We start from the raw sequence: 57100 nt of genomic DNA on the forward strand, positions 1-57100 counted from the left end.
AGCGACACGTCAGTAAGTGTCAGGCGGTTCATGATTTGTCTCCCAACACGAGGCGCTGGTTGGCGCGAAGCGGCCACGCTGCAAGCCACGCCACAAGCGCCGCGATGCCGACGGTGGTCAGGATGGTAAGCACGAGCACGACGGCCATGGCTGAACCGAGCGCCCAGTTCTGGGCGGTCTGGAACTGGTTAGCGACCATCTGGCCAGCCATGTTTCCCTTTGCTCCACCGAGAACGGTAGCGGTGATGTAGTCACCCATGAGCGGGATGTAGACGAGAAGAATGCCGACGACGATGCCGGGCTTCGCGAGGGGCAGTGTCACGTTCATGAACGTTGACCAGCGCCCGGCGCCGAGGTCTTTGCTCGCTTCACGCATCGGCAGCGATACGCGGTCGAACGCTACGAACATGGGCAGGATCATGAGCGGCAAGTAGTTGTAGACGACACCGATAAGCACGGCGGTGCGGGTGTAAAGGATTTCGAGGGGCTCGTTCAGCATGCCAATCGACTGGAGGGCTTCGGAGAGGATGCCGCTCGGCGCGAGGATGATCTGCCAACCGATGGTGCGAACCAAGAAGTTGGTCCAGAACGGAATCATGACCATCGCGAGCAGAATTCCGCGGCGAGCGATGGGGGCCTTGAACGCGAGCCAGTAAGCGAATGGGATGGAGATGGCCAGGCATATCAGGGTGCCGACCACCCCCACCCACAGTGTGTTTTGGAACGTTGTAAAGAACGTCGGAGATAACGCCTCGGCGTAGCGGTCAAACGACAGCACGTCATTGGCGTGGGTTCCGAAGATGCCCGGTTTGTATCCGAAACTAAACCAGACCACGAGCGCGACGGGCGCTACGAAGAAGGCGAACAGCCACGCCCACGCCGGGATGGCGAGGGCAAAGCTGGGCAGCTTCAACCAGCGAGGGCGCTTCGATGGCGCCTTTCGCGGTGGGGCCGTTCGGCCTTCAACGGTAGTGGTCATAGTAAATTCCGGATGGTCGCGGGTTAGGCGCCGGCCGACGCCTTCGTCTTGTCCCAAATTTCAACGATGCGCTGCTGCGCGTCGCCGATGGCTTGAGTGTGCATGGTGCTGATCTGTTCTTCATCGAAGAAGACGAGGTCGAGCATTTCGAGGCCCTCAGCACGTGCTGTGTCCTCGATGCCCGTTCCGCCGGTGTGGTACCCGATGTAGTCGAGTTCGCGCAGCGATGCCTCGGGGGTGAGTACGTAGTTAATGAAAGCGTGAGCCGCTTCAGGGTTGGGTGCGCCCTCGGCGATAGCCCAGTTGTCCATCCAGAGTTCGGTGTCGGGCGAACCGAGCACCCACTGCCAGCGGTCGGGGTCTTCGCTCTCCATGATGCCGATGCGAGCGTCACCGTTCCACGACTGCATGAGCATGTGCTGCGCCTGCGGAATAGCGGCTCCACCGGGGTAGGAGTCGAAAGCGGAGATGTGCGGCGCGAGCTGCGTGGTGAGGAACTCTTCCGCGGCGGCAAGGTCTGCCTCGTCGGTGGTGTTCCAGTCGATGCCGTTAGCCCAGTAGTAGATGCCGAGCAGGGGAGCGGGGTCGTCGAGCACCGAGGTCTTGCCGCTGGCCTCATTCTGGGCCGCGTCGATGAAGTCACTCCAATTGGTGAGCTCGCGGGTGATCTTGGTCTTGTCGTAGACGAAACCAGTCGTGCCCCACGCCTTGCAGATGGAGTACTCGTTGTTCGGGTCCCAGTCGCGACCGAGGAAGTCGGGATCCATGTCGGCGATATTCGGGATGAGGTCGAGGTTGAGCTTGCTGAGCAAACCGTTCTCGATCATCTGCGGGATGAACGGGCCGGTCGGAACAACGATGTCGTAGCCACTGGTGCCGCGCGCAGCAACAAGCTTCGAGATGAGTTCTTCGTTGGAGTTGAAGGCATCGAACGTGACCGTCGGGCCCAGCTCGTCAGTGAATTCACTGACCAGATCGGGGTCGTCATAGTCACCCCAGCTGTAGACCGAAAGTGAACTTTCAAGGTCGCCGCCGGTCGCCTGGGTCGCCGAGCCAGTGTCGGAATCTGTGCTGCACGCGGCTAGAGCGGCAGCGCTGGCTGCGGCACCCGACAGCGCGAGAAAGCGACGACGGTTCAGTTCGCTCTTCATGATCTTCGTTGCCGAGGTAGAGGCAAGAATGCGAATGGGCTGTTCGTGGGACATCGGGCTGCTCCTTCTAGAGAGAAATTGAACTGGTTGGTGGGGCTGGGTTGGAGACCGCGCGAGCAATATCGGCCTGAGCCTGACTCGCCTGATCGCTGGGGAAAAGATGAACGGATGCGGTGTCCCAGGTGCACAGCACTGAGTCGCCGACAGCCAGACGTGGCGCGTTCGGGCGCGGAACCCGAGAGAGCAGCGTCTGGTCGTTTCCGATCGACACCAAGAACTGAAGCGTCTCTCCTTGATGGGACACCCCAATAACCTCGCCGCGAATCTGGTTCGCAGCAGTGCTCGTTGAATCTCCGGTGGCGAGCGCAACAGCAACAGCTTCGGGACGCACGGCGGCCTGAGCATCCATGCCGGCCGCGAGATCTTCATGGGGACCCGAAGCGTTAATAATTCCGAACGGCGACTCCATGACAGACAGATCGTTTGTCATCGTGCCAGCGATAAAGTTCTGCTGGCCAATGAAGCCAGCAACATAGGCGCTCGCCGGCGAATCGTAGATCGAGTCGGCGTCATCCAGCTGCTCGATGCGTCCCTTGCGCATGATCGCGATGCGGTCACTCATCGAGAGTGCCTCACCCTGGTCGTGCGTGACAAAGATGAAGGTGATACCGAGGCGCGACTGCAGAAGCTTGAGCTCGATCTGCATTTCTTCGCGCAGCTGGCGGTCGAGAGCACCCAGCGGCTCATCGAGGAGGAGAACGGCAGGGCGGTTGATGAGGGCCCGCGCCAGCGCGATGCGCTGCTGCTGGCCGCCTGAAAGTTGAGTGGGCTTGCGGTCGGCGAATGAGCGCATCTGCACGAGATCGAGTGACTCAGTGACGCGCTCGCGAATCTCCGACTTGGGCGTGCCCTTTTGGCGAAGCCCGTAGGCCACGTTCTCGGCGACACTCATGTGCGGGAAGAGAGCGTAAGCCTGAAAAACTGTGTTGACGTTGCGCTTGTGGGGAGGAATGCCCACAACATCCTGACCAGAAATGCGGATGCTGCCCGAGGTTGGCTCTTCGAAGCCGGCGAGCATGCGCAACGTTGTTGTTTTGCCACAGCCCGAGGGGCCGAGGAGAGAGAGGAACTCGCCGGGGCGCACGTGCAGGCTGATGTTGTCGACAGCGATGGCGCCGCCGAACTTCTTAGTCACGCCCTCAAGGACAACAGAACCCTCTGGCTCGCTAGCGCTGGTCATTTCTGCACTGGACCTTCCCGCGGCTGAACCTGCGGGAGCTGTGTTCTGGGCTGACTCTGTCACGACGCTACGTACCTCCAAGATCGCGAAAAGTTATTCGCAACTGTTGGTGTAGTCAACCGGAAAAACCGGCGAGACGCAACGGTATACATGGTTAAGTTCGTGTTACAGAACGGATTTCGTTGTTATTGGGCGTTTTTTGTGCGTAAATCTATGAGATTCCCCCGAACCACGACAGGGCGCGTCGTTACTCGTAGCGTCGGTGAATCAACCGCGACAGAACGATGGAGCTGCGGGTGTTGTCGATGTTCGTGGCAGTGCGCAGTCTCTCGAGGGCGATCTCAAGCGAGTGGATGTCGCGCGAGCGCATATGGACGACTGCGTCGGCAGACCCACTGACTGTTCCGGCATCCACCACTTCGGGAATGGCACTGAGGATGCGTTTGAGTTCTTGCGGAGCCACGTTTCCGCGGCAAAAGAGCTCGACGTACGCTTCGGTTCCCAAGCCATCGACGGCGGGATCGACCTGCACGGTGAAGCCGCGGATGGTGCCGTTGGCAACCAAGCGGTCGACGCGCCGTTTAACTGCGGAGGCCGAAAGCCCCACGGCTTCTCCTATATCTCCATAGCCTGCGCGGGCGTTGAGGCGGAGCATGTCGATGATTCCTGCGTCCAGCTTGTCCATGCCCTCAGAGTACGGCGAATTATTGTGCCTTGGCTAGGGATTGCGCCGAATTAGTGCGCACATTACCGAGACATTGCGGATAGGTGCGTGAAACACTGGGGCTATGACGATCACTGACACCGAATCGACCACGCCTGCCCGCCAGGCCACCGCGAAGACTGTGCTGATGTGCCGTCCCGACTTCTTTACAGTCACGTACAGCATCAACCCGTGGATGAATCCCAACGATCCCACAGACACCAGCCTTGCTGTGAAGCAGTGGCAGACGCTCTACGACACCTACATTAACCTCGGCTTCACCGTCGAGCTCATTGACCCCATCGATGGCCTGCCCGACATGGTCTACGCCGCAAACGGCGGCTTCGTGATCGACGGCAAAGCCTACGGCGCCCTCTTCACCTACGACGAGCGCAAAGCAGAAGGCCCCGCCTACATGGACTGGTTCGGCGCTAACGGTTTTGACGTTGCTTCCCCCGAGAACGTTAATGAGGGTGAGGGCGACTTCCTCCTTGTCGGCGACAACATCCTTGCAGGCATGGGCTTCCGCACTTCGGTCGAAAGCCACCGAGAGCTTGCAGCGCTTTCGGGCCGCAACGTTGTCTCCCTCAACCTCATTAACCCCAGCTTTTACCACGTCGACACCGCCATCGCGAAGCTCGACGAAACCAACATCGCCTACCTCGAGAGCGCGTTTGACGAGCCCTCGCTTGAGAAACTCCGTGCGCTGTATCCCGACGCCATCCTCGCCACTGAAGAGGATGCGGCAGTGCTCGGACTCAACTCCTACAGCGACGGCTACAACGTCGTGATCGCCGCCCGCGCCAAAGACTTCGAGCGCCAGCTCAAGGAACGCGGCTACAACCCCATCGGCGTCGACCTCTCCGAGCTGCTGCTCGGTGGCGGCGGCGTAAAGTGCTGCACCCTCGAACTGCGCCGCTAGCGGCACGGTACCGATAACTTCGCCGCTAGCGGCGAGATGCGCCTGGCGCACTGAACAGAACGAATGGCCTGCGACTCGAGCGCGGGCCATTCGTGTTTTGCTGCCGTACTGCGCGGGCTAGCGCTCTTCGCAGATCACGACCGGGATGTCACGGGTCGTCTTGGTCTGGTACTCCGCGTAGCGCGAGTTGGCGGCCACAATCTGGGGCCACAGCTCGGCCTTCTCGGCGGCATCCGCAGTGTGGGTGTGCACGGGCACAGTGCGTCCGCGCACGGTGAGTTCGGCATCCGGATTCGCCTGCAGATTGCGGTACCAGAGTGGGTCGCGGTCGTCGCCGCCCTTCGACGCCACAATCACCCAGCGGCCCTTGCTATGCACGGGAGCAGTCAGCATCGTTGACCGGCGGATGCCCGACACCCGGCCCGTGGTGTGAAGCTCGAGTGAGGGCATGCCCCCGAGAGTCCAGCCCAGGCGCCCGCCCGAAACCGCAAGGATCGCGCGGTGCACGCCGTTCATGAGTTTCATGCCGAGGTCGCTGAGGCGGTTGCTAGTTCTCATGGGTCTATTGTCGCGCGTCTGGTGGGATGCGGCTGGATGGCGTCAGGCGTCTGCCTGAGTCGAGCGCGTTCAGACGGTCAGACAGCCGCGCGGCGCTGCGGCGGGCGCACGAAGAGTGCGAGCACGGCGACGGCAATCGGGAGGCTCGCAAACCACACGGCCGGCTCGGTGAAGTTGCCACTGACATCGACGGCAAGGGCGAGGGCGATGGGGCCGAGAGCGGTGGAGCCCAGAGCGATCGCGGTCGTGACGCCGCGAATGGAGCCGATGTGGGCGGTGCCGTAGTAGCGCACGTAGGCGGCGGCTTCCATCCCGCGCAGGCTTCCGCCGGCAGCACCGAGCACGAGTCCGTAGAGAATAGCCGTGCCGTCGGGGCCGACGACCGAGAGCAACAGCAACGAGCCGGCGAGAGTGAGCATCGAGAAGATCACGAAGAGCTTGGGGCTCACGCGGTCGACGAACGCTCCGACAATCAGGGTTGCCGCGATGCCGGTCACGGTTTGCGGGAGAAAGTTGGCGGCCGCTTCGAACGGGGTGAGGCCGCGCTCGCCGAGAATCGCGATCTGGTGGAAGGCGAGGCCAGTGCTCAGCATGCCCGAGACGGCGAGGGAGGACGCGATGACCCAGAACATGCCGGTGCGGGCTGCTTCGCCGAGCATCCACGACTCTTTCTGGATGACGATCTGCGCTGTCGACAGATCTTCGGTCTGGGCGGCAACCCGGCTGCGCCTCGGCAGGATGAACGCGAGCGGTACGACGACGGCGAGCACAATCGCGGCTTCCCAACGCCACGCGGCGTGAATCCCGACGGCCGAGATGAGTCGTTCGAGCCCAACGGGGGCGAGGGAGATTCCGGCGGATCCGATGGCGGCCGTGATGCCCAGCGCCAGACCGCGGCGGTGGGTGATGGCGCGGGCGACCGCCGTGGTGGCGGCGAGGCTGAGGGCGCCCTGGCCGAGCATCCGCACGCCGACGAAACCGGCAGTGAGTCCGGCGACGCCGTCGACGAAACTTAGGGCAAGCAGCACGCTCGCGAACAGGGCGCCGATGACGATGGTGACGTAGCGGGCGCCGAAGCGGTCGAGGGCGCGGCCGATGAAGGGTTGGGCGGCGGCACCAACGATCGTGCCGAAGAAGTAGCTGACCGAGATGCCCGTGCGGGAGACGTCGAGTTCAGCGATGAGCGGGTCGGTGAAGACGGAGATTCCGGCGGTCTGACCCGGAGCGGTCATCACCGAGATGATGCCCGCAGCGGCGACCAGGCTCACCCACGGCAACCACCGCGCGGGCGACCGCTGTGCCGGAGAACGTCGGCGCGACTGAGCCACGTTCACATCAGAGGAAACCACAACCACTCAACCCTTCGAACCCACCGTCGGGCCAGCGCTTGGCGCCGCGACTCCTGCCGCAACGCATAGCCAAAATCGTACTCGCCTCTGGCGTGACGGGATTCAGGCGCGTTGCGGAGCAGTTGCGTAAAGTTGCGACATGAACGCACTGCGCTCGCGGGTGGTGGCTCGGGACATCGACGAGCCGCACCGCAAAACGACTCCGCTCGAGCTGCTCTTTGACCTGACCTTCGTGGTCGCGGTCGCCTCGGTCGTGCGGCAGCTGACGCACGCCGTCGAGGTGGGGCATGCTTTCGAAGCCATCGCGCCGTTTCTTATGGTCTTCTTCTCCATCTGGTGGGCGTGGAACCAGTTCACCTGGCTGGCCTCGGCGTACGACACGGATGACGTTCCCTACCGTCTCTTCACCATGCTGCAGATGGGCGGCATCCTCGTTCTCGCCGCCGGCGTTCCTATGGCCTTCGACGACGGCAACTTTGCAGCCGTCACCGCGGGATACCTGATTTTGCGAATTGGGCTTATCGCGACCCTGCTGCGCGCCGTAAAAGATGACCCTGAAACGCGCGCCACCGCCGGACGTTATGCGCTCGGTATCGGGGTCGTGCAGGTCGGTTGGTTGTTGCGCCTGTTGCTTCCCGCCGAGCTGGCCATGGTGTCGTTCGGCATTCTGGTAATTGCGGAGCTGGCAGTGCCGCTCTGGGCCGATCGTGCACAGCGACTGTCCTGGCATCCGCACCACATCGCGGAGCGCTACGGAAAGTTCACGATCCTGGTGCTCGGCGAAAGCGTGCTCGCCTCGACGTTCGCGGTGCAGGAAGCGCTCGAAGAGGGGCTGACGCCGTCGCTCATTGTGGCGTCGGCTGCTGGCCTCGTGCTGCTGTTCGCGCTGTGGTGGCTGTACTTCTCTGAACCCGCCGCCGAGGGCCTAGAAAACAGGCGCGATCGCTACCTGTTCTGGAACTACGGCCACTACTTTTTGTTTGCGGCGCTCGCCGCCGTCGGAACCGGCATCGAAGTGTCGGTGCGATCCGTCACGACAGACCTCGAGTCGAGCGAGCTTGTGGTCGGCTTCTCTCTGGCGCTGCCCGTTGCGCTCTTCATTCTGCTGCTGTGGCTGTTACACGCGCCCATGGTGGAGCGGGTGTCGATTCCGCGATCGGCAACAATCGTTGCGGTGCTCGTGATGCTGGCGCTGCCGCTGGCGGCATCCGCCATCGGCACTATCGGCGTAGCCGTGGCTATTGCGGTGGTCTCGGTAATTCTGCTGGCGGTCGCACTATTGACGGGACGCATGCGCGCAGCAAAACTTGAGGCCAAGCAGGACTAGCAAAGAGAGGGCGGAACACGATGTTTGATCCGAAAGATGCATTCTCTGGATTCAGCGTCAACGATCTGGAAGCCGCTGCGGCCTTCTACCGTGACAGCCTCGGCCTCGCAGTCGCCGATGGCGGAATGGGCACGCTGCGCCTCACGCTCCCCGGCGGCGCCGAAGTGACCATCTACCCGAAAGAGAACCACGAACCGGCGAGCTTCACCATCCTGAACTTTGCGGTCGAGGATGTCGAAGCTGCCGTCGATGCGCTTAACGAGCGTGGCGTGGTGACCAAGATCTATAGCGACGGCGACCTCATGGGTGACCTCGGCACTGACGCGAAGGGCATCATGCGTGGGCACGGGCCCGAGATTGCGTGGTTCAAGGACCCCGCGGGAAATGTGCTGTCGGTCATTAAGGCGTAGTTGGGCTCAGCAGCATTAGGGTTTTGACTAGCCACCTCAAACTGAGGCTCCCTCGTGGCGAAATCTTTTGGAGAAAGAATGACCTCGAAGAAGCCAGTTTCTGCCGCGCCCAATAAAGAAGGGCTGCCCGCGGCGGTCGCGGCTCAAGCAACTAGCATCGCGAAGTCGGATGGTTTCCAAGCGAAGGTCTACGACGCCATCTCGGTCCAGCGGCCAGTTGTCCTCGAATACCTAAGATCGCTGCGCCGCGAGAAGCCGGATGCGAGTCCAGCTGAATTGTTGAAAGAGCTGGAAAAGCGGTACGTCGCGACGGTTACAGTCGCGAGTACCGGGGTAGGCGCCTCGGCGGCGATTCCTGCCGTCGGTATTCCGTTGGCTCTTGGGCTCGGCGTTGCCGACCTGCTGTTCTTCTACGAGACAAGCGCTCTGTATGTTCTCGCAGCGGCGGAACTTCATGACATCGAAGTCCATGATGTGGAGCGTGCTCGACCGCTCATTTTCGGAATTCTTCTTGGTCAAAAGTCGCAGAGCCAAGTCACGCAGCTCGTGATGCAAGCGTCAGGTGCAGGCGGAGTAAGCATGGCCCGTGGCGCAGCTACCAATGCCGTCGGCGCGACGCTCTCGAGCGGTTGGGGATCAGTTCTTACGCAGCAGCTTCCTGACTCCGCACTCGCGCCACTAGCGACTGTTCTTGCAAGGGAGGCGCTAAAAGCCAGCGCGAAGTTCGGAGTGGGAACTCTGGGCAAGGCAATTCCCTTCGGCTTGGGCGCCATTGTCGGAGGCGTCGGCAGTTATACCTTCGGCAGCGATGTAGTGAAAGCTGCCCACCTCGCGTTCCCGACGTCTCCAGAAAATTTCCCGGAGTCCCTTTCTACTTTCCGCAAGCCGAAGCCCGAAGTGACTGCCTCGTCTCGTGCCGCGCAAGCGCTTCAAGCTGCAGCTGGAGGTGTCGCCGGCTTTAGCGGCGCAGTCCGCGAAAAGACTACTGATGCAGCCGCCCTTTTCCGTTCCGTAGATCTCGACGGAGACGGCATCCCTGACGAGGCCCGAGCGGTGACTGCAGCTAAGCGGACGGGATCAGCGATCAAGGGCGCTGCAGTGGGCGGCGTCGGTGCAGTGGGTTCGCTCTTCAAGAAGAAGGGCCCGAGCGAATTCCTGTCAGGAAGCCTTACGGATAACGCCGAGGACGCGTAAATGTCGAAACAGTGGGGCGATACGCGAGAAGTCTCGCCTCACTGCCATAGTCTGCCGCGTCCACTTCTCAACATTGGCGAGCAGCCTTCCGGAGATCTCAGAGGCGCGCAATGTGCTGAAATGCGCAGCGCCTAGAGCCACAATGTGAGTCATGCATAAACGCCATGAAGTAACGGTTGAGCTGGGCTTCGCTGGCGAGCGAACACTTCAAGCATCCTGCGTATGCTCTTGCTATACGTATAGCATCACTGTACGGTTGAAGCTGTGATCAAGTCGTTTCGCCACAAAGGTCTCGAAACGTTCTTCGCGACAGGAAAGAAGTCGGGGATACGGCCAGATCACGCTAACAAACTCCAGAGACAGCTCGCAGTGCTCGACAATGCTCGGTCGGTCGACGACATCCCCGCGGCTTGGAAGCCACACTCGCTCAGCGGCTCAACAGCTGGGGGTCGCGATGTCGCCGGTCACTATGCAATCTGGGTGAGCGGTAACTGGAGGATGGTTTTCAGATTTGAGGGCACCGACGTTTATCTTCTGGACTACCTCGATTATCACTAGAACGGAGCAGCAACGATGAGCATGCACAACCCACCCCACCCTGGCATGTTGCTGGAGGACTATCTCGGCGACGTCAGCCTCGCTGAAGCTGCCCGCAGACTCGGCGTCACGCGGGCGACGCTGTCGCGCATCCGTAATGGGCACGCATCAGTTACCGCCGATATGGCGGTGCGTCTTGGAATCTTGCTTGGCACCAGTGCTGAACTGTGGCTCGGCATGCAGACCGCGTACGACCTGTGGGTCGAGCGCCAGAAGCCTCACCCCGAAATAGTGTCGCTAGCGAGCTAGACGTAGTTCCGAACGCGATCTGATAATCGATGGCCGTGGGGAATCGATAGGAGAAAATCCATGATGTCGACTAAACCGTCCCACGCAGCAACCGCTCGCGAGGACGGCGATTGGTGGCTCGTGGAAGTGCCCGAACTCGACACCGCCGGCCAAGCGCGGAGCGCCGGGGAGTGCGAGATGGTGGCCCGCGAAATTATCGGGCTTTGGCTTGACGTTGATCCGAAGGCGATCGATGTCACAGTCACAGTCGAAAAATAGGGGTGCCCGGCGAACTTGGGCAGCGTGCTTTGCGCGCGGCACAGTAGCGTTGACCCATGACGGTACTCACCCCAGCACTGCTTGATCGCATCCGGTCGCGGGCCGCGCGCTACGACCGCGAGAACATCTTTTTTACCGAAGACCTGCAAGAGCTGCGTGCCGTTGGGTATCTGAAGCCGCGCAGTTTGCGTGAGCTGTCGGATGACCAGCGCCTGCTTGCCGCGTACGCCCCGGCCACGGCGCTCGCCATCAACATGCACCTCGTGTGGATCGGCGTTGCGTGGGCTCTGCGCGAGCGCGGCGACTCGAGCCTCAACTGGTTGTTGGCGGATGCCGAAGCCGGCGAAATCTTTGCTTTCGGCTTGAGCGAACCCGGCAACGATCTCGTCATGTGGGACTCGCTCACCACCGCCGAAACCGTCGAGGGCGGTTACGCGTTCACGGGCACCAAGATCTTCACCTCGCTGTCTCCGGCGTGGACCCAGCTGGGTCTCTTCGGCAAGCACACCGCCGACGACGGCACTGAAACCCTCGTGCACGGTTTCATCTCTCGCGATGAGCCCGGCTGGCGGTCGCTCGGCGACTGGGACACCCTCGGCATGCGCGCCACCCAAAGTCACACCACGGTGCTGGATGGCGCTTTCGTTCCCGCAAACCGGGTCGCTCGCGTGCTGCCCGTCGGCCCCAACGCCGATCCATTCATCTTCGCGGTCTTCGCCAACTTCTTGCCGCTCATCGCCTCCGTCTATGCGGGCCTTGCCGACCGCGCCCTCGAACTCGGGGTCGAAGCACTGCAGCAGCGCAGCTCGGCCATCAGCGGTGAGGCGTACTCCGAGCATCCGAATCTGCGCTGGCGAATGGCGGATGCCGCCCTCGCGCTCGACGCGATCGAACCCCAGCTGCACAGCATCGTCGATGACGTTGATGGACGTGTGGATCACGGGGCTGGCTGGTTCCGCAAACTGACCGGTGTGAAGCACCGCAGCATCGAAACCGCACGTCACGTCGTCGACCAGGTGATGCGCTCAGCCGGGGGAGGAGCGTTCCGCAGCACAAGCGAACTCTCGCGCCTGCAACGCGATGTGCTCGCCGGCATCTACCACCCCTCGAACCCGGAATCGGTGTACAAGACAGTCGCGAGCGACCTGTTCGGGAGTTAGGCGCGCGAGCTCAGGGAATGTAGTTGTCGGGTGCGTAGGCCGCGGTGATGACGAGAAGCTGACCCTGAGTTTCGGCACTCAGCTCGGTGGTGAACGGGGTCCAGAATGAGCCGGCGATGTATTCTCGCGGCGTTGTGCCCAGCACGCTGGAGAGCTCGTCAGGCGTCATCCCATCCGGTGGACGCACCGAGACTAGAGACCAACATCCGCCCGAGGCGCACTTTTCGTCGACCGCAACGATCTCGCTTCCCTGAGGGAGGGCGATCGAGGAAGTCGGCGGAACTTCCCACTCCGAAACGGCGACGGTCAGATAGGTGAGACGCAGCAAATACACGATCACGAATGCGGTGACGACGACGCTTGCGCCGATCCACACCCATTGTTTACGAGTTATGCTCATAAGGCTCGACGGTACCATGACCGTCGGATGCATCGTCAGCGTCGAGCACGAGGCCGAAGATCCCCGAAGTAATGATGAGCCAGGCCGCGAGGATAATGATCGCCAGAACGGTCACGAGAACTGCGAGAGGTTGGGTGCTGCGTTTCATTCTGGCCCCGCTCTCGCGTTTGTCGTGATGGCTGCGACTCGTAGATGGAACCCACTGTGACACGTGCAAGCGACCGATTCGCCGAAGCGGATGGAGAGCATCCGCCCGTCGAGAGTGCTAGCCGCCGTTGATTGCGATGCTCACCCAGCCCAGCAGCGCAAGAACGACCAGGATGCCGCCGAGTGAGATTGCGATACGAGGTCGCTTGCCCAGAACTAGGTAGTACAGCGCGGTCGCGATAGGTGCGGTCCACGCTCCAGCCGCGATCATGAACATGCCCAGGAACACGGGAGTGTCCAGGTGGGTAATGAGCCCCGTAACTAAGACTGCGAGACCGGGCACGATCCCGAAGAGGGGGCTCAGCGCGATGAATAGTGCGAGGGGGAGAGCTCGAGCGGGAACCCGCGCGCTCAGCCACAACCATGTCGGCACACCGAACAACGCGGCTACCGGGAGTCCCACTGCAGTTGCGCGGGCGAAAGCGTGCAGCAGCTCTGAGCCAGTCGAGCCGTAATGGGGACTTCCCAGCACCACGAGCGCAGTGCCCAGAGCCAATGCCACTGCGACGCAGCCGAGAACGGCGGCGATGTCCGTGAAGTTTCGCTGCGGGTGCGCGCTCGCTGGGAGCGGAACACTATCGATGCGCTGTTCTGGTGCCGATGTCGTCACTGGTCCACACCCCCTCGAGCCACCCGAGCCACCCCGAAAGGTGACCCGTCCTCATTCGAGGTTACAACGAGGCGACATGCTCGCGCGCCCCGAGCCGCAAGCTCACGTCGTCGTCGCGACGCTCATCGTCGTGATGGCTCACGAGCACCACGATCTTGTCGGCGAGAGCCGTGCGCAGGTCGGTGATGAGTTGCTCAGCGCTCGCGGCATCCAAGTGGGCGGTCGGCTCATCGAGCAGCACGACATCCGCACGCGTGAGGAGAGTGCGGGCAACCGCGAGGCGCTGACGCTCACCGCCCGAGAGGCTTTCGCCCGCCGAACCCACGCGAGTGTCGAGGCCGCGGTCGAGCGAATCGAAGAGCGGGCCGAGACCCACCTGGCGCAGCACCGCAACAAGCTCCTGCTCGGTCGGCTGATCATCGTGCGCGCGGCCCAACAACAGGTTCGCGCGAATCGTCGAATCGAAGAGGTGCGACTCCTGCGGGCACCACGTGACCGCCGCGCGCAATTGCTCGGGCGACAGCTCGCGAGCATCCACCCCATTGAGACTCCACGAGCCAGCGGCTGCCGGAAGATACCCGAGCAGCGCCGCCAACAACGTCGACTTGCCGGCGCCCGAAGGACCTTCCACGACGAGCCACTCGCCACGCGCAACCCGAGCGGTCGCGCCCGAGAACGCCAGTGTCGGGCTCGAAGGCCAGCGGATGCCGAGCTCCTGCAATTCCAGAACGGTCACGTCACCGAGTGGCTGGTCTGCGCTCGCGGCTGCGGTGTCAGCGCGGTTGGCGTCATGGCGCGCGCCGCGGCGCCCAGCCGGTGAGCCACTGTTATCGCGCACGCTCGCAGCCGAACCGCCAGCATCCGTCCCAGCAGTAACCCCGCGCACCTTGGCAAGCGCAGCGCTCAGCGCGGGCCATTGCTGCACGGAGTCAACGAACGCTATCAACGAATCAACGAGACCGATGGGGATGAGCACGAGCACGGCGACGATTCCGATGGGAAGGGTGCCAGCGGTAACCGCGGGAGCGGCGACGGGCAGCATGGCGACGGCGGTCACCGAGCAGGCGAGTACGACGACGGCGTTACCGATTCCGAGGGCGCGAGCGCTGCGGCGGGAGAGCGCGCCTGCTTCGGCATCGATGTGATCGAGGCGGGCGAGCATCCGCTGGCCGACACCGTTGGCGCGCAGGTCGGTGGCAGCTCCGGTCATGGCGGCGAAGGCGCGCACGACACGCGATTGAACTTCAGCGATGCCGTTCGCTGCTGAACGGTCCACCCACACGGCCACGATCGGCGCGACGATAAGCCCCACCGCGAGCCCCCACAGCAGCACGGGAACAGCGGGCGCGTGCAGCAGGCCGACCGCGATGAGCGCGGCGAGCGACGTGCCGGCTGCAACGGCGGGAGGCAACACGACGCGGGGAACGAGATCGCGCACCCGGTCCGAGGCGGCAACGAGGTAGTCGAGAGCAACCCCGCCATTGGCGAGCGCGCGTGAACCGAGCGCCCGAGCGCCCAGACCATTCCACAGAGCAACCCGTAGCTCGATCACCGAACCGAGCACGGCGCGGTGGGTGGCGAGACGTTCGGCGTAGCGCAAGGCAGCCCGCCCGATGCCAAAGAACCGCACGCCGACGATCGCGACGAGCAAGAACATGAACGACGGATGTTCGCTCGCCCGCACAATCAGCCAGCCCGAGAGTGCCGTGAGGGACAGCGCGAAGAGGCTCGCGCCCACACCGAGAGCGATCGCTCCGACGAGAGTTCCGAGGGTGGGGCGCACAAACTCGAGCAGACTGGCGAGAGTCGCGCGGGTTGTGCTGGGCTCGGCGAGAGAGTCAACATCCACGTCCCCTGCAACCGTCAGCGGATCAACCCGAGACTCGACCGCACGAGTTCCGCCCGAGGCGCCAACAACGACTACCTGATCGGCCAGCGCCGCGATGCCCGCCTCGTGCGAGGCAACCAGCACGGTGACGGGGCGACCGCGCAGCTCAGCAATCGCGGCTTCAACGCGGGCAGCGGATGCCGGGTCGAGATGAGCGGTCGGCTCATCGAGCAGCAATAGGGTGGCTCCCGCTTCGACGCGCAGCAGTCCGCGCGCGACGGCAATGCGGCGCAGCTCGCCCGGGCTAACCTGGCGCGGATCGGCCTCGGCAAGCCCGGTGAGCCCGAGGTCGAGCAGCACAGACTTGATGGCTTTCTCGTCGTTGCTGTAGAGGCGAAGTTCGTCGAGCACGGTGTCAGCAACAGTGTGCGGATGCTGCGGAACCCAGGCCACCCGGGAAACGTCGATGCCCCACACGCTGCCGCCGCTGGGCTCGCGATTGCCCGCCAGCACCTCGAGAACACTGGATTTTCCGCTGCCGCTTGGCCCATCCAGAGCAGTAATGGTGCCGGGGGTTGCCCGGAAGTTCAGACCGTTGACCGCGGGCAAAGCGCGGCCGTCGTAGGCGATTGTGAGGTTCACGACGCGGAAAGCGCCAGCACTCTGGCGGTGTTCCCGTGCCCGCGGCGCATCGATGATCGCGCGAGCGCGGCGCAGAGCGGTGAGCCCATTCTCGGAGGAGTGGAACGCGGCGCCCAGCTCGCGGAAGGGTGCGAAACACTCCGGGGCGAGTACGAGCGCGATAAGGCCGACGGTGAGGGAGAGCTGATCATCCACCAGCCGTACGCCCACAAAGACAGCAACGACCGCGACCGAAATGGTGGCGATGAGTTCGAGCACGAGCGCCGAAAGAAACGCGGTGCGCAAGGTCTCCATCGTCTTCGTGCGGTTCTCGGCAGAAATCGCGCGCAACGCTTTCGACTGCTCGCCGACTCGGCCAAGCCCCACCAGCACGGGCAGGCCGCGGGCCAACTCGACCAAATGATCGGAGAGACGTTCGAGGCTCGCGCTTGCCGCATCGGCCCGCTCGCGAGTGTGGCCGCCGACCAGAATCATGAACACCGGAACAAGCGGGACCGTCAACACAACGATGAGCGCGCTCACCCAGTCGACTGAGAGGATGCGCAGGCCGACCAACAGGGGAACTGTCGCCGTCATCACGATCGTCGGCAACACCACGCGGAAGTAGTTGTCGAGCTCATCGAGCCCCACCGTTGCAATCGCGGTGCTTGCGCCCGGGCGAGCATCGGAACCGGTGAGCACTCGCTCCGCGAGTTCGTGGCGCAGAGACTCCTTGGCGCCCAACGCAGCGCGGGACGCGAAACTCTCCGTTGCCCAAGCGGTGGCCGCGCGGAGGAGGCCAGCCGCAATGCCAAGGCCGATCGCGAACTGCCACGCCGCGGCATCCCCGTCAATGACGCCAACGACACCGCGCGCGACCGCCTCGGCCATGAGCACGAGCGCCAATCCCTTGAGAGAAGCAAGCAGCCCCAACCCGAATAGTGTGTGCACACCACCCGGGCCGAAGCCTGCTGCGAGTCGTTCGTGGAGTTTGGCTCTCATGCCCTCCATCGTGCCCTAGCTAGCTGAAGAAGAGGGGGCAACCGCAGGCTTCACGATGTGCGCCTCTGGGAGGTGGTGATCGCTCAGACGGTTGCGGAAGACCCAGTAGGTCCAGCCCTGGTAGATGAACACGAGAGGCAGTCCGAACGCTGTAACAACGCTCATCACGCCCAAGGTATATTCACCGCTCGCGGCGTTAGAGATCGTCAAGTTGAACGCGGAGTCAATGGTCGAAGGAAGCACGACCGGGTATACGGCGGCGAAGATGGATGACGCACCCGCCACCAAGAATGCTGCCATCCCGATAAACGCCCAGCCTTCATTTCCGGCCTTCGCGCTGAGCCACGCGAAGACGACCGCGATCACAGCGAAGACAACGAGAACCCAAGTAATGACGGTGCCGTTCTGGAACTGGATGATCAGCACCCAGGCCACGATGGGAAGCAACGCTACGGGACTCCAGCGCACCACGAAGTTGCGGGCACGAACGCGCACATCGCCATCGGTTTTGAGGCCAAGGAAGACGGAGGCGTGAACGAGAGAGAAGCCGACGACCGCGAGGCCACCGAGCACGGCATACGGGGTGAACCACGCGAAGGCGCCGCCAACGCGGTCACCGTTAGCGTCGATGGGGAGGCCGGTCGTGGTGAGCGCGAGCGCTGCACCGATACCAAAGGCGGAACCCAGCGAGCCGAGGCCGAGAGCGCGGTCCCACCACATGCGCCACTTCTCAGTGGAGCCCTTGCCGCGGTACTCAATTGCGACGGCGCGGAAGATAAGGCTCACGAGCACGATCGTCAGCGGGATGTAGAGCGCCGAGAAGAGCGATGCATACCAATACGGGAATGCAGCAAAAGTGGCGGCTCCGGCCGTGATCAGCCAGACCTCGTTACCGTCCCAGACCGGGCCGATGGCATTGAGCATGAGACGTCGTTCGCGGTCTTTGCGGGTGCTGAACAGCAGCAGCATCCCGACGCCGAGGTCGAAGCCTTCGAGAAGGAGGTAGCCGATCCACAAAGCCGCGATCGCGATAAACCAGATTGTCGGAAGAAGTTCCATGAGTAGTAGCCCTTCTGCTTAGTAGGCGAACGCGAGAACGTCGTCGCGATTGTCTGGTTTGTTGGGATCGTCAGGGTCGTTGCCATCGCCATCCGAATGATCGAGCTCAGGCATTGCCGACGCAACCCCACCGCGCACGTACTTGACGAGCAATCTCACTTCGAAGACCATCAGGAAGGCGTAGACCAGAGCGAGGGAGACGAGCGAGAAGATGATCTCTTCGCCACTCACGCCGGGGGAGACGGCTGCCGCGGTGAACATGTAGACACCGTCGACGCCACCGGGCGTCGGGTTGGGCACGACCACGAAAGGTTGGCGGCCCATCTCGGTGAACACCCAGCCGGCGATGTTGGCGCCGAAGGGGGCTGCGATGCTGAGCAGCGCTGTTCCCATGAGGAACTTCGACCGCGGCACGGTGCCCTTGCGAACGATCCACAGTGTGAGGGCGGCAAACGCGGCTGCGAGCATTCCGAAGCCGATCATGAGGCGGAAGCCCCAGTAGGTGACCTCCATGAGAGGCAAGTAATCGATCTCTTGGCCGGCGCGCTCGCCATACAGCGGGTCGTCGGGAAGGTTGGTTCCGTACAGCTCTTGGTACTGCGGGATGAGGGTGTTCACACCCTGAATCTCGGTATCAAAGTCGCCGTGCGCGAGAAACGAGAGCAAGCCGGGAATTTCAATAATGCCCACGACATCTTCACAGTTTTGGCCTCCGAGGGGGCCAATCGACAGCACCGAGAAGCTCGTGCCGTCGTAGCACGCAGCCTCAGCGGCGGCCATCTTCAGCGGCTGCTGTTCAAACATGAGCTTGGCCTGAAGGTCACCCGTGATCGAGAGAGCGCCAAATCCGAGGATCGCGATAACGGCACCGATGCGGATGCTCTTGATCCAGACGGCGTGATCCTTGCGATCGCGGCCCGGGATGCTGAGGTTCTCGCCGACGACGACACGACCTGTGGCATCCACAGAGTCGATCCCATCGCGACGGCGCTGCCAGAGCTGGTACCAAGCAATGCCGACCACGAAGCCAGCACCGACGGCAATAGCACCGGTGACCGTGTGGGAGAAGGCGGAGAGGGCGGTGTTGTTGGTGAGCACGGCCCAGATGTCAGTCATGACGGGGCGACCATCGATGAGTTCAACACCGACCGGGTGCTGCATCCAGGAGTTAGCAACAATGATGAAGAAGGCGGAGACGATCGAGCCTGCGACAGCGATCCAGAGGGTGGCGAGGTGGATTTTCTTGGGGAGACGGCTCCAGCCGAAGATCCACAGGCCGAGGAAGACGGACTCGAAGAAGAAGGCCAGCAAGCCTTCCATGGCAAGCGGTGCGCCGAAGACGTCACCGACGTAGCGGGAGTATTCGCTCCACGCCATGCCGAACTGGAACTCTTGAACGAGACCGGTGGCCACACCCATGATGAAGTTGATGAGGTACAACTTGCCCCAGAACTTGGTCATGCGCAGCCACTTTTCGTCGCCGGTGCGCACCCACTGGGTTTGCATGAGCGCAACGATAGGGCCGAGACCTAACGTGAGCGGGACCATGATGAAGTGGTAAACGGTAGTGATTCCGAATTGCCATCTGGCGATCTCTAGGGGGTCCACTCCTGGCCTCTCTAATTGTGACGATTGCCCTCATAACAGCAGCCAATGTTTTAGCTGGGTAAGTGCTGTAAGACATTTCTACACCTTCGTAGAATTTATTTCTACTTAGGGTAGAATTGGCCCATGAATTCGCTGGGTGAACTCGAACGCAGTGTCATGGACCTGCTGTGGGCGAGCACTGAAAGCCTCTCGGCCTACGACCTGCAGGCTGCTCTGGCATCCCCTGCATCATCCGGGCGCGAGCTCGCCGCCACCACCATTCTCACCGTGCTCTCTCGACTTGAGAAGAAAAACTTTGTGGTGCGCGAACGTGACGTGCGCCCGCACCGTTACCGCGCCGCATCAGTGCGCGCCGAACACATGGCAGACCTCATGCACGAAGTGCTCGGTGGCGCCAGCGACCGCACCGCAGTGCTCGAACGCTTCGTCGGGCAGGTCACGAGCGAAGAAGCCGAGACCCTCCGCCGCATTCTCGCCGGACGATAACCGTGGTTGCCGCCGCGATCACACTCGGCTTCGTCGCAGTGCTGCTGGCGTGGCCACTGCCCGCACTGCTTACGGGTGCCACCTGGGCCTACCGTCGTCCAACTCTCGGGCTGCTCGTCTGGCAACTCGTCGCCCTCGTGGGCGGCTTCAGCATGATCGGCTCCCTCGTGCTGCTCGGGGCCGCAACCTTCGCCACCGATCTTCCGGATGCCGCAACCGGCATGTGGCGCTTCGTCACCCACAACGAACTCCCCGAAGGTTCCTCGGTGTGGTCGTTGCTCGCACTCTCGGGAGCTCTCTTCCTCACTGCGCACCTGCTGCTCAATCTCCTCGTCACCGTCGTCTACGCGGAGCGTGAGCGTGCGCGCCACTCCCAACTCATCACCCTGCTGAGCGAACCGATGACCGACCGCCCCGGCACGCGACTCATCAATACCCCAGCCCCCGTGGCCTACTGCCTCCCCGGTGCCCTCACCTCCATCACCGTGCTGAGCGCCGGACTGCTGCAATTGCTCGACGAAGAAGAACTCCAAGCGGTCATCGAACACGAACGTGCCCACGTGCGTCTGCGCCACGACATCGTGCTGATCTTCTTCACCGCCTGGAAAGTTTCCCTCCCGTGGCTACCCACCGCCCGCAACGCCTCCCGTGAAGTCGCCCTCCTGCTCGAAATGCACGCCGACGATAATGCCCTCGTACACGTCGGCCGAGGCAGCCTCGCCCGCGCCATCACCATCGTCTCCGAAGGTGGCGCGCTACCCCAGCGCAGCGAACTCTCCTCAGCAATGCCCGAATCGACGCCAAAGGAACTACGGGCTCGACTGCTTCGGCTCGCCTAAACCGCTGGGAACTAGTCCGCATTAATGACGACTAGTTTGGCCCCCAATAGGGGTCTAGCGTTCAAGTAGAGAGAAAGTCTCAGGCTTTCGCTCACGCTACACAGTCGCATTAACCAGGCAGAGCTGAAAGCAGGGGGCAGAAATGAACAAGAAAGTACTCGGTTGGGTCATCGTTCTTCTCGCGAGCCTTACCGCCGCAGCCGCAGCAGCCGTCTGGCTGCTTGTGGCTGGAGTCGGTCCTGAGCTCGTTATCGTCTCGGGCCTCCCGCCACTTCCCACACTCACTCTGGGCGTGTCAGCGCTCACGGCAGTGATCGCGAGCCTCGCACTGCTGCGTGCCGAGACGCCTCCTCGCCGTTCGCACACTCGCTCCACCTTTATCGCGCACCGGCCAGGCGCCGCCTAGATCCGAGCGGCGTTACTCAGCGACTTTCGGGCCGCGGAGAAACGCGAGGGGCAGGGTTAGCAGCGTGATTGCTGCGGCCACCAGAATGGCGGGCGAGAAAGCGAACGCCGTGGCGAGGGTTCCGATGAGCACGGAACCGAGAGCCGTTCCGAGATCGAAGCCGATATTCCAGACGGCACTGGCTGTGCCGTATTGCTTGCGCGGAACGGCAGCAAGCGAGATCAGGAGAGTCAGGTTTTGCAGGCCGCCGTAGGCAATGCCGACGAGGGTCATACCGACGAGGAACAACAGGATGCCGGTGGCGGCGGGATTCTGCACGGCTGCGGCAATCGCGAGCAGACCCGCGACCGCGATGATGACGAGGGGCCACAGGAAGCGGTTGGCGCCGAAACGGTCAGAGAGCCCACCAATGGCCCACCGGGTCACAGCGGCGCTCAGGGTAAGCAGAGCGAGAGAGCCTGCGGTTGCCGCTGCCGACGAGCTCATTTGCGGCGCAAAGGTGATCAAGGCGCCGCCGGCAAGGGTGACGCCGCTCAGCAGCATCATGGGGCGCAGGAGCGTGACGGCGAGCATCCATCTGGCAGATTTGCCGCCGGGTGGGGGAGCGATTGGCGTCGCACCGGTGGCTGGTAGGAGTTCGCGCTCGGCTGCTTGCTCGCGCAAAATACGGGCCAGCCGGGGTGCCGAGCTGATGCCGAGAAGGGGGAGCGCGCCGAGAGCGAAGACCGCCCAGAAGCCGACGGCGTCGGCAAGGAGTGTCGCGGCTGGCACGAGCAGAATTTGCGGAATCGCAATTGAGGCACCGTAGATGCCGACCGCGGCGCCATGCTGGGTGCGATCGACGAGGTTCGCCACCACGGTCGACCCGGTGACAGTGAGGATGCCGAAGCCGACCCCGCGCACTGCTGAAATCGCGAGAATCCACGCCAGCTGATCAGAGACAAGCAGCAGCAGTGGCGGAACCCCGAGCAGCGCGAGCCCCGCAGCCAGCACTCGCCCTGTGCCCAATCGCGCCAGAAGGCGAGGCACGAAGGGTTGCGTCATCACGGTAACGAGCAGAAGGATTCCGTTGACCCAGCCCGAGCCGGCTTCTGTCGCGCCGCCCTGAATCGCCCACAACGGAGCGACAGGAATGAGAACAACGAACCCACCGAATCCTGCCGCCGTCAACACCAGCAGCGCGGGCATCCCGGGTGCGCGCCACACAGGCGGCGGAGTTGCGAGAGAAGGTTGAGTCACGGTGTTCAACCCTATGCCCCGCCGGGTGCTAGCTGACGAACGTCAGAAGCCAGACCCGGCGGGGACAGAGAACTCGCGCGGCAACCCACCACAACCTGCGGCGCGAGTGGCCTAGTTATTTGGCAGCAGGCTTCTTGGCCGCGGGCTTCTTCGGTGCGGCGCGCTTGGCAGGAACCGCAGCGGCTGCACTGGGAGCTACGGCACGGGGAGCCAGGCGCTGCAGCTGGGTGACGTGCTTGGGCTCGAGCTCTTCGATGCTGGTGACTTCGAGCAGTTTCATAGTGCGCACGATTTGGCTGGAGAGAATCTCGATCGTGCGGTCGACGCCTTCGCGACCTCCGGCCATGAGGCCATAGAGGTAGGCGCGGCCGATGAGCGTGAACTTGGCTCCCAGCGCCATCGAGGCCACGACATCCGCACCGTTCATGATGCCGGTGTCCACCATCACCTCGACGTCGTTGCCGACCTCGCGGGCGACCTCCGGCAGGAGGTGGAACGGGATGGGCGCGCGGTCGAGCTGGCGGCCACCGTGGTTCGAGAGCAGGATGCCGTCAACACCGAGGTCGGCAAGGCGCTTCGAATCTTCAAGGTTTTGCACTCCCTTGATGACGATCTTGCCCGGCCACATGGCGCGGATGACCTTGAGGTCTTCGTAGTTGATCGACGGATCCATCGCCGAGTTGAGCAGTTCACCGACGGTGCGGCCGCCGGTGGACGAGAGCGAGGCAAACTCCAGCGGGGGAGTCGTGAGGAAGTCGAACCACCACCACGGGCGGGGGATCGCATTAGCGATCGTGCCGAGAGTCAGCTGCGGCGGGATTGAGAATCCGTTGCGGGTGTCCCGAAGACGGGCGCCGGCGATGGGGGTGTCGACGGTGAACATGAGGGTGTCGTAGCCGGCAGCTGCCGCACGTTCGACGAGTCCGTACGAGATTTCGCGCTCGCGCATGACGTACAGCTGGAACCAGTTGCGACCGTTTGGGTTCGCGGCCTTCACGTCTTCAATTGATGTCGTGCCGAGCGTCGAGAGGGTGAACGGAATGCCCGCTGCCGCTGCTGCGCCCGCGCCCGCAATCTCGCCTTCGGTTTGCATGAGGCGCGTGAATCCCGTTGGCGCAATACCGAAGGGCATCGCGGAGGTGCCGCCGAGAATCTGGGTCGTGGTCGAGACGTTCGAGGCGTCACGAAGGATCGACGGGTGAAACTCGATGTCTTCGAAAGCTTGGCGCGCACGGCTGAGCGAGATTTCGCCTTCGGCCGAGCCATCCGTGTAGTCGTAGGCGGCCTTGGGGGTGCGGCGCTTAGCGATGGCTTTGAGGTCATAAATCGTGAGGGCGCTATCGAGACGGCGCTTCTTGCCGTTGAGTTCTGGTGCCTTGAACTTCATGAGCTTGGCAAGCTCGATGGGGTTCGGGAACTGACGCTTAACCATGGGGTTCCTTTAGTTGGAGGTGTCGAGGTGGGTGAGGAGGCGATCGCGCGCCCCCAGAATGTGGTCGCGGGTGAGGCGCTCCGCTGAGGCGGCATCCCCGGCGGTGATCGCATCGAGGATGCCCTGGTGTTGCTCGGCTACCTCGTGAGCGGTGATGAGGTGGGCGGATTGAACTTGCCCAATGCACAACTCGACTTCGCCCATGAGCAGTTCGTGCAGGCGAGTGAGGCGCGTGCTGGGCTGACCGGCGACGAGCGCGCGGTGGAATTGGATGTCGTGGTGCGCGAAATCATCGGTGGCGGTAAGCGCCCGGTGGGCTGCCAGCGCTTCTGCCGGAATCGCGCCGGCTTCGGCGAGGGCGCCCATCGCGGCAGTTTCCACGATGGAGCGGGTGTCGAAGAGGTCGAGCACGTCGTCGTAGCTGAGCTCGGGCACGCGCGCGGCCCGGTGGGCTTCGCGACGCAGGATGCCGTCAGCGACCAGACGGTCGATGGCGATGCGTGCGGTGGGGCGGGCCACGCCGAACCGCAGGGCGACGGCCGACTCGGTGATGGCCGATCCGGGGGCATCGCGCTGGGCGATGATGTCGGCGCGAAGCTTCTGAGCAACGGTCTCGGGGAGCACTGCGGCGTTTTCAATCAAGGTGCGCTCCCTCTTCATTGACTCGGATTGTCAAACAATCTAACAGAATGTAAGACAAAGTGAAATAGGCCCCTGCTACATTGGCGACGTATGTTTTCGTGCGCAACAAAGGAGATGGCATGACGAAGCAAGTGGCATGGGGAATCTTGGGCACCGGGTGGATCGCAACGCTGCAAACGAGTGACCTGAACGAGCACGGCCACAAGGTCGTTGCAGTTGGATCACGCACTCAAGAATCGGCCGACAAGTTCGCTGCCGAGTACGGCATCCCGACCGCTCACGGCAGCTATGAAGACCTCGTTGCCGACCCCAACGTTGACGCCATCTACGTCGCTACTCCCCACCCGTTCCACGAAGAGCACGCGCTGCTGGCCCTCAACGCCGGCAAGCATGTGCTTGTCGAGAAGGCGTTCACGATGAACGCTGCCCAGGCGGAGAACGTCGTCTCCCGGGCATCCGAACTGAACCTTGTCGTGCTCGAAGCCATGTGGACGCGCTACCTGCCGCATATGGTGCGCATCCGCCAGCTCATCGCCGAGGGCGCGCTCGGAAAGATCCGCAGTGTGATAGCCGACCACAACCAGAACATCTCAATGGATCCGCTGCACCGCCTGAACAACCCGCTCTTGGGCGGTGGAGCGCTGCTCGACCTCGGTATCTACCCCGTGTCATTCACCTACGACATCCTCGGCGCCCCCACGAGCATCGTGGCCGTCGCCACCAAGACAGTGACGGATGTCGACCGCCAGACCTCGATGATCTTCAGCTACGGCGACGAAGCCCAAGCGGTTATCCAGACCACCCTCGATCTGCGAGGCCCCACGCGCGCCGTGATCGTCGGCAGCGAAGGCCGCATCGAAATCGCCGAGACTTGGTACGCGCCCACGACCTACACGCGCTTCGATGGAAAGGGCAACGTTGTCGAAGAATTCGATGGCACCGTCACCGGTCGCGGCATGCAATTTCAGGCCGCAGAACTTGAACGGCTCGTCACCGCAGGCGAGATCGCCAACGATATTCTGTCGCCGAGCGAGACCATCGAGATCATGCACACGCTCGACGAGATCCGCCGCCAGATCGGGCTTACCTACCCGATGCTCGACGAAAGCTAGCGCGCGCTAACGCGGTTTAACAACACAGCGCCTGCTGCCGAATCGAACGGTGGCAGGCGCTGTGCTGTTAAACGAAAGCGCGGACCCTAGCGCGAACGCGGAAGGTAGCGCTTGGGCGAGAACGCGGTGGTGACGAGCGAACGCAACGCCTCCAACGAGCCCTCGACGAAACCTTGAGCCCGCGCCTGAACGAGCACGTTGCCAATGGCCGTGGCTTCCACGGGGCCGGCGAGCACCGGCATTCCACTGCGGTCCGCGATCAGTTGGCAGAGCAACTCGTTCTGCGAGCCACCGCCGACGATATGGATGACCGACACCGACTTTCCGGAGAGGTCTGAGGCCGTGTGGACGGCATCCACGAAAGCAACGCTGAGGCTTTCGATGATGCTGCGCACAAACTCCACGCGCGATTGCGGCGCTGGCACATCGTGTTCGATGCACCAGGCGGCGATGCGCTCGGGCATGCCATCCGGGGCAAGAAAACTCGGGTCGTTAGCGTCAAAGATCGGCACCGTTGTCGTGAGAGCGGATGCCGCAGCCAACAGTTCGAGAAGGTCGACGCTGGCGTCATCCTTCTGCCATTCGCGCACACATTCGCTCAGCAGCCACAGGCCCATGACGTTGTGCAGGTAACGCACCCGCCCGTCGACGCCGCCCTCGTTGGTGAAATTGGCGGCGAGGCTTGCTTCGGTGAGCACGGGGGAGTTGAGTTCGACGCCCACCAAGCCCCACGTTCCGCACGAGATGTACGCGAAGTCGTCGTTCGTTGCCGGAACAGCCACTACAGCGGATGCCGTGTCATGCGATCCAACGGCGATCACGTCGGCACGGATGCCGAGCTCGTCGCGCACCGGCCCCAGTGTTGTGCCGGGAGTAACCAGCTCGGGGAAGAGGCTGCGGGAGTATCCGAGCTTCTCGATGAGCGCGTCATCCCATTGACCGGTCGCGATGTTCAGCAGACCCGTTGTTGATGCGTTTGTCTGTTCAGCAACCTGTCGCCCTGTCAGCCAGTAATTGATGAGGTCGGGCACCAGCAGGAAGCCGTCGGCGTCGGCGAGATTCTCTTCGGCGGCGAACTGATAGAGCGTATTGATGGCGAGAAATTGGAGCCCGTTCGAGGCATACAGCTCGGCGTGATCGGCAATCGCGTGCACGCGCTCAATGCCAACAGCGGTGCGTTCGTCGCGGTAGTGGAACGGGGGAGCAATCATGTGCCCGCCCGCCATCAGCGCGTAATCGACCGCCCACGAGTCAACGCCGATGCTCGATAGTTGTGGCTCATCACTAACAGCAGCAGCAAGCCCGGTAAGCACGCTCGAATAGAGCGCATCGATGTCCCAGTGCAGGCCGTCCGTGCGGCGCACAGGACCATTAGGAAAGCGCGCTACCGGGCGAACAGCGAGCTCGTTGTGACCCACCTGGCCGAGCATGACTCGGCCACTGGTCGCACCGAGATCAACCGCAGCTACTACCCCGGCGTTCATCGGAGGAAGGCTGCCGCAACACCAGCATCGACGGGAATGTGAAGACCGGTGGTGTGGCTGAGATCAGGCCCCGTGAGCACCGATACGGCATTGGCAACGTTCTCCGGCAGAACCTCACGCTTGAGGATCGTGCGCTGGGCGTAGAACTTGCCGAGGTCTTCTTCTTCAACGCCATAGGTCTTGGCGCGGTTGGCGCCCCAGCCGGACGAGAAGATTCCCGAACCACGCACAACGCCGTCGGGGTTGATGCCGTTGACCTTCACGCCGTGTTCGCCCAGTTCCACCGCCAGCAGTCGAACCTGATGAGCCTGGTCAGCTTTCGACGCCGAATACGCAATGTTGTTTGGTCCAGCAAAGACCGCGTTTTTTGACGAGATGTAGATCACGTCGCCGCCCATGGCCTGTTCAATGAGAACGGGTGCGGTGGCCTTCGAGACCAAGAACGAACCCTTGGCCATGATGTCGTGCTGGAAGTCCCAATCCTTTTCCGTGGTCTCGAGCAGCGACTTCGAGAGCGAAACACCTGCATTGTTCACGACGATGTCGATACCACCGAAGGCGAGGACGGCATCCTGCACCATGCGCTCGATTGCCTCAGCATCGGTCACGTTAACCTTGAGGCCGATCGCGACATCCGTGTTGCCAATCTCAGCGGCAGCGGCCTGAGCCTTCTCGAGGTCGAGGTCAGCGATGATCACGCAGGCGCCATCCGCAGCTAGGCGGGTAGCAATCGCCTTGCCGATGCCGGATGCTGCGCCCGTCACGAGAGCGACGCGCGTCGCGTGCGACTTGGGCTTCGGCATCCGCTGCAGCTTCGCTTCTTCGAGTGCCCAGTATTCGATGTTGAACTTCTCGGCATCGCTGATCGGAGCGTAAGTGGAGATTGCTTCGGCGCCGCGCATCACATTGATGGCGTTGACGTAGAACTCGCCTGCAACGCGGGCGGTCTGCTTGTTGGCTCCGTAGCTGAACATTCCGACACCGGGAATGAGAACGATGAGCGGGTCAGCGCCGCGAATCGCGGGGGAGTCGTCGGTCGCAAACTTGTCGTAGTACGCGGTGTAGTCCTTGCGGTACTCCGCGTGGAGTTCCTTCAGACGCTCGATGCTCTTCTCGATCGAGGCGTTGGCGGGCAGGTCGAGCAGCAGCGGCTTGACCTTGGTGCGCAAGAAGTGGTCGGGACAGCTTGTGCCGAGCGCCGCGAGTTTGGGGGCGTTGGTGCTGCTGAGAAACTCGAGCACGCGCGCGTCGTCAGTGAAGTGGCCGACCATCGGCTTGTCGTGTGAGGCGATGCCGCGGATAGTTGCGGCGAGTGCGGCAGCTTTCGTACGGCGTTCATCTTCGGCAAGCGGAGCGTTGGTGGCGACGGGAGCGCCGAACGGGGATTCTGAGCCTTCTGCATCGATGTAGGCCTGTGCCGTATCGATTATCCAGCGGCTGTTCTCTTCGCACTTGGCGGAGGTGTCTCCCCAAGCGGTAATACCGTGGCCGCCGAGGATGCAGCCGATAGCGTCGGGGCTCTTTTGTTTGATGGCCGCGATGTCGAGCCCAAGCTGGAACCCGGGGCGGCGCCAATCAACCCACACAACGGTGCCGCCGAAGATCGTCTCGGTCAGCTTCTCGCCGTCTTTGGCCGTGGCGATTGAAATTCCGGCATCGGGGTGGAGGTGGTCTACATGGGGCGCATCGACGAGCGAGTGCATGGCGGTGTCGATGGAGGGCGCTGCGCCTCCGGAGCCGTGGAGGCAGTACGCGAAGGCGTCAACCATCTCGTCCTCGCGGTCGAGGCCAGGGTAGATGTTTTCTAGGGCGCGGATGCGGTCGAGCCGCAGAACGGCGAGGCCCGACTCTGTCAATGTGCCGAGGTCGCCACCTGAGCCCTTGACCCACAGAAGTTCAACCGGTTCGCCCGTAACGGGGTCGATGTCGGTGCCCTTGGCAGAGGTATTGCCGCCAGCGTAGTTGGTGATCTTGGGGTCGCTGCCTAAAGCGTTGCTTCGAGCAACAAGTTCGGCCACGGTCGAGTTCTTCATCGAGCTCCTGACTCTGCGTCTGTGAAGGGGTCTGATCGACGATGATACGCCGCGTGTGAGCAATTGTGAAATATAACAAGAAATAACACAAGAAGTCACAAGGATGTCATGAGGGGCTACCGCAACTCAACATAGTTGCGAAATTCGTCGAGCCGGCTGTCGGTGGGAGCAAGTTCGGTGATGAGTACAGTGATCTGCGACAGCTCGAGGGCCGCTGCTGTGGCTTCCTGGTCGAGCTTGGATGAGTCGACACAGAGCACGATCTCTTTCGACACTTTGGCGAAGACTTGTTTCATCTGAGCCTCAGCGAGGGACACCTCCGTGGTGCCGGACTCGGCAACCACCGCGCTCGACGAGGCGAAGAATCGTGCGTACCGCAGTGATTGCGCGGTCTGCACGGCCAACGGGCCGACGAACGCGCCGGTTGATTCTTCGGTCTCGCCGCCAATGAGGATCGGAGTCACGCCAACCGTGCCGTTGATGGTCGTGTACGTCGGATAGGAGTTTGTGGCAACGATGAGGCCTGACCTCGGCCCCAACTTGCTCGCCATGATGCCAACTGTCGTTGAGGAGTCAAGAGCAATTGAACCGAATCGCGGCACGAAAGCGAGAGCCTTGTCGGCGATGATTTCCTTGGCACGGGAACGCACCGAACGTCGTTCTTCAAACGGGCGAGGGCGAAGTACTGAGATAGCACCGCCGCGAACCCGCCGCAGTAGCCCCTCGGACTCAAGGTCGGCGAGGTCTCGACGGATGGTCATGGCGGAGACCCCGAGCGAGTCGGCGGCGTCAGTGAGGCGGATAACGCTCTCTTGCTCGAGGGCATCGAGTAGTTGCTTGCGTCGATCCTCGGATTCAGCACTGCCCGTAGTAGCCATTTTCAACCGTTCGTTTGTGGTACCAATTCGACTAAAGATAACAATATCTTGTTCATGCCCTTTATTCGCCTGCTTTCTATTACGTGTTGATCTCCATCGTTGACACACAATTAGCGTGGTGCTACATTCCCTAAACGGGGTTCATTGAACCCACAATTATTGGCAGCGTTGCCACTCCGGTAACGCGCAAACTTCAAGGGAGAGCGTCGCTGATGACCGCTGAGGCCTACGACAACGTTGTAACATCGGCAACGGCATACGATCGCGTACTCGACGCCGGTAAGGGCATCGTCCGATTGGCGCCAGCGTGGGTTCCCCGGGCATTCTGCACACCAGGCAAGCGCATCCGCCTTCATCCTGACGACTACTTCCCGCTCGGTCACGGCCGTGGCGGTATCGATGAACGCTGGCTTTCGTCATCCATCCGTGCCGACAACGGTCCGCTCACGGGTGCTTACGAGGGGCTCAGCCTCGTCGTCGATCCCGACGGCGGACTCCTGCCGTTCGATGAGTTCATCGCTCACCACAAAGACGGCCTCATCGGTTCACGCCTCTGGGAACGTTTTGGTGCATGGACGATGTATTCCAAGTTCTACGACAACCTCATGCCGTTGCCATTTCACGTGCATCACTCGGATGAGAAGGCAGCGCTTGTCGACAAAGTCGGTAAGCCCGAGGCCTACTACTACTCGCCTCACATGAATGACAACCTCGGCATGCAGCCGATCTCGTTCTTCGGATTTCAGCCGGGAATTACTCGTGACCAGGTCAAGGAGCGCCTCATGCGCTTCGCCGACGGTGGAGATAACCGCATTACCGACCTCTCTCTCGGATACCGCACCCAGCTCGGCACCGGATGGGACATCCCCGCGGGAGTTCTGCACGCCCCCGCGAGTATCTGCACGTACGAACCGCAATCCGCCAGCGATGTGTTTGCAATGTGCGAGTCCTGGAGTAATAACAAGGAAGTCCCAGAAGAGCTGCTGTGGAAGGACGTGCCTGAAGCGCACCACGGTGATTATGACTTCCTGCTCGATCTCCTTGACTGGGAAAAGAATGTTGACGCGGACTTCGTTTCGAACCGTTTCATGAACCCGTACCCCACAACGGCATCCAACGCCGATGGCGGAAGTGCGTATGTCGAAAACTGGATCGTCTATCGCTCGGATTCGTTCAGCGCGAAAGAGCTCACCGTGCGTCCAGGTCAGACGGTGACCATCACGGACCAAGACGCCTACGGGGTCATTTTCGTTCAAGGCTCGGGCACTTTCGGTGCACATGAGGCGCAGGCAGCAACCGTTATTCGTTATGGACAACTCAGCCAAGACGAGTTCTTTGTTTCTGAGGCTGCAGCTCGTGCCGGAGTCACGATTACCAACCGCAGTTCGACTGACGACATCGTTATGCTCAAGCACTTTGGCCCTGGGAACCAGGAACTCGGTCATGTCGGCTGATGTTTATGGAAGCTCAGTTGATGAGGCCCTCCTTCGCGTAGGCACGATTGATCAATTCGCCCGCGTGGACCGTTTCGTCGAAGACGACGGTCCGGCGCGGGGCGCTCGCCGCTTTCGTGTTGTTAACGGGGGCGGACTCGAATTTGATGTTCACCCCGACCGTGCGCTCGACATCGGTGCGGCGACCGTAAACGGAATTCCACTCGCATGGTTGTCGTCAACCGGATTCACCCGGCCCGAGGCCCGCGAACCCGAGGGGCGCGGATGGCTGCGCAACTTTGCTGGTGGACTCGTTACGACGTGCGGCCTCGACAATTTCGGCCCACCGGCGGATGACGAGGATGGCGTCTCGGGAATGCACGGACGTATCGGCTCGATTTCGGCCCGCGTCTCCGAGGTCACCGTTACTCCCGAGCTGATCACGATTGCCGGTGAAGTGCGTCAGGCTGCTGTCTTCCACGAGAACCTTGTTCTTCGTCGCCGAATTACTTCGCGCGTCGGGTCGTCGTCGTTCAGGATCGAAGACACGGTGACGAACGAAGGCGAGAGCGAGAGCCCGCACATGGTTCTGTACCACGTGAATCTCGGATGGCCACTGCTCGACGCTGGTGCGGTCATCGAAATACCCTCTTCTTCTGTTGAACCGCGCGATGCAGACGCAGTCGCTGGTTTTGACCAGCACACCGAGATCGGCGAACCCGTCGCGGGTACACGCGAACAGGTGTACGTGCACACGCCAAACGCCGACCGTGTTGCCCGAGTCACTAACGCCGCTCGTGGACTCACCTTCACTCTTCGCCATTCAGAGACCCTTCCGGCGCTGTTCCAATGGAAGCTCACGGCGACGAAGCACTATGTTCTGGGTCTTGAACCCGCAAATACCGCTGAAATTCAGGGCCGTTCCGCTGCTCGAGACAACGGCAGGTTGCCGAGTCTTGCGCCGGGCGAAAGCCGTTCATACGCGATCGAGATTGAGGTGGATGCAGCATGACCCACACCCCGTTATTAGAGCTCAAAGGCGTCACCAAGTCGTTCGGTGCCGTCGCAGCTCTCGTCGATGCCGACCTCTCGCTCGATGCTGGATCGATTCACGCAGTCATTGGTGAAAATGGCGCAGGAAAGTCAACCCTGGTCAAGATCATTGGTGGGCTGTACCGCCGCGACAACGGCGAATTCTTGATGGAAGGTACGAGCGTCGATTTCCAGAACACCCATGAGGCTAAGGCCGCGGGAATTTCTGTGATTTACCAAGAGCCAACATTGTTTCCCGACCTGTCCGTCGCCGAGAACCTTTTTGTCGGCAGGCAGCCGTACACCCGGTTGGGGTTTCTTGACCGTGCCCGGATGCGTCGCGAAACACGCGAGCTGACTCTGCGCCTTGGTGTTCCGATCGACCCCGACCGCGAAGCGCGGGGATTGTCGATCGCCGACCAGCAAGTGGTTGAGATCGCTAAGTCAATCTCCGTCGGCGCCAAAGTGATCATTATGGATGAACCGACTGCGGCTCTTTCTGGCATCGAAGTCGAACGGTTGATGGGCATCGCTCGTCAATTGCGAGACGAGGGCAAGGGCATCATCTTTATCTCACACCGCTTCGACGAAGTATTCGCACTATGCGACGTGCTGACAGTGATGCGTGACGGAAGCTACGTCGCCACCAACCAGACCGCTGAAGTAACAGAAGACGAGATCATCCGACAGATGGTCGGTCGCAGCGTCGAGAATCTCTTCCCGAAAGAGGTCGCAGAGATCGGCGACGCCGTCCTTGAAGTCGAAAACCTCACCAGCGTTGGCGTGTTCGAAGATGTGAGTTTTACGGTTCGTGCGGGTGAAATTGTCTGTTTCGCCGGCCTCGTCGGTGCCGGTCGAAGTGAGATTGCGCGGGCAGTGTTTGGCGTTGACGGCTACGACTCCGGGGCTGTCCGTCTCGGCGGAGCCAAGGTGCCCCGCAAAAACCCCGCAGCCGCTATGCGTTTGGGCATGGGATTCGTTCCCGAAGACCGACGCAAACAGGGCTTAGCGATGACGGCCGGTGTGCAAACAAATATCACCATGGCGATCCGCAATCGACTTGCGCGCTTCGGAATCATCACGTCGACCCTTGAAGAGCCGAGCGCGCGAAACTGGGCAGCCCGTCTACACGTAAAAACCAACGCTCTCGATACCGAGGCGCAGATGCTGTCCGGAGGCAACCAGCAGAAGGTCGTCCTCGGCAAGTGGTTGGCTACCGAGCCCAGTTTTCTAATTGTTGATGAGCCGACGCGAGGAATCGACGTCGGCACCAAAGCAGAGGTCCATCGTCTGCTCTCCGAACTTGCCGGCAACGGCGTAGCCCTGCTGATGATCTCATCTGAACTGCCCGAAGTTTTGGGAATGGCCGACCGAGTGCTTGTTGTTCGTGAGGGCCGGATTACGGCTGAGTTCTCGCGCGAAGCAGCCACCCCCGAGAACGTAATGTACGCCGCAACCCACGCACCGGAGGTGGCAGCATGACCACGACCCTGAAACTCCCGCCAACCGAGACGGGCCGATCTATGTTCGGCAAAATTATCCGCGCTCGCGAAGTCAGCCTCATCGTGCTCATCATCGCGCTCGTCGCGGTTACGACAGCGATCCAGCCATCGTTCCTTTTCAGCGATGGGGGATTCCGTGAACTTCTTCGCCAGCCCACCATCCTGATTCTGATCGCGCTCGGCCAAGCGATTGTCATCATCACCCGAAATATCGATCTCTCGGTCGGCTCGATTTTGTGCCTGTGTACCTATCTTTCCGGCTGGCTCTTCGCGAACGTTCCCGGCATCCCGATCCCGGTCGTCGTCGTGATCGGTATCCTGCTCGGTGCCTTCCTCGGATTGATCAACGGCTTGCTCGTTGCGTTCCTCAAGGTGCCCTCGCTGGTGATTACTCTTGGCACGCTCTACGCGTACCGCGGTATCGCCATCCTGTGGATCGGCCCTCACTTCATCCGGTCAAGCTGGTTGCCTCCCGAGTACCGCGAGATCGGCACCATGCAGTTCTTTGGCATCCCAGTGCTGTTGATGATTGTCGCTATCGTGGTGCTCTTGGTCGCCTGGTTCATGACGAGCCGGCGAGCGGGTCGCAACCTATATGCACTGGGTTCAAACCCAGAGGCGGCGACCCTCTTCGGTCTGAGTGAACGTCGGCTCACGCTCAACGCCTTTGTCACGAGTGGGGCGCTCGCGGGCCTCGGCGGGCTCGTCTATCTTTCGATCTACGCCACGGGTGACGCCAAGGTGGGCACCGGCTACGAACTCGAATCGGTCGCCGCAGCGGTGGTCGGCGGTGTCGCCATCATCGGCGGATCGGGCACGATCTGGGGTGTGGCGCTTGGAGCGTTCTTCCTCGCCACCATTAGTAGCGCGCTACCGGTTCTTGGTGTTCCGAGCCTCTGGCAGCAGTCGATCGTCGGTATCTTCATCGTCGGCGCGATTGTGCTCGACCGGCTTATGTTCCTCAACCGAACACGTCAGGCTAAGAGAAAGGGACAGTCACTATGAGCGCTGTCATGACTGACCCCGCCGCGGCAGCAAAGTACCAGCGCTACGGCCGCCCGCTCTGGCGTCGACTGCTGTTGCGCACCGAAACCGCCATCATCGCGGCGATCGTGCTCCTGATTATTATTGCGACGGCAACCGTGCCCTACTTTGCCCAGCCGTATACGTATTCCACGATGATCCTGAATTCCGCGCCGATCCTGCTGATGCTGATCCCGGTCACGTTGATCATCATCACGGGCGAAATCGACCTGTCGGTCGGCAGCGTGCTCGGCTTCTCGAGCGCCATCTTCGGGTTGTCTTACGCGGCCGGTGTTCCTCTCTCGCTGGCTGCCGTGCTGGCGATCGTGGGCGGGGGCCTGATCGGGCTGTTCAACGGTGTGCTCGTTACCGTCGTCGGATTACCTAGCCTCGCGGTGACCATTGGCACGTTGGCGCTCTTCCGGGGAATCGCTGTTGGGCTGCTCGGCACTCGAGCCGTCACTGACTTTCCTCAAGAAGTGCTCAGCTTCGCAATCTCGCCGGTCTTTGGCTCGCCGCTTCCCATCGTCACGGTTGCGATCCTGGTGCTTGTCGTCGCATTCGCGGTCCTCCTGCACTTCACTCCCTTCGGCCGCGGTGTGTTTGCGATCGGACTAAGCCCGGAAGCGGCAGCGTTCTCCGGCGTGCGGGTCAATCGCACCAAGCTCATCCTCTTCGTGCTGAGTGGACTCGTTGCATCAGCGACCGGTGTCTACTACACGCTGCAGTACAGCAACGCGATCGGTACCAACGGATTCGGATTCGAACTTCAAGTCGTCACGGCAATCGTGCTTGGCGGTGTCTCAATTTGGGGCGGCCGCGGAACGTTGCTTGGAGCGCTGGCTGGTGGAGTGCTTATCGCAGCGCTCAACAAGACGCTGCAGCTCGCCGGAATCGGGTCCGACACCATCAGCATCGTCACCGGTGCTGCCCTCATCTTCTCCGTCGTCGTCGCAAGTGTCTCTGGCTCAATTTCGCGCCGACGCCGAGGGAAGGCTTCCGCGGCCTCCGCGGGAGCTTAGCGCCAACCAGCTTCACCATCCCAACCACAATGCACCACAATCCACACAGGAAGGCAGAACAATGAAGTTCACATTCAGTAAAACTTCGCGCAAGCGCGGGGTAGCCGCTGTAGTAACCGTCGCGGCCTCCGCGATGCTGCTCACCGGCTGCGTTGCCCCCACGGGCGATGACAGCGGAGACGGTGACGCGAGCGCAAGCGGAAGCATCACCGTCATCCCTAAGAGCCTTGGCAACAAGTACTTTGAGGCGTCGGACAAGGGTGCTGCTGCTGCAGCTGCGGAACTCGGTCTTACCTTTACCGAGGCAGGCCCGACCGCAACCGGTTCGGCTGACCAGGTTCCATTCATCCAGACTGCAATCCAGACAGGCCAGGGAGCAATCGTCATCGCGGCGAACGACCCCGCAGCTGTATGCAACGACTTGACTGCTGCGCAGAGCGCGGGCGTCAAAGTTGTTGCCTACGACACCGACACTGATTGCCGCGACGTCTTCATCAACCAAGCAACGGTCGATGGAATCGCACAGGGTCTTGTTGACCTCACCGCTGCTCATCTCGGCGCTGAAGGTGGAACCATCGCGATTCTGTCTGGTGGAGCAAACGCCGCCAACCTGAACGCCTGGGTTGACGCTATGACCGCAATTATCGAAGAAGACCACCCCGAGATCACGATCGCTAAGGTCGCTTACGGTGACGACATCGATGAGAAGGCATACCAGGAGGCTCAGGGACTCATCCAGAGCATCCCGGACCTCGACGCGATCATCGCCCCCGACACCGTTTCGGTGAAGGAAGCCGCTCACTACCTCGCAGACACCCCTGAGTACCAGGGCGAGGTCTGGGTTACCGGTCTTGGTCTTCCGAGCGAAATGGTTGAGTACATCGACAGCGGTGTAATCGAGCAGTTCGGTCTTTGGAACCCAGAAGACCTTGGTTACCTTGCTTCATACGCAGCTCAAGCACTCATCAACGGTGACATCACTGGCGCTGAAGGAGACACTTTCGAAGCAGGCACGCTCGGTGAATACACCGTCGGCGCCGGCGGAGAGGTCGTCCTCGGCCCGATGTTCGTCTTCGATGCGAGCAACGTAGGCGACTTCTCCTTCTAGGGACGAGTTAGCTCCTAAGATTCGTCGAGAGGCGAACGGAATATCACGGTAGAGCCCGCGGCAGCACTTGTTGCGGGCTCTACCTATCCAGCGCGAAGGAGGCCGATGATGGCGACCATTCATGACGTCGCACGCCACGCGGGTGTGTCTGCGGGAACGGTGAGCAACGTGCTCAACCGGCCGGCCTATGTTGCCTCCTCCACGCGCGAACGGGTTCAGGCCTCAATCTCTGAGCTGGGGTACGTTCCGACCCCCAACGCCCGACGTTTTCCTGCCGGCCGCCAGCGCACGCTGGGGCTCGCCTTGGCTGATCTATCCAACCCATTCTTTGTGGATATCGCACTCGGGGCAGAAGCGGAGGCCAAGTCCCTTGGCGTAGGCGTGGTCATTACCCACAACGGCAACGATGTGGGTCGTGAGCACGACAACCTCAACCTCTTGGTTCAGCAACGTGTGCACGGCATCATGATTGCGCCCGTGCAGGCTGACGACGTAGCACTCGACCGTTTCGATTCCCGCAACGTTCCATTGGTGTACGTCGACAGGGTCGCGGAACAGTCCAGCCGTTGCTGGGTTAAAACCGACGACTTTGCCGGCGGACGACTTGCTGGAGCACACCTAGTTTCTCTCGGACACCGCGATATCGCTTTCGTTGGGGACCTCGGCACTAACCCCCAGGTAGATCGGCGTTTCGCCGGTTTTATGGAAGCACTGTCACCGGTCGGAATCGATCCTCGCCGCATCGTCGCGGACTCCTGGCAAATTCAGGATGGGCGGCAGGCGGCCGCGAACCTTGCGATGCTTCCTGCCCGCTCACGTCCCACCGCGATCATGTGCGGCAACGACCTCCTTGCTCTTGGCGTGCTCGTAGAGTTCGCCCATCGCGGCATCCGGGTTCCGCAGGAGATCAGCATTATCGGATTCGATGACTTGGTGTGGGCCCAGGCAGCGACAGTCCCGCTCACTACGGTGCGCCAGCCGCGAGAAGAGCTGGGGCGGCGTGCCGTTCGGATGCTTCTTGACGAAATTGACCGCGGCGAATCCCATACTCACCACCATGACTTGCTTGTCCCCGAATTGGTGGTGCGCGATTCAAGCGCGGCACCGCCATCGTCCCGTCTTTCGGCGTGACGAACACACCATCAGACTCCGAGAAGGAATGAATTATGGCTACCAACTGGCAACCCAGCCTCGTTACTGAGGACCTCGTCGCGCTCACTCGTACGCTCGGGGAGCCCGCCAAGGACCTCGTGATCCTCGCGGAGGGAAACACTTCGCAGTTGCTTGCAGATGGGCGTCTCGTTGTGAAGGCATCCGGCGTATATATGGCTCGCGCCGACGCAAATGATTTCGTGGTGACGGATGTGCAACCGCTCATCGACCTCATGGATGATCCTGAGTCGACGCAGGAAGATCTGACAGTGCTGCTCGATGCCGGTGAGCACGATGGCGTTCGACGCCGCGGGTCCATTGAGACCCTCGTGCATGCTGCGGTGCAGTCGGTGCTCCCGGCAGCGTATGTCGCGCACACTCACCCCACTGCTGTGCTTGGTCTGCTCTCAAGCATTCATGCGGATACTGCTTTTGCGGAGTGGGTTTACACCGATGAAGCAGTCGTGATCGGCATTCCGCTCTTCGTTCCGTACGCTGCGCCGGGAATCGCTCTGGGGCGACTGTTCCTAGAACGTTTGCGAGACTACTTCGCTGAGCATGGCGCGCTACCGTCGGTCGTGCTGTTGGGCAACCACGGCATTGTCGCCATCGGAGGATCTGCGGATGCTGTTGAGGCAATCACCCTCATGACTGTTAAAGGCGCGCGAACCCGCGTGCAGGCGCTATCGGTTGGGGGAGTTTCCGGCCTCGGTAGCGAAGCTGTGGCGCACTACTTTGAGCGCACGGACATGATTGAACGTCGCAAGAACCTCGCAGGCACCGTCTAATGTCACCGCTGAACGGGTGCTGACGGTGGCGGCGCTGTGGGTTGGTATTGACCTAGGAACCCAGAGTACAAAGGTGTCCATCGTTGATGATGACGGCGCTGTTGCGGCCTCGGCATCGTTACCTTTGGTCAGCCATCGCGACGGCGAACGTCACGAACAAGATCCCGGAACGTGGGTCGCCCAAGCGGGTGCGGCACTTTCGGTAGCGATCGACTCGCTCGCCGCGAACTCAGTGCATCGTATTGCCGGGGTGTCTATTTGCGCGACTTCCGGTACCGTCACCACGGTGGATTCCGCGGGGCGTCCCCAATCGCCGGGCATTATGTATGACGATGCTCGGGCAGGTTCGCTCGGGCAGGAAGCGAACGAGGCTGATCCTCAGCGGTGGGCTCGACTCGGCTATCGCATCCAACCCACGTGGGCACTCCCGAAGATTGCGTGGCTTGCGCGCAACGGCATGCTTCCTGAGGGTCGATGGGTTGCCCATCAGGCCGATGTGCTCGCAGCGGCTATGGTCGGAACACGGGTGTCTTCTGACTGGAGCCACTCGCTGAAATCGGGCTACGACCTAGGTGAGTTGGAATGGCCCGTTGGCGCTCTCACCACCTTGGGAGTCGCTCCGGCGAAGTTGCCAGAGGTCGTCGCCCCTGGCACCGAACTTGGACAGTCGAGTGAGCGCTGGGCAGAACTCACCGGGCTTCCGGCTGGCACCCCGATCTTTGCCGGTATGACAGATGGGTGTGCCGCCCAGCTCGGCGCCGCCACTCTCGGCCTTGGTGACTGGCACACAGTGATCGGTACAACGATGGTGCTCAAGGGAGTAACGGATCGCATCATCATTGACGACGCCGGCGCGGTCTACTCCCATCGCGCCCCTCATGACGGGCTGTGGTTTCCGGGCGGTGCTTCCAGCGTCGGCGCTGGGGCGATCACGGAGGCGCTTCCGTCGATTGATCTCGCTGGAGTGTCTCAGCGCCTTAGCGCTTTAGGTGATCAACTTCCCACGATACCCACGAGTTATCCTCTTGCCGGGGTCGGTGAGCGGTTTCCGCTGATTCGCCCGGACGCTCGTGGTTTTGTGACGATCTCAGGAGTCGATTACAGCCTCAAAGAAGCCGCAACGCGCGAGGATCCCGACCTGCTAGCTGCAGCGATCATGCTCGGTGTCGCGTGCGTTGAGCGGCTCAGTTTCGCGACGATGGCCCACGCGGGCGCTGCCGTTGATGGAACGTTGAGTTCATCAGGTGGCGGCACGAAGAACAGATGGTGGACGCAGTTGCGCGCCGACTTGCTCGGCCGCAGCATCACCATCCCGCGGTCATCGGAGGGTTCGATCGGAATGGCAATTCTTGCGGCATGGGCCGGAACGGCGAACGCCGTATTGCCCGAAACCGCGTCGCGTATGTCCATTGTGGGCAGCGTTGTCGAACCGCGGTCCGAACATGGGACGCAATGGAACGATCGCTATGACGAGTTCGTTGCTGAACTTGTCTCGAAAGAGTGGATAACCGTATGACCACCCTCTTGCTCGCGCGCCACGGCGAAACAGCTTGGCATGCCGAAAACCGCTACGCCGGGAGCACGGATGTTGCGCTCACCGAGCTCGGCCTCTCTCAAGGTGAGCAACTGGGGCGCTGGGCAAGAACGCAGTCCATCGATGCCGTCTACGCCTCTGATCTTTCTCGTGCGGTAATCACGGCGACGCCGGCAGCCACCGCGCTCGGATTGCCTCTCAGGATTGAACCTGCGCTGCGCGAAGTACATTTCGGTCGCGGAGAGGGCCTCACTTCCGCTGAAATGCGTGTCACATTTCCGGATGAGGCAGCACTCTTCGTTGCCCACCCTGGCACCGCCCCGCTGCCCGAGGGGGAGTCGGGGAAGGACGCCGTTGCTCGTGCGTGGGGTGCGCTTGAGAGCATCACCGCGCGGCATCCTGACGGCACCCTGCTTGTCGTCATGCACTCCACACTGATGAGGCTCATCCTGTGTCGCTCGCTCGGGATTCCGCTCGACAGGTACCGCACGACATTCCCGTCGGTAGCGAACGTAGCGATCACCACGGTCGCATGGAACGCCGACGCCGATGACAGCGCCGACTTCAACGGGCCAGCACTTCTTGGATACAACGTTCCTACCGCTCCAACATCTCCTCCAGAAACTAACTGAACTCACAACTCAACCCACGAATTCACCAGCGTTAACGAAGACAGGAAGACATCATGACCGGTTTCGCTCAGATCGAATCATTGCTCGCCCAGCAGGCTATTGAACTGCCATCGTGGGCTTTCGGCAACTCAGGAACGCGTTTCAAAGTGTTCGGTACGCCCGGAACTCCGCGCACCCCAGAAGAGAAGATTGCGGATGCAGCGCAAGTCAATAAGTTCACGGCGCTGTCCCCGTCTGTTGCTCTGCACATCCCGTGGGACAGGGTTGATGACTATGAGGCGCTCGGTGCCTTTGCGAACGAGCACGGTGTTGCTCTCGGCACGGTGAACAGCAATACTTTTCAGGATGACGACTACAAGTTCGGGTCGCTCACGCATGTCGATCCGACGATTCGCCAGAAGGCGATCGACCATCACTTCGAGTGCATCGACATCATGGGTCACACTGGTTCTCGCGACCTGAAGATTTGGCTTGCGGATGGCTCGAACTATCCCGGCCAGGTCGACCTCCGTGGCCGTCAAGATCGCCTTGCCGACTCGTTGCGGCAGATCTATGACCGCTTGAGCGGTGAGCAGCGGATGGTGCTTGAGTACAAGTTCTTCGAGCCCGCTTTTTATCACACTGATGTTCCCGACTGGGGTACCTCATACGCTCAAGTATCTGCGCTCGGAGAGCGTGCGCTGGTCTGCCTCGATACGGGTCACCATGCTCCGGGCACCAATATCGAGTTCATCGTGATGCAGCTGCTGCGCCTCGGCAAGCTGGGGTCTTTCGATTTCAATTCGCGTTTTTATGCCGATGACGACCTCATCGTCGGCGCTGCTGATCCCTTTCAGCTGTTCCGCATCATGTTCGAAGTGGTGCGCGGCGGTGGCTACGGCGCCGACAGCGACGTCGCTTTCATGCTCGACCAGTGCCACAACGTTGAAGACAAGATTCCGGGCCAGATCCGCTCGGTGCTCAACGTTCAAGAAATGACGGCAAGGGCGCTTCTTATCGACAGGGATGCTCTCGCTGCAGCCGAGATCGCTGGCGATGTGCTCGGGGCCAACGCTGTCATGATGGATGCTTTTTACACTGACGTGCGCGGCGACCTCGCTGCGTGGCGAGAGTCGCGCGGGCTTGCGGCCGATCCTATGCAGGCGTACGCGGCATCCGGGTATCAGCAGAAGATTGCGACAGAGCGGGTGGGCGGCGTCCAAGCAGGGTGGGGCGCCTAAGCAACGGCTGCATTCCCGACACCGCTAGCGCCCCTCAATCACCACATGAGCGAGCGGCTCACCAGCGACGAGCCGACGCGCTTGCTCGCGCATGACGGCATCCACTCGGGCGTGCATGGCTGAGGTTGCGCCGCCGATGTGCGGGGTGATCGTCACGCCGGGGATCGTCCAGAGCGGGTGGTCGCTCGGCAGCGGTTCCGGCTCGGTGACGTCGAGTGCTGCTCGAACGTGACCGGCGGATGCCGCAGCCACGAGAGCATCGGTGTCGACGATCTTTCCGCGAGACACGTTCACGAGCAGCGCACCGAGTTTCATCGCCTCGAGGAAGGCGGCGTCCACGAGCCCCGTGGTGTCGTCGCTGAGGGGCACGGCGATTGCCACGATGTCGGCTTTGGCGAGCAGCGCAGGCAGGGCATCCATTGATTGCACGGCGCCGCGGGCATCGCTGCGGTTGGTGCGGGCGACGCGCACAACGTTGGCGTCGAAGGGGGCAAGCTTGTCGGCGATCTGGTTGCCGACGCCACCGGCGCCCACGATGACGACGGTCTTGCCGGCGACACCGGGCTGCTCGTGCTGGTCCCAGGTGCCGGTCTGTTGGTGAGCGAAGTGCTGAGGAAAGCCGCGCTGCTCGGAGATGATCATGCCGACCGCGAGCTCGGCGGTGGAGGCTTCGTGCACGCCAATGGCGTTGCAGTAGGTGATGCCCGCGGGCAGACGGCTTTCGACGCCGTCATAACCGAGAGATTGCGACTGGAGGGCTGCGACATCCATTCCGGCAAATGATGCGAGACCGCCACTCGCGCCGAGGTAGCCGAGGAGCGCGAGGTCGACGTGCACCGGGGGAGCGCCGTCGGCTGGACCCCAGAGGATGACGTTAACGTCGGGCAATTGCGGCGCCAACCTGTCGTGAATCTGCTGGTCGGGAAGGGCGATTGTGATCATGGCGCAGGTCTCCTGAGTGTGGCGTCGGGCGGCGATCATTCCAGCATGCCTTATGGAAGGTTATTCAAGTCGTAACGCCCTGCCACTATGCTGGCGGCCACATCATTGGTCGAGGCGGGGAGGCAGGTCATGGCACGGTGGCCGGTTCTGCCCCGTGAAAGTGAGCGGGATGCTGTGCTTGCGGCCCTTCGCGGCCCTCGACCGCGTTCGGTGATGTTGCGCGGCCCGAGTGGCGTTGGCAAGACCACATTGGGCGCCCACATCTCTCACGCTCTGCGCGCCGATGGACGCACTGTGGTGCCCGTGATCGGTCTCGCTGAGCTCGTGGATGTTCCCCTCGGCGCCCTCGCCCCGGTGCTCGCCAGCTCGGGCAGGCACGATCTCGAGAGCGTGAGCGACCGCGTTCAAGCTCTCGTCGGTGTGGTTGGCGAGAACCCGCAGAAGTTTGTGCTCGTCATCGATGATGCTCCACTCCTCGATGCCGTTTCGGCGAGCGTGCTCTATCAACTGGTACGTGTCTTCGGCGTCACGACGCTGCTGACCGCCCGGGATTCGCACGAGCTCGATGGCCCCATCGCGCGACTGCTGCACGAAAACCTCATCGACATCGTTGAGCTCGAAGGGTTGAGCCTCGAACACAGCCAGTCGATCCTCCAGCAGTATTTGGGCGGAACACTGCGCCCCGAGAGCCTGCGCGGTCTCTTCGAGGCGAGCCGCGGCAACCCGCTGATGCTGCGCGAACTCATTTTTGCCGCGGCGCGAGCGGGTGGCATCCACAGCGGTGATTTTGGGGTTGAAGTGTCGATCGCGACGCTGCCGAAGCATGTGCGCGCAACGATTGCCGATCGCGTTCAGCAGCTCACAACCGCGCAGCGTCGTCTGGCTCAGCTCATTGCGATCGCGCAGCCGATTCCCCGCGCGGCCATGAGGGCCGAGGAGGCGGATGCGCTTGCCTTCCTCACGAGCGAGGGCATTGTCGAAGACGCTGGTGACGAAACGACACCTCTTCTGCGGCTTGCGCATCCTCTCTTTGCCGAGGCGCTCACGATCGAGCTGACGCAGGACGCACGCGCAGAGTTGGTCAAGGAGATCGCGGGTCGACTGATTCCGATGGGCGATCAGCAACTGCGATTCACGGCAACGGTGTTGCTCATCTCGACGGATGCCGTGATCAGCAACGACGATTTGGATTGGGCGGCGAGCTACGCCCATGCCGCCGGCGACCATGCTGTTGCAGCATCGCTCGCAGAACGCGCCCAACTCAGTGAGCGACGGTTCGCGCCCGAGCTGGTGCTCGCGAGTGCGCTCTCGGCTCTGGCCCAGTCCGACCGGGCGTCCGCAGTGTTCGAGTCGGCGATTGGTCTCTCCGGCGATGACGAACAGCGGGCTATTGCCCTCGCCCGCTGGGGTCAGCACATGGTTTATCGCCTCTCTCGACCCTCGGATGCTGTCGACCGGGTGACGTGCGAATTGTCGCGAATGGATGCTCGCGCTCAGCCGGTGCTGCGTCCGGAACTGGCCAAGTGGCAACTCATGACGGGAGACGCTCAAGCTCTCGCCGAGGTCGCCGACCCGGTCTCTCCCGAGGGCGGGCTCGGCGCCGTGAACGCGGGACTCACCGCGGCAATGATCGCGACGATGGCGGGCAATCCCGCCGATGCGTTTGCCGCCATTCTGCAGACCCGGCCTCTCGCCAACGCTTTCCGCTTTGAAGCGCCGTTCGCGAGCTCGCTTCTCGATCTCTCCGAGTTCTTGGCGCTCGTTGCCTCAGCCGAGATCGGCCGCGCCCGCGATTTCGCAACCCAGCGCCGCCTCGACCGGTTCGCAGATTCTGCCGGGGTATGGTCGTACGCGCTGGCCATTGTGCGCCTTCACGAGGGGCGGTTGAGTGACGCCCAATCGCTCGCCACTCTGGCAGTTGAACAGTTGAAGTGGCGCGACTTCACCGGGTTGCTGGGCACCGCGATTGCCTTGCACGCCACCGTCGACGCCCAGTTGGGTGAGCCAGAAACAGCCCGAGAACTGCTCTCCGAAATCACCCCAGAGCATGCTGGCGACGCCAAAGTCATTCTGCAGCGCGCCGAGTGCGAGGCCTGGTTGTTGGCGGCCGAGGGGCGCACCGACGAAGCGGCCGGCGTGATCGTCGCGGCTGCCGCCGAGGGCATCATCCTCGGTCACTTCTTGCTGAGTGCCCTCACTCTTACTGTGGCGATTCGGGTGGGGCATCCCGCTGTCGCGCGCGAGCAGCTGGAACTGCTGACGCACCTCTCGCCTTCGCCGCTGGTGGCCAGCATCCGCGACTGGGCAGAGGTGGCAGCCGAAGCGGATGTCGCCCGCCTCTGTGTGCTCGCTCCCGCTCTTGCCTCCGCGGGATTAGCTGCGCTCGCGGTCGATGGCCTTCTCGCGGGTGCGCGCACCGCGGCGAAGGCCGACCGGCGCGAGTTGGAGCGCAAAGCAACGTTGCTCGCCCGCCGCCTCGCGGCCGACATGGATCAGGTGCCGGGGGAGTCTCACGCCGCCGAGCTCACTGAGCGAGAATGGACAATTGCCCGGGCTGCTGCTGGCCGCAAACGCAGTCGCGAAATAGGCCAGCAGCTCGGGTTGTCTGTCAGAACCGTTGATAACCATTTGGCTCGCATTTATCGCAAGCTGGGCGTCAAGGGTCGGGTTGAGCTGGAAGAGGTTCTTGCCGAGCTGTAGCTGTAGCTGCGGCGAGAACGCGGCGGGTCGTTACCCCTCGTTTGCAGACACGATCATGTTCACGATCGTGCCGTCTTCTTCGGTGGTTCCCCAGGAATATTGAATGATCCAGTTGTCGTTTTGCAGACCGTAGAGGAATCCCTCGTCGCCGAGAGAGATTTCGGACACCATTTCAAAGCCGCTGGAAATGAGCTCGTCGTAGCCGGCTTGCGCGCCCGCTTCATCTCCCACGTTGATGGTGGCGCTGTAGCCATCGTCGATGCCGAGCGAGAAGAGAATGTCGCCGTCCGGTGCGGGTACTTCTGCAGGCCACGACTTCGGCAGCGAGCCTCCCGTGCCGTCGCCATCGACATCCACGTCGACACCGGTTGCGCCCTCAATCGCGTTTTCAACGGTGTTCTCGATGAGGTTGTCAGTGAAGTCCTCAAGCGGGTTGCCGAAGCAGCCGGAGAGGGAGACGGAGAGCCCTGCCGCAAGGGAGATGGCGATGGCGCTTTTCAGCGCGCGCTGTGAAGTGATCATGCGCCAAGTAAACTCCTCGGCCGTGCTCGGGCGCGTGAGTAGAAACTACCTATCTCTGAGTAACAGGCTCAGGCTCGGCGGGTAACGTGGAGCCATGCCGCTTACAGGAGAGTACGAACCCAGCACGTCAGAGTGGGCCCGCAACCAGGCCGACGTATTTGAGAACAGCAACGGCCACGAGGGCAACCTCATGCGCGGGATGCCGATCATTGTGCTGACCACGGTGGGTGCCAAATCCGGCAAGCTGCGCAAGACCGCGCTCATGCGAGTGGAACACGATGGCAACTATGCCGTTGTTGCCTCGCTCGGTGGCGCGCCGAAGCATCCGGTCTGGTACTACAACATCGTCGCTCAGCCGCACGTTGAGCTGCACGATGTGGGGGTCAAGGGCGACTTTATGGCCCGCGAGGTGACCGGTGACGAGAAGGCTCTCTGGTGGGAGCGTTCGGTTGCTGCCTACCCCGATTATGCGGACTACCAGGCCAAGACCGAGCGCGAGATTCCGGTCTTCGTGTTGGAGCCGATCAGCGCCTAAGCGCGCCGTCGGGACTCAGCGGACGGCGGGGTCAGAGCGCCCGGCCGATCATGAGTCCGAGCGCTGCCACCAGCACGGCGACAGCAAGCATGCCGAAGGAGTTCGCGATGGCGAGCCACACCCGGTTTTCTTGCAAGAGCCGCACAGTCTGAAAGCTTGTCGTGCTGAAGGCCGTAAAGCCGCCGACCATCCCGACTCCGGCATAAAGTCCGAGTTCTATGGGCACAAAGTGACCGGCGGTCATCCCGGTGATCAGGCCGAAGAGGAACGATCCGCTGATGTTGATAATCGACATCGCCACTGGATAGTTGGTGCGGATGCGGCGGTGCACGAACGCATTCACCGCCAGTCGAAGAGCGGCGCCCAGTCCGCCCGCGACGGTGATGAAGAGCGCCCCGATGATCATCGGACCAACCGTTCGTGTTGGCGCACTATGCGGAACCAGCTCTTCGATGTGAAGACGCCAAGCCAGACCGCTCCGGCTCCCGCGATAAGGGTTGCGCTGCCATAGGCAACAGCGAGCAGCACGTGGTGGCGCTCCGAGACGATCACGATGTCGACAGCGAGCTGCGCGTAGCTCGTGAGGGCGCCCAAGAACCCGACGGCAGTGAGGAGCCGGATCACGCGCATCCGCCTAGATTCTTGACGTTCGGCCAGACTCTGCAGCAGCAGCCCGAGCAGAAAGGGCCCAACGACATTGACGATCACGGTGCCGAGAGACAGCGTCTCCCAGATCGGAGTAGTCTGCGCGATGATAAATCGCACCGCAGCACCAAGCCCACCACCAAGGGCGGCGAGTGCAAGATGACGAGGTCGGATGCGGATCATCTCCGGCATCCCCACGACGGTGCGAGTGATCTCGATGTCGCTGTTCATCGGCAGCCGGGCTCGCAGGCGCCGTCGCCAGCGCGGGAAATGCCACGGGCGGCGCAGCGGCGCGTGGAGTTCGTCGGCGTCGGCGGGCAGCCGGTGAGCCTGCGGCCGGTCGTCCGGGGCGTTGGGCACGGCGAGCCTCCGGTCGTTGCTGTGGTTGCTGTTAACAGTAGCGAATGAAAAGTCGTGACGATTGGCCCCAAACAGGCGTACTGTATGCCGGTGCACAACATCCTTCGCGGGACGGGTAACAAGCGAAAACTGGTACACCCAGCGCAGCTCACCCTTCTCGGGTTTTTGATCGGTATCGCAGCGGGCACCGCCCTGCTGGCGCTACCTATTTCGCGTACCGGTCCCGGTGGCGCCACTCTCGTTGAGGCGTTCTTCACCGCCGTGTCAGCGATGTGTGTGACCGGCCATGTGATCGTCGATACGTCTACCTATTGGACGGGCTTTGGCCAGGTCGTCATCATGGTGCTCATTCAGGTCGGCGGCTTTGGGGTTATGACCTTCGCCTCCATCATCGGCATCGCGGTGGTTCGCCGCCTCTCGCTGCGCTCTCGCATTACGGCCGCGGCCGAAACCAAGAATGTTGGTTTCGGTGACGTGCGGTCGCTGGTTCTCGGTGTGCTCAAGATTTCCCTCATCATCGAGGGCGCCGGTGCGGTCATCCTCTTCTTCTGGTTCCTGCTTCGCTACGGCTACAGCGTGGGGGAGGCGGCGTGGCTTGCGGTCTTCCACGCAGTCTCATCGTTCAACAACGCCGGCTTCGCGCTCTTCAGCGACAACATGATGTCGTTCGTTGACGACCCGGTGGTCTCGCTCACACTCTGTGCCGAGATCATCCTCGGTGGTCTCGGCTTCCCGGTGATCATTCAACTACTGCGCTTCGGCGGAAACCGTCTCAAGTGGAGCATGAACACGCGCATCGTGATTGCCGCGACTCCACTACTTCTCGTCGCGGGCGCCGTCTACATCACGCTCATCGAGTGGAACAACCCCGCGACCCTCGGCCCGCTCGACTGGCACACCAAGATTCTCGCCGGGTTCTTCCAATCAGTGCAGACCCGCACCGCTGGCTTCAACAGCATCGATATCGGCGCCATGAGCGAAGCGACCCAGTTCGGGATGACTGCCCTCATGTTCATCGGAGGCGGCCCCGCCGGCACTGCCGGTGGCATCAAGGTCACGACTTTTGCGGTGCTGTTCTTCATCCTCCTCGCGGAGGTGCGCGGAGACGGCGTCGTGAATGTTTTCGGCAAGCGACTGTCGCGCGCGGTGCACCGCCAAGCGATCGCGGTGGTCTTGCTGTCGGGGGGAGTCGTGGCGACATCCACGGTCACGATCATGTTGTTGTCGGGGCTGCCGCTAAGCCCAGTGCTTTTCGAAACCGTCTCGGCCTTCGGCACGGTCGGGCTCTCAGAGGGCATCACCCCTGAACTCCCGGTCGCGGCGCAACTGATCCTCGCTGTTCTCATGTTTGTGGGCCGCCTTGGTCCGATTGGTTTTGCTACCGCGCTCGCTCTGCGTGAGCGCGCTGTCCTGTATGAACTTCCCAAAGAAAGGCCGATCATTGGCTAAATTGCGCATGTTCTCTGGCTCGGATGCTTCAAGTGTGGCTGCCGCAGATTCGGTGGCGGTGATCGGGCTCGGCCGTTTCGGTCGCGCCCTCGCGCTGGAGCTCATGGCCAATGGCACTGAAGTGCTCGGTATCGATCTGGATGAGTCGATCGTGCAGGAACTCAACGGCCAGCTCACCCATGTTGTTGCGGCTGACTCGACTCGCGAAGAGGTGCTGCAGCAATTGGCGGTGCCGGAGTTTGACCGGGTCGTTGTCGCGATCGGCAGTGACATTCAGGCGAGCATCCTCACGACGTCGCTGCTGTTGAGGTTCAACGTGGCGCACGTGTGGGCGAAGGCGGTGAGCGACGCGCATGGCACGATTCTGGAGCAGCTCGGCGTGGGCCACGTGATCTACCCCGAAAAGGAGATGGGGCGCCGGGTCGCTCATCTCGTGCGCGGTTCCATGCAGGACTACCTCGAGATCGGCGACGATTTTTCGCTCGTCAAGATGGCGCCGCCCGTCGCGATCATCGGCAAGACGCTCGGGGAATCGCGGGTTCGTTCAACGGCGGGCGTCACGGTCACTGCGGTGCGTCCGCACGGCGGAGCGTGGACCTACACTGACGAGAAAACGGTCATTGCTGCCGACGACACCATTCTGGTTTCCGGTCCCACGAGCAAGGCAGAAGCCTTCAGCTTGCGTCGTTAGCGGAATGAATAGGCAGTCGGTGCGCGCGAGCGGCTGTTAGCGCAGCGAGCTCAACCAGATCTCGCAGAGCGCCTGCCACGCTTCGGCTGGCGTGCCTTCTGCAAGGCCCAAGCCGTGCTTGCCGTCCGCGAAGACGTGCAGTTCGTGGCGTACTCCGGCTGCTGCCAATGCCGCCGCGAGCGGGTAGGAGTGTTCACCGACCGGAACGGGTTCGTCGGCGGCGGTGTGCCAGATAAACATCGGGGGAGTCGCGGGCGTCACCAACAACTCAAGGGAGGTGTCTTCCCGAAGATAGTCATTGGCATCCAGCCCAATGAGCTCTTCGCGTGACCCGGCGTGGGTGGGCGTGACCATGCTGACGACGGGGTAGCTGAGCACCGCAAAATCGGGGCGCTCTTCTGGCTTAGCGACGGGCGCGACGGCGGCGTGACCAGCCAAATGGCCGCCGGCGGAGAACCCCAAAACACCCACGAGAGGGGCCCCTAGCGCACGTTCTTTCGCAATTTCAGACTGAATTGCCAGCAAAGGGGCCGGATGCTTCGTGCTTACGGGGTACTCGACGACGCGAGCATTCCAGCCAATCGATCGCAACCAGGCAGCAACGGGCTCGCCTTCGTGGGGTGCAAGTCGCGAGTACCCTCCGCCGGGGAGAACAAGAATTGTGGGGAGGGGCATATCCATTACTTCAGCGTAAATTGTTCGAGTCAATCTGGCTGAATCAACGCACTGACGAGCAAAACTTTCACAATCGGCCTAATGTCTGTACATGGCAGATTTGTTTGACGGATACACATCAAGCGCCTCCAAACGCACCGGACCAGCCGCGTGGGATGAGATGTTCTCTGCCGATAGCGAGATACGTCGCCCCTACCGCGAGATTCATGACGCGCTGGCGCAAATGACGCAAGAAGAGTTGCGCGGACGTACTGAAGCACTCGCCGACAGTTACCTCGCCCAGGGCGTTACCTTCGACTTCGCTGGCGAAGAGAGACCCTTTCCACTGGATGCAGTTCCCAGAGTTATTGACCTCTCCGAGTGGAAACAGGTCGAGTCGGGAGTCAAACAGCGCGTTCGTGCGCTCGAAGCATTCTTGGCCGACATCTACGGGCCGCAGAATGCCATCAAAGATGGTGTGATTCCTGCTCGCATGATCACCTCATCCAGCCACTTCCATCGGCAGGCGGCCGGTATTGAACCGGCAAATGGCGTGCGGATTCAGGTCAGCGGTATCGACCTCATCCGTGACGAAGTTGGTGCGTGGCGCGTTCTCGAAGACAACGTGCGCGTGCCCAGCGGCGTGAGCTACGTGATCTCGAACCGTCGAGTGATGGCGCAGACGCTGCCCGAACTGTTCGTCTCGATGCGGGTTCGCCCCGTCGGCGACTACCCGCACAAGCTGCTGCAGGCACTGCGCGCTAGTGCACCCGGCGGCGTGGATGAACCCAACGTCGTTGTGCTCACTCCGGGTGTCTACAACTCTGCGTACTTCGAGCACACGCTGCTCGCCCGCCTCATGGGCGTCGAGCTCGTGGAGGGCCGTGACCTGTTCTGCTCCGGTGGCCGGGTCTGGATGCGCACTACCGCCGGTCCCACCCGCGTCGACGTGATCTATCGCCGGGTTGACGACGAGTTCCTCGACCCGCTGCAGTTCCGTGCCGACTCGATGTTGGGCAGCCCGGGCATGATGCTCGCTGCTCGCCTCGGAAACGTCACGATCGCCAACGCGGTCGGAAACGGTGTTGCCGACGACAAGCTCGTCTACACCTACCTGCCCGATCTCACCGAGTACTACCTCGGCGAGAAGTCGATCATCCCGAACGTTGATACGTGGCGGCTCGAAGATCCGGGAGCGCTCGAAGAAGTGCTCGACCGTCTTGATGAGCTCGTGATCAAGCCCGTGGATGGCTCCGGTGGTAAGGGCCTCGTAATTGGCCCAGCCGCATCCAAAGCTGAATTGGAGACGCTCAAGAAGCAGCTCCTCAAGGATCCCCGGGGCTGGATTGCGCAGCCGGTTGTGCAGCTGTCGACGATTCCGACGGTCGTGGATGACGGCATGCGACCGCGTCACGCCGACCTCCGCCCCTTCGCGGTCAACGACGGCAATGATGTGTGGGTGTTGCCAGGTGGCCTCACTCGCGTCGCGTTGCCCGAGGGACAGCTGGTGGTCAACAGCTCGCAGGGTGGTGGCTCGAAAGACACGTGGGTTGTCGGTCGCGAGAAGGTCGAAGCGTCCGAGAGCACGCTCCAGGGTCTGGTCGAACGACAGGCCGATACCGAAGCCATCACGGTCATCACTCCCGAAATGCTTCTCGAAGCCTCCGGGCATGCTGACCATGTTGAAGATCAGGACAGCACGCGAACGCTCACTCAGCGTCAACGTCAAGAAGAGCAGCAACAGCAGAGTGTCGACACCGAGGGAGGTCAATCATGCTGAGCCGCATTGCAGAATCACTGTTCTGGATCGGGCGCTACATTGAGCGTGCTGACGGAACCGCCCGCATCCTCGACGTTCACCTTCAGCTGTTGCTCGAAGACCCGTGGATCGAAGAAGACGACGCCTGCCGCGCGCTCTTGAGCGTGATGGGCAGCGAGGCTCCGGCCGATGCGGTTCTCACTCGCGGCGATGTGCTGTCGATCCTTGCGGTCGACCGTACCGAACCAGCATCGATCGCCTATTCGCTCGGTGCTGCTCGTGAAAACGCGCGTCGTGCTCGCGAAATCGTGTCGACCGAACTATGGGAGTGCCTCAACACGACCCAGGCTCGGATGCCGCGCCGCATTTCCGGAGACAAAGTCAGCGATTTCTTCGCCTGGGTTCGCGAGCGCTCCGCTCTTGCCGTGGGAATCATCGAGTCCGCAACGAGTCGGGACGAAGCGTGGCAGTTCTTCACGCTCGGTCGCAGCCTCGAACGCGCAGACATGACGGCGCGACTGCTGGCAACCCGCAGCCTCACGGAGGCCAGCGGTCCATCGTGGACGACCATCCTTCGTTCTTGCGGTGCCTACGAGCCTTACCTGCGCACCTACCGTGGTGTGCCGAGCGCGAGCAACGCGGCCGAGTTCTTGTTGCTCGACCGGTTGTTCCCGCGCAGCATCCTGTTCTCGGTGTCGCGGGCAGAGGATTGCATGCGCGAGCTTGAGCCGCGCCGCATGAACCGGGTGGGGGTCGGCGACGACGCTCAGCGACTGTTGGGCAAGATTCGCAGTGAGCTCGAATATCGACCGATCGCCGAAATTTTGGATGACCTGCCGCACCACATGGATCGTGTGCAGGCAGCAACGAGTGCGGCTTCGGAGGCAGTGCGTCAGCGCTACTTCCCGACGAATGCCGCTCCCGAGTGGGTTGGAGAGATCTCATGAAGCGTCTCAGGATCGTTCACTCCACCGGCTTTAGCTACGGCGGCGAGGTTACGGCCTCCTATAACGAGGCGCGGATGCTTCCTGCCAGCGTTGAGGGCCAACTCGTGTTGTTCTCCAATCTGGATATCTTGCCGCTCTCGAGCCAGAGCAACTACGTCGACTATTGGGGAACCCGCGTCGCCTCCTTCGAGGTGTTGACGGGCCACAAGGAGTTGTCCCTCACCGCGACGAGTCTGGTCGAGGTGCATGAGCGCACCCACGACTTCGAGTCGATTGGCTGGGACGAGATGATCGCCACGGCTGAGCTCTCGATGGAAGCCGTCGAGAATTTGACCCAGACGCGGCGCACTGAGCCCCCAGCAGAGGTGATCGCGCTCGCGAAAGACATCGCAGCGAAGTCAGATGATGCCTGTGCTGGTGCCCTCGAGATTTCGATGGCCATCGGTAACGCGATTCAGTACATGAGCGGTGTCACTGGCGTAGCGACGACGGCGACAGAGGCCTGGATCGGAGGCAAGGGTGTCTGCCAAGACATCGCGCATCTCGCTTTGGGCGCGCTGCGTTCCGTCGGCGTTCCTGCCCGCTATGTGTCTGGTTACCTGCACCCGAAACCGGATGCCGCGATTGGTGAAACGGTCGTCGGGGAATCCCACGCGTGGATCGAGTGGTTCTGCAACGGGCAGTGGCGCGGCTACGACCCCACGAACCTCATCGACATTGGAGATCGGCACGTGCTCGTGGGTCGCGGTCGCGACTACAACGACGTGCCGCCGCTCCGTGGGGTCTATGCGGGACCATTCGGCTCGAAGCTGTTCGTGAGTGTGGAGATTACCCGCGAGGCCTAACTAGTGCGTCGCGTGGTGGTTTCAACGATCGCGATCTCTTGCGTCGCGAGCTCACGCTCTTCATCGGGCGTGGGCTCGGGCGGGAAGCGCAAGCGCAGACGGAAGCGGCTTTCGGGCACGCGGCCCACGCGCATCCCGCGGCTGTAGACGAGCCAGATGATGGCAGCAGCAGCGGCGAGCAAACCGGAGAGGGCACCGATACCGAGTGCCCAGCGGGGACCGAGTTCGTTGGCTGCCCAGCCGACGATGGGGGCGCCGATCGGTGTGCCGCCCGCGAAGATCGCGAGATAGAGCGCCATGACCCTACCGCGCATGATGGGCGTGGTTGAGGTCTGCACGTAGGCGTTGGCGGTGGTCATCATTGTCAGTGAGAAGATGCCGATGATCGTGAGGGCGGCGCCGAACGTCCAGTAGCTGGGCGCGAACGCCGCGAGGAGACAGGCAAGGCCGAAGAAGGCAGAACCCACAATGACGACCCCGAAGCGGGCGCGCTCGCGGCGGGCAGCGAGCAGGGATCCGACGACGGCTCCGACCGCCATCATCGACGACAGCAGCCCGAACTCGGCAGCTCCCTTGCCGAAGACTCCGGTGGCCATGGTCGCGATAAAGACCGGGAAGTTGAAGCCAAAGGTGCCGACGAGAAAGACCATGACGAGCACAATCAGGATGTCGGGCCGTCCGCGAACATAGCGCAGCCCATCCCGAATCTGGCCCTTCGCTCGGCCAAGCTTCGCCACCGGAAACAGCTGCCCGCGCCGCATGAACCAGAGCGAGGCGAGTACGCCGGCGAAGGATGCCGCGTTCACGATGAAGACCGGCCCGGCACCGATGGCGGCGACGAGCACGCCAGCTACGGCAGGCCCGATGAGGCGAGCGGTCTGGAACGACATCGAGTTGAGCGCCACAGCGTTGGGCAGGTCTTTGTCGCTCACGAGTTCTGAGACGAACGCTTGACGAGCGGGGGCATCAATCGCGGTCGCGACTCCGAGCAGGAGTGCGAAGACGTAGACCTGCCACAACTGCACGTGACCTGAGATCACGAGGATGCCGAGCCCGAGAGCGAGAGCAAACTGGCTGAACTGGGTCCACAGCAGCACGGTGCGACGGTCGAAACGGTCGGCGATGATTCCCGTGAGTGGCATCAGCAGCAGCATCGGGCCGAACTGCAGCGCCATCGTGAAGCCGAGAGCGGCGGCGTCATAATCGGTCAGGTCGGTGAGCACGATCCAGTCTTGGGCGGTGCGTTGCATCCAGGCGCCAGTGTTGGAGACGACAGCACCGATGATCCAGAGGCGATAGTTGAAGAGGCGAAGCGAGCGGAACATTGCGCTCACGAATTGGCCAACTTCAGTAGAACGGGAATGGCGGCGTGCAGGGCGGCATGCTCCTCGGGGCTGAGCCCCTCGAGCTCTGCGGCGAACCAGGCTGCGCGGCGTTGGCGGGTCTTGTCTACCAACTCGACTCCGGCATCCGTGGCTTCAATGAGCACTTTGCGGCCGTCGTCTGGTGAGCTGGAGCGGGTGATCAGGCCTTCGTCGCTGAGGCAGTTGACGGTGCGGTTCATCGAGGGCGGGGTGACGTGTTCATGCTCGGCGAGGGCGGCGAGGGTGCTGCCGCCGTGGTGAGTCAGCACGTAGAGAACGGAGAGTTGGCTGTCGCTCAAGGTGTCGTCGTGACGCTGCTGGCGGATGCGACGAGCAATACGCATGAGGGTGATTCGAAGCTCGTCGTCTAGTTTGTCTGGCACTTTCGTTAGTTTAGCAAATTAGTCTTGCTAACTAAATGTGAATCTGGCCAGCTTTACCCATATTGCTTGGAACTTCGCCGCCATAGAATGGAGGCAGCAAGGAGGCCCAATGCCCAAGTTCACGGTGCCACGAACTGATCACTCCTACACGGATGCCCATGGAGTGACGATTCACTATTACGTGTGGCAGTCGCCCAAAGCCCATGCGGTGCTTCAGCTCACGCACGGCCTCGGCGATCACGCCCGCCGCTACGAATATCTCGCCCAAGCGCTCGTCGCTGCTGGCTACACGGTCTATGCCGACGACCACCGTGGGCACGGTGCAACCGGTCTCGACCAGAACGCGGGCGACGCCAGCAAACTGGGCAAGCTCGGCAAGGGCGGCCTGCGGGCGGCGACCGAAAACATCCGCGACCTCACGAAGATCATTCGGGCCGAGAACCCCACCCTTCCGTTGGCGCTGCTCGGTCACTCGTGGGGCTCCCTCATGGTGCAAGACGTGCTCAATCACCACGCCGACGAATACGAAGTGGCGATCCTCACCGGCACCGCACACCGAACCTTTGCCCACATGAACAGCGGCAACCTCAACGCCAAGCACAAAGACCTCGGCACCACTGGCTACGAATGGCTTAGTCGCGATGCGCAGGTCGCCGAAGACTTCGTGCACGATCCGCTGACGTTCTACGCGGATGCTCTCAAACTCTTCGGCCCCATCGACGGCATGCGTCTGCTCGGTCGTCCGGCCAAACACCTCAAGCGCGACATCCCGATCCTCATCATGATCGGTGACGAAGATTCGCTCGGCGGTGAAGCCAGCATCGAGGCGCTCGCTGCCGACTACGTGGTGCGCTCCAAGCTCACCGACGTTGAGG

Annotated in this window: 57 protein-coding genes (2 of these 57 cut by a window edge); 31 read left to right on the forward strand and 26 right to left on the reverse strand. The window is 62.0% G+C overall.

What is annotated here, in order from left to right; all coding sequences use genetic code 11:
- The 5 genes from I6E52_RS09315 to I6E52_RS09335 form a co-directional block, all read right to left on the reverse strand.
- On the reverse strand, positions 1-32 hold the beginning of the coding sequence (locus I6E52_RS09315) for an ABC transporter permease (RefSeq protein WP_197121987.1). It extends 811 nt beyond the left edge of the window; 32 of the gene's 843 nt are visible here — the first part of the coding sequence; it begins with the start codon at positions 30-32; its stop codon lies off the left edge, out of view.
- Entirely contained in the window at positions 29-979 is a 951-nt protein-coding gene (locus I6E52_RS09320; protein WP_231601081.1) for an ABC transporter permease, read from the reverse strand. The genes I6E52_RS09315 and I6E52_RS09320 overlap by 4 nt, the downstream gene beginning before the upstream one ends.
- A gap of 23 nt (positions 980-1002) precedes the next feature.
- On the reverse strand, positions 1003-2184 hold the full coding sequence (locus tag I6E52_RS09325) for a spermidine/putrescine ABC transporter substrate-binding protein (protein WP_197156603.1): 1182 nt from the start codon (positions 2182-2184) through the stop codon (positions 1003-1005).
- A gap of 13 nt (positions 2185-2197) precedes the next feature.
- Entirely contained in the window at positions 2198-3370 is a 1173-nt protein-coding gene (locus I6E52_RS09330; RefSeq protein ID WP_197156605.1) for an ABC transporter ATP-binding protein, read from the reverse strand.
- Between the two features lie 247 nt (positions 3371-3617).
- Positions 3618-4055 carry an Lrp/AsnC family transcriptional regulator gene (locus I6E52_RS09335; RefSeq protein WP_197156607.1) on the reverse strand — a complete coding sequence of 146 codons (438 nt, stop codon included), beginning with the start codon at positions 4053-4055 and terminating at the stop codon, positions 3618-3620.
- A 103-nt stretch (positions 4056-4158) separates the two neighbouring features.
- Between I6E52_RS09335 and ddaH the strand changes: the two genes are divergently transcribed.
- Positions 4159-4995, forward strand: a complete 837-nt coding sequence (ddaH, locus tag I6E52_RS09340; RefSeq protein ID WP_197156609.1) for a dimethylargininase — start codon at positions 4159-4161, stop codon at positions 4993-4995.
- Between the two features lie 117 nt (positions 4996-5112).
- On the opposite strand, the gene I6E52_RS09345 is transcribed toward ddaH, so the two are convergent.
- Complete coding sequence (locus tag I6E52_RS09345; RefSeq protein WP_197156611.1) at positions 5113-5553, reverse strand: nitroreductase family deazaflavin-dependent oxidoreductase; 441 nt, start codon at positions 5551-5553, stop codon at positions 5113-5115.
- 77 nt (positions 5554-5630) lie between these two features.
- Positions 5631-6902 (reverse strand): MFS transporter, encoded by a 1272-nt coding sequence (locus I6E52_RS09350; protein ID WP_307842470.1) that lies wholly within the window; start codon positions 6900-6902, stop codon positions 5631-5633.
- A 139-nt stretch (positions 6903-7041) separates the two neighbouring features.
- Here I6E52_RS09350 and I6E52_RS09355 point away from each other — a divergent pair, with 139 nt between their 5' ends.
- The 7 genes from I6E52_RS09355 (at position 7042) to I6E52_RS09385 (ending at position 12097) form a co-directional block, all read left to right on the forward strand.
- Positions 7042-8229: a low temperature requirement protein A gene (locus tag I6E52_RS09355; RefSeq protein ID WP_197156615.1), complete on the forward strand. Its 1188-nt coding sequence runs from the start codon at positions 7042-7044 to the stop codon at positions 8227-8229.
- A gap of 20 nt (positions 8230-8249) precedes the next feature.
- Positions 8250-8639 (forward strand): VOC family protein, encoded by a 390-nt coding sequence (locus tag I6E52_RS09360; RefSeq protein ID WP_197156617.1) that lies wholly within the window; start codon positions 8250-8252, stop codon positions 8637-8639.
- A 78-nt stretch (positions 8640-8717) separates the two neighbouring features.
- Complete coding sequence (locus I6E52_RS09365; protein WP_197156619.1) at positions 8718-9833, forward strand: hypothetical protein; 1116 nt, start codon at positions 8718-8720, stop codon at positions 9831-9833.
- Between the two features lie 264 nt (positions 9834-10097).
- Positions 10098-10391: a type II toxin-antitoxin system RelE/ParE family toxin gene (locus I6E52_RS09370; protein WP_197156621.1), complete on the forward strand. Its 294-nt coding sequence runs from the start codon at positions 10098-10100 to the stop codon at positions 10389-10391.
- Between the two features lie 15 nt (positions 10392-10406).
- Entirely contained in the window at positions 10407-10679 is a 273-nt protein-coding gene (locus tag I6E52_RS09375; RefSeq protein WP_197156623.1) for a HigA family addiction module antitoxin, read from the forward strand.
- Positions 10680-10739: 60 nt separating this feature from the next.
- A complete protein-coding gene (locus I6E52_RS09380) occupies positions 10740-10937 on the forward strand; it encodes a hypothetical protein (RefSeq protein WP_197156625.1) in 198 nt (65 codons plus the stop codon).
- A gap of 56 nt (positions 10938-10993) precedes the next feature.
- The gene (locus I6E52_RS09385) at positions 10994-12097 is read left to right on the forward strand and encodes an acyl-CoA dehydrogenase family protein (RefSeq protein WP_197156626.1); all 1104 of its coding nucleotides are present in this window, start codon (positions 10994-10996) and stop codon (positions 12095-12097) included.
- 10 nt (positions 12098-12107) lie between these two features.
- Here I6E52_RS09385 and I6E52_RS09390 read toward each other — a convergent pair whose 3' ends face one another.
- The 6 genes from I6E52_RS09390 to I6E52_RS09415 form a co-directional block, all read right to left on the reverse strand.
- A complete protein-coding gene (locus tag I6E52_RS09390; RefSeq protein WP_197156628.1) occupies positions 12108-12497 on the reverse strand; it encodes a hypothetical protein in 390 nt (129 codons plus the stop codon).
- Positions 12481-12645 carry a hypothetical protein gene (locus I6E52_RS09395; protein ID WP_197156630.1) on the reverse strand — a complete coding sequence of 55 codons (165 nt, stop codon included), beginning with the start codon at positions 12643-12645 and terminating at the stop codon, positions 12481-12483. Before I6E52_RS09395 ends, I6E52_RS09390 begins: the two co-directional genes overlap by 17 nt.
- A gap of 117 nt (positions 12646-12762) precedes the next feature.
- Positions 12763-13314 (reverse strand): hypothetical protein, encoded by a 552-nt coding sequence (locus tag I6E52_RS09400; RefSeq protein WP_197156632.1) that lies wholly within the window; start codon positions 13312-13314, stop codon positions 12763-12765.
- Positions 13315-13375: 61 nt separating this feature from the next.
- Positions 13376-16765, reverse strand: coding sequence for a thiol reductant ABC exporter subunit CydC (cydC, locus tag I6E52_RS09405; RefSeq protein ID WP_197156642.1), 3390 nt, complete (start codon positions 16763-16765; stop codon positions 13376-13378).
- A 15-nt stretch (positions 16766-16780) separates the two neighbouring features.
- Entirely contained in the window at positions 16781-17824 is a 1044-nt protein-coding gene (gene cydB, locus I6E52_RS09410; protein WP_197156644.1) for a cytochrome d ubiquinol oxidase subunit II, read from the reverse strand.
- Between the two features lie 18 nt (positions 17825-17842).
- The gene (locus I6E52_RS09415; RefSeq protein WP_197156646.1) at positions 17843-19432 is read right to left on the reverse strand and encodes a cytochrome ubiquinol oxidase subunit I; all 1590 of its coding nucleotides are present in this window, start codon (positions 19430-19432) and stop codon (positions 17843-17845) included.
- Positions 19433-19555: 123 nt separating this feature from the next.
- On the opposite strand from I6E52_RS09415, the gene I6E52_RS09420 reads away from it, so the two are divergent.
- The 3 genes from I6E52_RS09420 to I6E52_RS09430 all read left to right on the forward strand — a co-directional run bounded on the left by I6E52_RS09420 (position 19556) and on the right by I6E52_RS09430 (position 21163).
- The gene (locus tag I6E52_RS09420) at positions 19556-19918 is read left to right on the forward strand and encodes a BlaI/MecI/CopY family transcriptional regulator (RefSeq protein ID WP_197156648.1); all 363 of its coding nucleotides are present in this window, start codon (positions 19556-19558) and stop codon (positions 19916-19918) included.
- A gap of 2 nt (positions 19919-19920) precedes the next feature.
- Positions 19921-20757, forward strand: coding sequence for a M56 family metallopeptidase (locus I6E52_RS09425; RefSeq protein WP_197156650.1), 837 nt, complete (start codon positions 19921-19923; stop codon positions 20755-20757).
- 142 nt (positions 20758-20899) lie between these two features.
- Positions 20900-21163: a hypothetical protein gene (locus I6E52_RS09430; RefSeq protein ID WP_197156652.1), complete on the forward strand. Its 264-nt coding sequence runs from the start codon at positions 20900-20902 to the stop codon at positions 21161-21163.
- 12 nt (positions 21164-21175) lie between these two features.
- Here the strand turns inward: I6E52_RS09430 and I6E52_RS09435 are convergent, their stop codons facing one another.
- The 3 genes from I6E52_RS09435 to I6E52_RS09445 all read right to left on the reverse strand — a co-directional run bounded on the left by I6E52_RS09435 (position 21176) and on the right by I6E52_RS09445 (position 24476).
- The gene (locus tag I6E52_RS09435) at positions 21176-22402 is read right to left on the reverse strand and encodes an MFS transporter (protein WP_307842472.1); all 1227 of its coding nucleotides are present in this window, start codon (positions 22400-22402) and stop codon (positions 21176-21178) included.
- A gap of 115 nt (positions 22403-22517) precedes the next feature.
- Positions 22518-23834, reverse strand: a complete 1317-nt coding sequence (locus tag I6E52_RS09440; protein WP_197156654.1) for an alpha-hydroxy acid oxidase — start codon at positions 23832-23834, stop codon at positions 22518-22520.
- Positions 23835-23843: 9 nt separating this feature from the next.
- Positions 23844-24476 (reverse strand): GntR family transcriptional regulator, encoded by a 633-nt coding sequence (locus I6E52_RS09445; RefSeq protein ID WP_197156656.1) that lies wholly within the window; start codon positions 24474-24476, stop codon positions 23844-23846.
- A gap of 119 nt (positions 24477-24595) precedes the next feature.
- On the opposite strand from I6E52_RS09445, the gene I6E52_RS09450 reads away from it, so the two are divergent.
- On the forward strand, positions 24596-25588 hold the full coding sequence (locus I6E52_RS09450; protein ID WP_197156658.1) for a Gfo/Idh/MocA family protein: 993 nt from the start codon (positions 24596-24598) through the stop codon (positions 25586-25588).
- A gap of 86 nt (positions 25589-25674) precedes the next feature.
- Here I6E52_RS09450 and I6E52_RS09455 read toward each other — a convergent pair whose 3' ends face one another.
- From I6E52_RS09455 to I6E52_RS09465, 3 genes are all read right to left on the reverse strand, one after another.
- Positions 25675-27072, reverse strand: a complete 1398-nt coding sequence (locus I6E52_RS09455; protein ID WP_197156660.1) for a rhamnulokinase family protein — start codon at positions 27070-27072, stop codon at positions 25675-25677.
- Positions 27069-29105 (reverse strand): bifunctional aldolase/short-chain dehydrogenase, encoded by a 2037-nt coding sequence (locus I6E52_RS09460; protein ID WP_197156662.1) that lies wholly within the window; start codon positions 29103-29105, stop codon positions 27069-27071. The genes I6E52_RS09455 and I6E52_RS09460 overlap by 4 nt, the downstream gene beginning before the upstream one ends.
- A gap of 116 nt (positions 29106-29221) precedes the next feature.
- Positions 29222-29983 (reverse strand): DeoR/GlpR family DNA-binding transcription regulator, encoded by a 762-nt coding sequence (locus tag I6E52_RS09465; protein ID WP_197156665.1) that lies wholly within the window; start codon positions 29981-29983, stop codon positions 29222-29224.
- Positions 29984-30195: 212 nt separating this feature from the next.
- Between I6E52_RS09465 and I6E52_RS09470 the strand changes: the two genes are divergently transcribed.
- From I6E52_RS09470 to rhaI, 11 genes are all read left to right on the forward strand, one after another.
- Complete coding sequence (locus I6E52_RS09470) at positions 30196-31437, forward strand: hypothetical protein (protein WP_197156667.1); 1242 nt, start codon at positions 30196-30198, stop codon at positions 31435-31437.
- Positions 31427-32428: an aldose 1-epimerase family protein gene (locus I6E52_RS09475; RefSeq protein WP_197156669.1), complete on the forward strand. Its 1002-nt coding sequence runs from the start codon at positions 31427-31429 to the stop codon at positions 32426-32428. Before I6E52_RS09470 ends, I6E52_RS09475 begins: the two co-directional genes overlap by 11 nt.
- Positions 32425-33930 carry a sugar ABC transporter ATP-binding protein gene (locus I6E52_RS09480; protein ID WP_197156671.1) on the forward strand — a complete coding sequence of 502 codons (1506 nt, stop codon included), beginning with the start codon at positions 32425-32427 and terminating at the stop codon, positions 33928-33930. Before I6E52_RS09475 ends, I6E52_RS09480 begins: the two co-directional genes overlap by 4 nt.
- Positions 33927-34955, forward strand: coding sequence for an ABC transporter permease (locus I6E52_RS09485; RefSeq protein ID WP_197121928.1), 1029 nt, complete (start codon positions 33927-33929; stop codon positions 34953-34955). The genes I6E52_RS09480 and I6E52_RS09485 overlap by 4 nt, the downstream gene beginning before the upstream one ends.
- Positions 34952-35995: an ABC transporter permease gene (locus I6E52_RS09490; protein ID WP_197156673.1), complete on the forward strand. Its 1044-nt coding sequence runs from the start codon at positions 34952-34954 to the stop codon at positions 35993-35995. The genes I6E52_RS09485 and I6E52_RS09490 overlap by 4 nt, the downstream gene beginning before the upstream one ends.
- A gap of 61 nt (positions 35996-36056) precedes the next feature.
- Positions 36057-37103 (forward strand): rhamnose ABC transporter substrate-binding protein, encoded by a 1047-nt coding sequence (locus I6E52_RS09495; RefSeq protein ID WP_197156675.1) that lies wholly within the window; start codon positions 36057-36059, stop codon positions 37101-37103.
- A gap of 105 nt (positions 37104-37208) precedes the next feature.
- On the forward strand, positions 37209-38234 hold the full coding sequence (locus I6E52_RS09500) for a LacI family DNA-binding transcriptional regulator (RefSeq protein ID WP_231601808.1): 1026 nt from the start codon (positions 37209-37211) through the stop codon (positions 38232-38234).
- A 35-nt stretch (positions 38235-38269) separates the two neighbouring features.
- On the forward strand, positions 38270-39043 hold the full coding sequence (locus I6E52_RS09505; RefSeq protein WP_197156677.1) for a class II aldolase/adducin family protein: 774 nt from the start codon (positions 38270-38272) through the stop codon (positions 39041-39043).
- Between the two features lie 25 nt (positions 39044-39068).
- Complete coding sequence (locus I6E52_RS09510) at positions 39069-40559, forward strand: FGGY-family carbohydrate kinase (RefSeq protein WP_307842487.1); 1491 nt, start codon at positions 39069-39071, stop codon at positions 40557-40559.
- On the forward strand, positions 40556-41209 hold the full coding sequence (locus tag I6E52_RS09515; protein WP_197156682.1) for a histidine phosphatase family protein: 654 nt from the start codon (positions 40556-40558) through the stop codon (positions 41207-41209). The genes I6E52_RS09510 and I6E52_RS09515 overlap by 4 nt, the downstream gene beginning before the upstream one ends.
- A gap of 53 nt (positions 41210-41262) precedes the next feature.
- On the forward strand, positions 41263-42429 hold the full coding sequence (rhaI, locus tag I6E52_RS09520; protein WP_197156684.1) for an L-rhamnose isomerase: 1167 nt from the start codon (positions 41263-41265) through the stop codon (positions 42427-42429).
- A gap of 24 nt (positions 42430-42453) precedes the next feature.
- Here the strand turns inward: rhaI and I6E52_RS09525 are convergent, their stop codons facing one another.
- Complete coding sequence (locus I6E52_RS09525) at positions 42454-43371, reverse strand: NAD(P)-dependent oxidoreductase (RefSeq protein WP_197156686.1); 918 nt, start codon at positions 43369-43371, stop codon at positions 42454-42456.
- 129 nt (positions 43372-43500) lie between these two features.
- Here I6E52_RS09525 and I6E52_RS09530 point away from each other — a divergent pair, with 129 nt between their 5' ends.
- Positions 43501-46071 (forward strand): LuxR family transcriptional regulator, encoded by a 2571-nt coding sequence (locus tag I6E52_RS09530; RefSeq protein ID WP_197156688.1) that lies wholly within the window; start codon positions 43501-43503, stop codon positions 46069-46071.
- Between the two features lie 30 nt (positions 46072-46101).
- Here the strand turns inward: I6E52_RS09530 and I6E52_RS09535 are convergent, their stop codons facing one another.
- Positions 46102-46593 carry a hypothetical protein gene (locus I6E52_RS09535; RefSeq protein WP_197156690.1) on the reverse strand — a complete coding sequence of 164 codons (492 nt, stop codon included), beginning with the start codon at positions 46591-46593 and terminating at the stop codon, positions 46102-46104.
- 94 nt (positions 46594-46687) lie between these two features.
- Here I6E52_RS09535 and I6E52_RS09540 point away from each other — a divergent pair, with 94 nt between their 5' ends.
- On the forward strand, positions 46688-47128 hold the full coding sequence (locus I6E52_RS09540) for a nitroreductase family deazaflavin-dependent oxidoreductase (protein ID WP_197137738.1): 441 nt from the start codon (positions 46688-46690) through the stop codon (positions 47126-47128).
- A gap of 31 nt (positions 47129-47159) precedes the next feature.
- On the opposite strand, the gene I6E52_RS09545 is transcribed toward I6E52_RS09540, so the two are convergent.
- Both I6E52_RS09545 and I6E52_RS09550 read right to left on the reverse strand, forming a co-directional pair.
- On the reverse strand, positions 47160-47534 hold the full coding sequence (locus I6E52_RS09545) for a CrcB family protein (protein WP_197156692.1): 375 nt from the start codon (positions 47532-47534) through the stop codon (positions 47160-47162).
- Positions 47531-48133 (reverse strand): CrcB family protein, encoded by a 603-nt coding sequence (locus I6E52_RS09550; protein WP_197156694.1) that lies wholly within the window; start codon positions 48131-48133, stop codon positions 47531-47533. Before I6E52_RS09550 ends, I6E52_RS09545 begins: the two co-directional genes overlap by 4 nt.
- A 90-nt stretch (positions 48134-48223) precedes the next feature.
- On the opposite strand from I6E52_RS09550, the gene I6E52_RS09555 reads away from it, so the two are divergent.
- A complete protein-coding gene (locus tag I6E52_RS09555; protein ID WP_197157066.1) occupies positions 48224-49582 on the forward strand; it encodes a TrkH family potassium uptake protein in 1359 nt (452 codons plus the stop codon).
- Positions 49575-50273 (forward strand): TrkA family potassium uptake protein, encoded by a 699-nt coding sequence (locus I6E52_RS09560; RefSeq protein WP_231601076.1) that lies wholly within the window; start codon positions 49575-49577, stop codon positions 50271-50273. The genes I6E52_RS09555 and I6E52_RS09560 overlap by 8 nt, the downstream gene beginning before the upstream one ends.
- 36 nt (positions 50274-50309) lie before the next feature.
- On the opposite strand, the gene I6E52_RS09565 is transcribed toward I6E52_RS09560, so the two are convergent.
- Complete coding sequence (locus I6E52_RS09565; protein ID WP_197156696.1) at positions 50310-50954, reverse strand: alpha/beta hydrolase; 645 nt, start codon at positions 50952-50954, stop codon at positions 50310-50312.
- Between the two features lie 85 nt (positions 50955-51039).
- Between I6E52_RS09565 and I6E52_RS09570 the strand changes: the two genes are divergently transcribed.
- From I6E52_RS09570 to I6E52_RS09580, 3 genes are read left to right on the forward strand one after another with little or no spacing between them, the layout of a single operon-like run.
- Complete coding sequence (locus tag I6E52_RS09570) at positions 51040-52707, forward strand: circularly permuted type 2 ATP-grasp protein (RefSeq protein ID WP_197121898.1); 1668 nt, start codon at positions 51040-51042, stop codon at positions 52705-52707.
- Positions 52701-53633, forward strand: a complete 933-nt coding sequence (locus I6E52_RS09575) for an alpha-E domain-containing protein (protein ID WP_197107043.1) — start codon at positions 52701-52703, stop codon at positions 53631-53633. Before I6E52_RS09570 ends, I6E52_RS09575 begins: the two co-directional genes overlap by 7 nt.
- Entirely contained in the window at positions 53630-54478 is an 849-nt protein-coding gene (locus I6E52_RS09580; RefSeq protein WP_197156698.1) for a transglutaminase family protein, read from the forward strand. Before I6E52_RS09575 ends, I6E52_RS09580 begins: the two co-directional genes overlap by 4 nt.
- On the opposite strand, the gene I6E52_RS09585 is transcribed toward I6E52_RS09580, so the two are convergent.
- Positions 54475-55812: an MFS transporter gene (locus tag I6E52_RS09585; protein ID WP_197156700.1), complete on the reverse strand. Its 1338-nt coding sequence runs from the start codon at positions 55810-55812 to the stop codon at positions 54475-54477. The genes I6E52_RS09580 and I6E52_RS09585 overlap by 4 nt on opposite strands.
- On the reverse strand, positions 55809-56225 hold the full coding sequence (locus I6E52_RS09590; protein WP_197107046.1) for a MarR family winged helix-turn-helix transcriptional regulator: 417 nt from the start codon (positions 56223-56225) through the stop codon (positions 55809-55811). Before I6E52_RS09590 ends, I6E52_RS09585 begins: the two co-directional genes overlap by 4 nt.
- A gap of 109 nt (positions 56226-56334) precedes the next feature.
- On the opposite strand from I6E52_RS09590, the gene I6E52_RS09595 reads away from it, so the two are divergent.
- A protein-coding gene (locus tag I6E52_RS09595; protein WP_197121890.1) for an alpha/beta hydrolase crosses the window boundary here: on the forward strand, positions 56335-57100 show its 5' portion. The gene runs 161 nt beyond the window's last position; 766 of the gene's 927 nt are visible here — the first part of the coding sequence; the start codon lies at positions 56335-56337; the stop codon falls past the right edge of the window.

Source organism: Salinibacterium sp. NG253, assembly GCF_015864945.1.
Taxonomy (GTDB): Bacteria; Actinomycetota; Actinomycetes; order Actinomycetales; family Microbacteriaceae; genus Rhodoglobus.

Bases quoted from the DNA above. Each gene is read 5' to 3' on its own strand.
- I6E52_RS09360 (WP_197156617.1), top strand. From the start codon at position 8,250: ATGTTTGATCCGAAAGATGCATTCTCTGGATTCAGCGTCAACGATCTG.
- I6E52_RS09375 (WP_197156623.1), top strand. From the start codon at position 10,407: ATGAGCATGCACAACCCACCCCACCCTGGCATGTTGCTGGAGGACTAT.
- I6E52_RS09525 (WP_197156686.1), bottom strand. From the start codon at position 43,371: ATGATCACAATCGCCCTTCCCGACCAGCAGATTCACGACAGGTTGGCG.
- I6E52_RS09440 (WP_197156654.1), bottom strand. From the start codon at position 23,834: ATGGTTAAGCGTCAGTTCCCGAACCCCATCGAGCTTGCCAAGCTCATG.
- I6E52_RS09460 (WP_197156662.1), bottom strand. From the start codon at position 29,105: ATGAAGAACTCGACCGTGGCCGAACTTGTTGCTCGAAGCAACGCTTTA.
- I6E52_RS09325 (WP_197156603.1), bottom strand. From the start codon at position 2,184: ATGTCCCACGAACAGCCCATTCGCATTCTTGCCTCTACCTCGGCAACG.
- I6E52_RS09470 (WP_197156667.1), top strand. From the start codon at position 30,196: ATGACCGCTGAGGCCTACGACAACGTTGTAACATCGGCAACGGCATAC.
- I6E52_RS09450 (WP_197156658.1), top strand. From the start codon at position 24,596: ATGACGAAGCAAGTGGCATGGGGAATCTTGGGCACCGGGTGGATCGCA.
- I6E52_RS09480 (WP_197156671.1), top strand. From the start codon at position 32,425: ATGACCCACACCCCGTTATTAGAGCTCAAAGGCGTCACCAAGTCGTTC.
- cydB (WP_197156644.1), bottom strand. From the start codon at position 17,824: ATGGAACTTCTTCCGACAATCTGGTTTATCGCGATCGCGGCTTTGTGG.
- I6E52_RS09455 (WP_197156660.1), bottom strand. From the start codon at position 27,072: ATGAACGCCGGGGTAGTAGCTGCGGTTGATCTCGGTGCGACCAGTGGC.
- I6E52_RS09505 (WP_197156677.1), top strand. From the start codon at position 38,270: ATGGCTACCAACTGGCAACCCAGCCTCGTTACTGAGGACCTCGTCGCG.
- I6E52_RS09320 (WP_231601081.1), bottom strand. From the start codon at position 979: ATGACCACTACCGTTGAAGGCCGAACGGCCCCACCGCGAAAGGCGCCA.
- I6E52_RS09490 (WP_197156673.1), top strand. From the start codon at position 34,952: ATGAGCGCTGTCATGACTGACCCCGCCGCGGCAGCAAAGTACCAGCGC.
- I6E52_RS09575 (WP_197107043.1), top strand. From the start codon at position 52,701: ATGCTGAGCCGCATTGCAGAATCACTGTTCTGGATCGGGCGCTACATT.
- I6E52_RS09540 (WP_197137738.1), top strand. From the start codon at position 46,688: ATGCCGCTTACAGGAGAGTACGAACCCAGCACGTCAGAGTGGGCCCGC.
- I6E52_RS09535 (WP_197156690.1), bottom strand. From the start codon at position 46,593: ATGATCACTTCACAGCGCGCGCTGAAAAGCGCCATCGCCATCTCCCTT.
- I6E52_RS09570 (WP_197121898.1), top strand. From the start codon at position 51,040: ATGGCAGATTTGTTTGACGGATACACATCAAGCGCCTCCAAACGCACC.
- I6E52_RS09500 (WP_231601808.1), top strand. From the start codon at position 37,209: ATGATGGCGACCATTCATGACGTCGCACGCCACGCGGGTGTGTCTGCG.
- I6E52_RS09380 (WP_197156625.1), top strand. From the start codon at position 10,740: ATGATGTCGACTAAACCGTCCCACGCAGCAACCGCTCGCGAGGACGGC.
- I6E52_RS09365 (WP_197156619.1), top strand. From the start codon at position 8,718: ATGACCTCGAAGAAGCCAGTTTCTGCCGCGCCCAATAAAGAAGGGCTG.
- I6E52_RS09345 (WP_197156611.1), bottom strand. From the start codon at position 5,553: ATGAGAACTAGCAACCGCCTCAGCGACCTCGGCATGAAACTCATGAAC.
- I6E52_RS09495 (WP_197156675.1), top strand. From the start codon at position 36,057: ATGAAGTTCACATTCAGTAAAACTTCGCGCAAGCGCGGGGTAGCCGCT.
- I6E52_RS09330 (WP_197156605.1), bottom strand. From the start codon at position 3,370: ATGACCAGCGCTAGCGAGCCAGAGGGTTCTGTTGTCCTTGAGGGCGTG.
- I6E52_RS09580 (WP_197156698.1), top strand. From the start codon at position 53,630: ATGAAGCGTCTCAGGATCGTTCACTCCACCGGCTTTAGCTACGGCGGC.
- I6E52_RS09545 (WP_197156692.1), bottom strand. From the start codon at position 47,534: ATGATCATCGGGGCGCTCTTCATCACCGTCGCGGGCGGACTGGGCGCC.
- rhaI (WP_197156684.1), top strand. From the start codon at position 41,263: ATGACCGGTTTCGCTCAGATCGAATCATTGCTCGCCCAGCAGGCTATT.
- I6E52_RS09430 (WP_197156652.1), top strand. From the start codon at position 20,900: ATGAACAAGAAAGTACTCGGTTGGGTCATCGTTCTTCTCGCGAGCCTT.
- I6E52_RS09355 (WP_197156615.1), top strand. From the start codon at position 7,042: ATGAACGCACTGCGCTCGCGGGTGGTGGCTCGGGACATCGACGAGCCG.
- I6E52_RS09385 (WP_197156626.1), top strand. From the start codon at position 10,994: ATGACGGTACTCACCCCAGCACTGCTTGATCGCATCCGGTCGCGGGCC.
- I6E52_RS09390 (WP_197156628.1), bottom strand. From the start codon at position 12,497: ATGAGCATAACTCGTAAACAATGGGTGTGGATCGGCGCAAGCGTCGTC.
- I6E52_RS09530 (WP_197156688.1), top strand. From the start codon at position 43,501: ATGGCACGGTGGCCGGTTCTGCCCCGTGAAAGTGAGCGGGATGCTGTG.
- I6E52_RS09465 (WP_197156665.1), bottom strand. From the start codon at position 29,983: ATGGCTACTACGGGCAGTGCTGAATCCGAGGATCGACGCAAGCAACTA.
- I6E52_RS09515 (WP_197156682.1), top strand. From the start codon at position 40,556: ATGACCACCCTCTTGCTCGCGCGCCACGGCGAAACAGCTTGGCATGCC.
- I6E52_RS09485 (WP_197121928.1), top strand. From the start codon at position 33,927: ATGACCACGACCCTGAAACTCCCGCCAACCGAGACGGGCCGATCTATG.
- I6E52_RS09395 (WP_197156630.1), bottom strand. From the start codon at position 12,645: ATGAAACGCAGCACCCAACCTCTCGCAGTTCTCGTGACCGTTCTGGCG.
- I6E52_RS09565 (WP_197156696.1), bottom strand. From the start codon at position 50,954: ATGGATATGCCCCTCCCCACAATTCTTGTTCTCCCCGGCGGAGGGTAC.
- I6E52_RS09475 (WP_197156669.1), top strand. From the start codon at position 31,427: ATGTCGGCTGATGTTTATGGAAGCTCAGTTGATGAGGCCCTCCTTCGC.
- I6E52_RS09420 (WP_197156648.1), top strand. From the start codon at position 19,556: ATGAATTCGCTGGGTGAACTCGAACGCAGTGTCATGGACCTGCTGTGG.
- I6E52_RS09335 (WP_197156607.1), bottom strand. From the start codon at position 4,055: ATGGACAAGCTGGACGCAGGAATCATCGACATGCTCCGCCTCAACGCC.
- cydC (WP_197156642.1), bottom strand. From the start codon at position 16,765: ATGAGAGCCAAACTCCACGAACGACTCGCAGCAGGCTTCGGCCCGGGT.
- ddaH (WP_197156609.1), top strand. From the start codon at position 4,159: ATGACGATCACTGACACCGAATCGACCACGCCTGCCCGCCAGGCCACC.